This is a genomic window from Citrobacter sp. Cc139 (assembly GCF_030334645.1).
Lineage (GTDB): Bacteria > Pseudomonadota > Gammaproteobacteria > Enterobacterales > Enterobacteriaceae > Citrobacter > Citrobacter werkmanii.
In genome coordinates, this window is record NZ_JAOWDM010000095.1 from 87,106 (window position 1) to 144,463 (window position 57,358).

Sequence of the window (57,358 nt, forward strand, 5' to 3'; positions counted from 1 at the left end):
TGGATTGTACGGGCGTCTTCGGTAACCGCGAACACGGCGAGGCGCATATTGCCGCCGGTGCAAAAAAAGTGCTCTTTTCACATCCTGGCAGTCCCGACATCGACGCAACGGTTGTATTTGGCGTTAATCAGGATCAGCTGCGCGCTGAGCACCGAATTGTATCCAACGCCTCCTGCACCACGAATTGTATAATTCCCGTCATTAAATTGCTGGATGATGCTTACGGTATTGAGTCTGGTACCGTTACAACGATCCACTCTGCGATGCACGATCAGCAGGTGATTGATGCCTATCATCCTGACCTGCGTCGTACGCGAGCGGCCAGCCAGTCAATTATTCCGGTTGATACCAAACTGGCGGCGGGTATTACGCGAATTTTTCCGCAATTTAACGATCGTTTTGAAGCGATCGCGGTGCGTGTACCGACCATAAATGTGACGGCGATCGACTTAAGCGTGACGGTGAAAAAACCGGTAAAAGCCAGCGAAGTCAACCAGTTGCTGCAAAAAGCAGCACAAGGTGCATTTCATGGTATAGTTGACTATACGGAATTACCGTTGGTCTCTGTAGATTTTAACCATGACCCGCACAGCGCCATCGTTGATGGTACGCAAACGCGCGTGAGTGGTGCTCACCTGATCAAGACCCTGGTCTGGTGTGATAATGAATGGGGCTTTGCTAACCGTATGCTCGACACAACGTTAGCGATGGCTGCTATTGGTTTCAGGCTCGACGCTTGAGCGTCGACAAAACTTTAAGTATCAACGAGAGGATTCACCATGTCTGTAATTAAGATGACCGATCTGGATCTGGCTGGTAAACGCGTTTTTATCCGTGCCGACCTGAACGTACCAGTTAAAGAAGGGAAAGTAACCAGCGACGCGCGTATCCGTGCTTCCCTGCCGACCATCGAACTGGCCCTGAAGCAGGGTGCTAAAGTGATGGTAACTTCCCACCTGGGTCGTCCTACCGAAGGCGAGTACAACGAAGAATTCTCTCTGCTGCCGGTTGTTAACTACCTGAAAGACAAACTGTCTGCTCCGGTTCGCCTGGTAAAAGATTATCTGGACGGCGTTGAAGTCGCTGCCGGTGAGCTGGTGGTCCTGGAAAACGTTCGCTTCAACAAAGGCGAGAAGAAAGACGACGAAGCTCTGTCCAAAAAATATGCGGCGCTGTGCGACGTATTCGTCATGGATGCTTTCGGTACGGCTCACCGTGCGCAGGCTTCTACCCACGGTATCGGTAAATTCGCTGATGTAGCTTGCGCGGGTCCGCTGCTGGCTGCTGAGCTGGACGCGCTGGGCAAAGCGCTGAAAGAACCGGCTCGTCCGATGGTTGCTATCGTTGGTGGTTCTAAAGTTTCTACCAAACTGACCGTTCTGGACTCCCTGTCTAAAATCGCTGACCAGCTGATCGTTGGCGGCGGCATCGCGAACACCTTCGTTGCCGCTCAAGGCCACAACGTCGGTAAATCCCTGTACGAAGCCGACCTGGTTGACGAAGCTAAGCGTCTGCTGACCACTTGCGACATCCCGGTTCCGACCGACGTTCGCGTAGCGACTGAGTTCTCTGAAACTGCGCCGGCGACGCTGAAATCCGTTAGCGACGTGAAAGAAGACGAGCAGATCCTGGATATCGGCGACGCTTCTGCACAGCAGCTGGCTGAAATCCTGAAGAATGCGAAAACCATTCTGTGGAACGGCCCGGTTGGCGTGTTCGAATTCCCGAACTTCCGTAAAGGTACTGAAATCGTTGCTAACGCTATCGCAGACAGCGAAGCGTTCTCCATCGCGGGCGGCGGCGATACCCTGGCAGCAATCGACCTGTTCGGCATTGCTGACAAAATCTCCTACATCTCCACTGGCGGCGGCGCATTCCTCGAATTCGTGGAAGGTAAAGTATTGCCAGCAGTAGCGATGCTCGAAGAGCGCGCTAAAAAGTAAGCATTTAATGGGCAGGGAAACCTGCCCAATTATTAGCGCGCTTTAGAGCGCGCGCCCTTTCCAAGGCCGAAGATACAGGACTCGCAACATGTCTAAAATTTTTGATTTCGTAAAACCAGGCGTAATCACTGGTGATGACGTACAGAAAGTTTTCCAGGTAGCTAAAGAAAACAACTTTGCTCTGCCAGCTGTTAACTGCGTTGGTACCGACTCCATCAACGCCGTACTGGAAACCGCTGCAAAAGTTAAAGCGCCGGTAATCGTACAGTTCTCCAACGGTGGTGCTTCTTTCATCGCGGGTAAAGGCGTGAAGTCCGACGTGCCTCAGGGCGCTGCAATCCTGGGTGCTATCTCTGGCGCGCATCACGTTCACCAGATGGCTGAACATTACGGTGTTCCGGTTATCCTGCACACTGACCACTGCGCGAAGAAACTGCTGCCGTGGATCGACGGTCTGCTGGACGCGGGTGAAAAACACTTCGCAGCAACCGGCAAACCGCTGTTCTCTTCTCACATGATCGACCTGTCTGAAGAGTCTCTGGAAGAGAACATCGAAATCTGCTCCAAATACCTGGCGCGCATGTCCAAAATGGGCATGACCCTGGAAATCGAACTGGGTTGCACCGGTGGCGAAGAAGACGGCGTGGACAACAGCCACATGGACGCTTCCGCACTGTACACCCAGCCGGAAGACGTTGATTATGCGTACACCGAGCTGAGCAAAATCAGCCCGCGTTTCACCATCGCCGCTTCCTTCGGTAACGTACACGGCGTTTACAAGCCGGGTAACGTGGTTCTGACCCCGACCATCCTGCGCGACTCTCAGGACTATGTTTCTAAGAAACATAACCTGCCGCACAACAGCCTGAACTTCGTCTTCCACGGCGGTTCCGGTTCTACTGCTCAGGAAATCAAAGACTCCGTAAGCTACGGCGTAGTGAAAATGAACATCGATACCGATACCCAATGGGCGACCTGGGAAGGTGTTCTGAACTACTACAAAGCAAACGAAGCTTACCTGCAGGGCCAGCTGGGTAACCCGAAAGGCGAAGATCAGCCGAACAAGAAATACTACGATCCGCGCGTTTGGCTGCGTGCTGGTCAGACAAGCATGATCACCCGTCTGGAACAGGCTTTCAAAGAACTGAACGCGGTTGACGTTCTGTAATTTACGCCGTTCTACGTGACATGAGGCCCGCCAATGCGGGCCTTTTTTATTGCCATTTCAACAGGCTGCTGGCAGAGATTTCTGTGATCTGTTTGGCAAAAATCAGGTTTATTGTTTACTCTTGTCAGATTGCCAGTCCCGGCGGGGCGGCTTTATTTTTTCCCATTTGGGTAAGCAAAAAAGGAATAGTGAATGGAAGATTTGAATGTTGTCGACAGCATAAACGGGGCGGGCACCTGGCTGGTCCGCAATCAGGAACTGCTGTTGAGCTATGCCGTCAACATCGTTGCGGCCATCGCCATTGTTATCATCGGTATGATTGTGGCGCGTATCGTATCAAACACCGTTAACCGTCTGATGGTGTCGCGGAAAATTGATGCAACGGTTGCCGATTTTCTCTCCGCACTGGTGCGCTACGGTATTATCGCTTTCACGCTGATTGCCGCGCTGGGCCGCGTTGGGGTGCAAACCGCCTCCGTGATCGCCGTTCTCGGTGCCGCAGGTTTAGCCGTGGGTCTGGCGCTGCAAGGTTCGCTGTCCAACCTTGCCGCCGGCGTGCTGTTGGTGATGTTCCGTCCGTTCCGCGCGGGTGAGTATGTAGACCTCGGCGGCGTAGCGGGAACCGTACTTAACGTGCAGATTTTCTCTACCACCATGCGTACCGTAGACGGTAAGATTGTGGTGATCCCAAACGGTAAAATCATTGCTGGGAACATCATTAACTTCTCTCGCGAACCGGTTCGTCGTAACGAATTCATTATCGGCGTGGCCTACGATTCCGATATCGATCAGGTGAAGAAAATCCTCACCGATATCATCCAATCCGATGAGCGCATCCTTAAAGATCGTGAAATGACGGTGCGTCTGAATGAGCTGGGCGCTTCTTCGATTAATTTCGTTGTACGCGTCTGGAGCAACAGCAGCGATCTGCAAAGCGTCTATTGGGACGTACTGGAGCGTATTAAGCGCGAGTTTGACGCCAACGGCATCAGCTTCCCGTATCCGCAGATGGATGTGAACTTCAAGCGTGTGAAAGAGAACGCGGCAGAGTAATCTATTTCTGCACCACGGTGCCGGATGGCGCTTCGCTTATCCGGCCTGGTCAGATTTCTATACTGTAGGCCGGATAAGGCGTTAGCTGCTATCCGGCAAAATATCCTCTCATTAATTTCTCTAATCTACGATTAATATTATCAATTTCCGCTAATGATTCTCCCGCGCTATAGTCTGCTCCTAAGAGAAATAGTTCGGGATGAGTAACGTGTTATCTTATTATTTTCAAGGGCTTGCGCTTGGCGCGGCCATGATACTACCGCTTGGTCCGCAAAACGCCTTTGTAATGAACCAGGGCATTCGTCGCCAGTATCACATCATGATTGCATTACTCTGTGCCATCAGCGATCTAGTGCTGATTTGCGCGGGGATCTTTGGCGGTAGCGCCTTGCTGATGCAGTCACCGTGGCTGATGGCGCTGGTCACCTGGGGGGGAGTGGCGTTTCTACTCTGGTACGGTTTCGGTGCGTTAAAAACGGCGATGAGCAGTAATCTGGAACTGGCCAGCGCTGAAGTAATGAAGCAGGGGCGCTGGAAAATCATCGCCACTATGCTGGCGGTGACCTGGCTTAACCCACACGTTTATCTGGATACCTTTGTGGTGTTGGGGAGTCTCGGAGGCCAACTGGACGTTGAACCTAAGCGCTGGTTTGCGCTGGGTACCGTCAGCGCCTCGTTCCTGTGGTTCTTTGGTCTGGCATTGCTGGCGGCCTGGCTGGCACCGCGTCTGCGCACTGCTAAAGCACAGCGTATCATCAATATCTTAGTAGGATTAGTGATGTGGTTTATCGCTTTTCAGCTGGCAAAAGAAGGTGTTACGCATGTTCATGCGCTGTTCAACTAAGTGTTGTCTGATGGACAACGCAGCGAGATCGGCTAAGCTTGCCTGCATGTGCCCTGAGTTTCGGGGTAATTAATGAAACATGGAGGAACGCCCGTGAAGTTCAAAATAATGGCCCTGGCGGCATTAGTCGGATTCAGCGCACTATCGGTACAGGCAAATGAGTTGCCAAACGGACCGCACATCGTGACTTCCGGAACGGCAAGCGTGGATGCAACGCCTGATATCGCCACCCTGGCGATTGAAGTCAATGTTGCTGCGAAGGATGCGGCTTCAGCGAAGAAGCAAGCCGATGAGCGCGTGGCGCAATATCTGTCCTTCCTTGAGCAGAATCAGATAGCGAAGAAAGACATTAGCGCTGCCAACCTGCGCACGCAGCCGGACTACGATTACCAGAACGGCAAAAGCATCCTCAAAGGTTATCGTGCGGTGCGTACCGTTGAAGTGACGCTGCGTCAGCTGGACAAACTCAACGCTCTGCTTGATGGCGCGCTAAAGGCTGGTCTGAATGAGATCCGTTCGGTATCGCTTGGCGTCGCCCAACCGGATGCCTACAAAGATAAGGCGCGTAAAGCGGCAATTGATGATGCAATTCATCAGGCTGAACAGCTGGCGGCGGGCTTTAACAGCAAACTGGGACCCGTTTATAGCGTGCGCTACCACGTGTCCAATTATCAGCCGAGCCCGATGGTACGGATGATGAAAGCAGATGCAGCGCCTGCGGCATCCGCTCAGGAAACCTACGAACAGCCGGTTATTCAGTTTGACGATCAGGTTGATGTGGTCTTCCAGATTGAACCGACGGCGGGGCAGCCGGCAGCCACACCTGCCAAAACCCAGTAATCTTTTCAAACCCGGCCTTCCAGCCGGGTTTTTTCTGTGAGCAACTGTAAAAATGAGATCTCACATCCAGTCTTTTTTTTCGCCGTAATGAGGATAGGCCATAGCGATTTTTAAGGGGACGCTATGGATATTTTTATCTCGAAAAAGATGCGTAATTTCATTCTGCTGGCGCAAACCAATAACATCGCCAGAGCGGCAGAAAAAATCCATATGACCGCATCGCCTTTCGGTAAAAGCATTGCCGCACTGGAAGATCAAATCGGCTATACGCTGTTTACCCGCAAAGATAACAACATCAGCCTGAATAAAGCCGGGCAGGAGCTCTATCAGAAACTGTTCCCTGTTTATCAGCGTCTCTCTGCTATTGATAACGAAATCCATAACGCCTCTCGCCGCTCGCGAGAAATCGTCATCGGCATCGACAATACCTATCCAACGATTATTTTCGACCAGTTGATTAGCCTTGGCGACAAGTACGATGGCGTGACGGCTCAGGCCATTGAATTCAGCGAGAATGGGGTGATCGATAACCTGTTCGATCGGAAACTGGATTTTATTATCTCACCGCAGCACGTTTCCCCTCGCGTGCAGGAACTGGAAAATCTGGCGATTAGCGAGTTGTCTCCGCTGCGTCTGGGGTTTCTCGTTTCCCGGCGCTACGAAGAAAAACAGCCGCATGAGCTGCTACGTGAGCTGCCCTGGCTGCAAATGCGCTTCCAGAATCGCGCCAACTTTGAGGCGATGCTCGATGCTTACATGCGGCCCTGCGGAATTCATCCGACGATTATCTACCGCCCGTACAGCTTTATGGCCAAGATTAGCGCGGTGGAGCGTGGGCAGTTTTTGACGGTGATCCCCCATTTTGCCTGGCGGCTGGTTAACCCCTCGACGTTGAAATATTTTGATGCGCCCGGCAGCCCTATGTATATGCAGGAATTTCTCTATTCGCTGAAAAACCATCGTTATACCGCCACGATGCTTCAGCATATTGCTGAAGATCGTGAGGGTACGGCAAGTTAAACGAGCATCGATCCGGTTTCGATCAGGTTACGATGCAGATCGAACGCATGGCTGAGATCGTGATGGATATGCCCGCCGGGCGCTCGTTCCAGATAACGGTGCAGGTAGTCCCGATACAGAGGATGCGCACAGTTATCGATAATCGTGTGCGCCCGTTGCATCGGGGATAACCCACGCAGATCGGCAATCCCCTGTTCGGTGACGATCACTTTGACGCTATGTTCGCTGTGATCGACATGGCTGCACATCGGTACGATGGTGGAGATTTTCCCGCCTTTGGCAATCGACGGCGCCATAAAGATCGACAGGTAGGCGTTGCGCTCGAAATCGCCGCTGCCGCCAATGCCATTCATCAGGTTCACACCTGCTACGTGTGTGGAATTGGCATGACCGTAGATGTCAAACTCCAGACCGACATTGAGCGCAATGACGCCTAGCCGACGAATGATTTCCGGGTTATTGGAAATCTCCTGCGGGCGCAGCACAATCCGGCTTGCGAAGAAGTCCATGTTGTCATAAATCTTCTGCAGCGATGGGGCTGAAATGGTCAAACTGGAGGCGCTGGCGCCGGTTATCTTGCCCGTTTCCAGCAGATGCACCACAGATTCTTGCAACACCTCGGAATACATCATAAAGGGTGGAATATCCGGGTTCTCGCCCAATCGCGCCATTACCGCGTTGTTGATATTGCCCACGCCGCTTTGTAAGGGCAGGAATTCCGCTGGGATGCGTTTGTGCGCCATTTCCGCCAGCAGAAATGTCACCACGTTATCGGCAATTTGCTGACTGACCGGATTACTCTTATCCGCGGCATTTCCGGCATCGGGCAGTTCGGTATCCACGACCGCGATAATTTTTTTCGGGTCTATCTGCACACACTGGCTGCCCACGCGATCCATGGTGTGAAAAATCGGCACGCTGTTTCGCCGCGGCGGTGCGCCGGGTATCACAATGTCGGCAAACTCCGCCACGCGCGGGTTATGGTAATGATTCAGTTCGATAATCACCTTTTTCGCCCGCAGCAGCCAGGTCGGCGCGTTGCCGATGCCGCTGGAAAGCCAAATCCGACCATCTGGCGCAATGGCGGAGGCTTCAATGACGGCAACATCGATCTCGCCAAAAAAGCCATAATTGACCATTTGCGCCACTTCGCTCAAATGGAGATCGACAAACCTCACCTGGCCCTGATTAATTTTCTCGCGCAGGCCCGATGATGTTTGATAAGGTGCCCGCCAGGAAACGGCATCCGCCGCGGATAGCGCATCATCAGCGGCAGCGCCAATTGAGGCTCCTGTCAGCAGGCGGATTTGAAAAGGTTGCCCGACCTGATGCCGTTCGCAGGCGAGTTGAGCAATTGCGTTAGGTAATGCTTTTGGCGAACCCGCAGGGGTAAAGCCGCTGAATGCCACCATATCGTCGTGCTGGATAATTTCTGCCGCTTCTTCGGCACTCATCCGTTTCATGGCCGTCTCCTTCCTCAGGCGTGATTAATGGCCGACAAAATTGGGTTTACGTTTTTCCATAAACGCGTTCATTCCTTCCTGATAATCCTCGCTGTCGTACACCGCGCGGCGCATGCCCTGAATACGCTCAAATTCGTCTGAGTTCATGGTGTGCGCTTCGCCCAGCACGCGCAGTTCTTCTTTAATGACGGCGATGGCCAGCGGCGCTTTCTCCGAGATGTGGTGCGCCATTTGCAGAGTGAAATCCTCCAGTTCGTCGGCAGGAACCACATGGTTGAGGATCCCAACGGCCATCGCTCGCTGAGCGGTAATCGGCGAGGCGGTAAAGATCAGCTCTTTCACGATGTGGAACCCAGCATCGCGGGTCAGGTTGTGGATGCCGACCAGGTTATACGGTACCCCGAGGTTGACCGGTGTCATCGAGAAGGTAGAGGTTTCAGCGGCGATGATGAGATCGGAACTCATGATCATCTCAAACGCGCCGCCCCAGACGCTCCCCTCAACCATGGAGATCACCGGTTTTGGATATTTCTGGATCATGCGGGTGATCTGGCGCAGCGGATCGTCATAAGAGAGCGGATCGCGACGTCCGGAGGGGAGTTCATGAATATCATGCCCGGCAGAGAACACTTTGGCCCCGCTCGGGGCGCGCAAAATGATGCAGCGAATTTCCGCACGATTAAGATCGCTCAGCGCCTGCATCAGATCGTCGATAAACACTTTGCTCAGCGCATTGAGCTTGCGGGCGTAATTGAACTCAATGACCGCGACTTTCTGGATGATGACTACGTTGACGTATTGATAAGACATAATGTTCTCTTTATTCAAAGTAATGATGCTGGATAAATTCACTGATGTGACGCAGACCGGTACGCGGCGAAAGGTCGTTATTTTTGACGGCCTGCAGTGTCTGCTGGAAATAACGGTCGAAATCAGTCCGGGTAAACAGCAGATGCAAAGCTTCTTCTTCAGCCTGCTTGTGTAACCAGTCCACCGCTTGCTGCTGGCGGACTTTTTCCAGTCGACCGCTGACGGTAAGGCACGTTTTAAAGTCAGTTATCGCCTGCCAAATCTCCTCGATGCCACGTTTTTCCAGGGCGCTACAGGCCAGAACCTGCGGTTGCCACTCGTCATACTTGCGGCGCAGAATATGCAGGGCGGATTCGTACATATGGCGGGCGATGGCAACCTGGTTACGGTTATCACCGTCGTCCTTGTTGATGACGACCAGATCCGCCATCTCCATCAGGCCCTTTTTGATGCCCTGCAAATCGTCGCCACCGCCGGCAATTTGCAGTGAGATAAAGCAATCCACCATGCCGGCGACTTCAGTTTCTGACTGCCCGACGCCGACGGTTTCCACAATCACCACGTCAAAACCCGCCGCTTCGCACAACAGCATTAATTCACGAGCACGCTGGCTGGCGCCGCCTAAATGACCGCTGGAAGGCACCGGGCGAATAAATGCCGATTCTGCGCGGGACAGTTCCGTCATCCGGGTTTTATCGCCAAGAATGCTGCCGCCGCTAACGGGACTACTGGGATCGACCGCAATCACAGCCACCCGTAATCCCCGACGGATCAACAGCATACCGAACGCCTCCAGAAAGGTGCTTTTGCCCGCGCCCGGCGTGCCAGTGATGCCCAGACGCAGCGCGTTACCGGTGAACGGCATTATCGCGTCCAGCAATTGCGTACTCAGTGGCTGGTGGCGCGGGTGGCTGCTTTCAACCAGCGTCATCGCCTGGGCAAGCGTGGCCCGTTCACCGCGCCGCAAGCGTCGGACGGCATCGTCAAGCGTGGCGGCGTTAATCATGATGCTGACTGATCCGGGTCAATACATCGCGGACGCTGTCGAGCATTGGCGTGCCGGGGCCATAAATGGCTGCCACGCCATGCTCGTACAGGAAGGCGTAGTCCTGTGGTGGTATCACACCGCCTGCCACCACGCAGATATCTGCGCGTCCCCAGCCTTTGAGCGCCGTGACAAGTTCAGGGATCAACGTCTTATGCCCTGCAGCCAGTGACGATGCGCCTATGACATGTACATCGTTTTCTACCGCCAGACGGGCGATCTCTTCTGGCGTGGAGAACATCGGACTGAGATCGACGTCGAAGCCGAGATCGGAGTAGGCGCTGGCGATCACTTTCGCGCCGCGATCGTGACCATCCTGGCCCATCTTGGCGATCAGGATCCGAGGTCGGCGACCATTTTCCGCGAGGAACTGTTCGGTTTGCGCAACAATGGCGTCGAACTCATTGGCGGATTTGTCGGACTGGTGATAGCTTTGCGCAATCACGCCGGTGACGCACTGGCTGGGCACCAGATAGCGGTCAAAAGCGGCTTCCAGCGCGTCGGAGATCTCACCGAGCGTGGCGCGAACGCGGGCGGCGTTAACGGCGGCGGCCAGCAGATTTTCATTATGCTGCGCGGCGTGGGTCAGCGCCGTCAGCGCGGCGTTGACGGCATCATTGTCGCGAGTGGCGCGGATATGCTGTAGTGAAGCAATCTGTTCGTTGCGCACCTTCACGTTGTCGATTTCCAGTACCGACGTTTCGTCTTCTTTATCCAGCTTGTACTTGTTCACGCCAACGATGACGCGTTTGCCCTGGTCGATCAGCGACTGCTCGCGCGCCGAAGCTTCTTCGATCATTCGTTTGGGGAGTCCAGCTTCAATCGCCTTCGCCATGCCGCCCGCTTCATCAATTTGTTTAATGATCGTGCGCGCCTGCTTCACGATTTGATCGGTCAATGACTCCACGTAGTACGATCCGGCCAGCGGATCGACGGTGCGGCAGATCTCTGACTCTTCCTGAATAATGATCTGTGTATTACGCGCGATGCGGGCGGAGAAATCGGTGGGCAGACCGAGCGCTTCATCAAAGGCGTTGGTATGCAGAGACTGGGTGCCGCCAAGCGTGGCGCCGAGCGCTTCAATGGTTGTGCGGATCACGTTGTTGTAGGGATCCTGTTCGGTCAGACTCCAGCCGGAGGTCTGGCAGTGGGTACGCAGAGCGAGAGATTTCGGGTTGGTTGCGCCAAAACCGCTGACCGCCTCGCTCCACAAATAGCGAGCCGCGCGCAGCATGGCGACGTTCATAAACAGATCCATGCCGATACCGAAGAAGAATGACAGACGCGGGGCGAAGTCATCAATTTTCAGCCCGGCAGACAGTGCGGCTTTGATGTACTCAATGCCGTCAGCCAGCGTAAACGCCACCTGCTGGACGCAGTTCGCTCCGGCTTCCCCCATGTGATAACCGCTGATACTGATGGTGTTATAGCGCGGCATATTGGCGGAGCACCAGGCGATGATGTCGGCGATGATGCGCATTGAAGGTTTTGGTGGATAAATGTAGGTGTTGCGGCACAGATACTCTTTCAGAATATCGTTCTGGATGGTCCCGGTGAGCTGTTCCGGCGTTACGCCTTGTTCCTCAGCCGCGACGATATAAAACGCCAGGACCGGCAGCACCGCGCCGTTCATCGTCATCGACACCGACATCTTATCCAGCGGGATCTGATCAAACAGCACCTTCATATCTTCGACGGTATCGATCGCCACGCCCGCTTTGCCGACATCGCCCGCCACGCGCGGGTTGTCAGAGTCATAGCCGCGGTGGGTGGCAAGGTCAAAGGCAACGGAAAGTCCTTTTTGTCCGGCGGCGAGGTTGCGGCGGTAAAAGGCGTTGGATTCTTTGGCGGTAGAGAAACCAGCATACTGGCGGATGGTCCACGGCTGCGCGGTATACATGGTGGCGCGTGGGCCGCGCACGTAAGGCGGCAGGCCGGGCAGGGTGCCCGTGACTTCCAGATTATCGAGGTCAGCCTCGGTGTACAGCGGCTTGATGACAATCCCTTCCGCTGTCTGTCTTTCCAGCGACTCAACGGTTTTTTCCCGTCGACTGAGTTCTTTATTGGCAAGTGTTTGCCACTCTTGCACGTTAGCCATTTTTTGCTCCGTATTACGCAATAAGTTGAATCTTTACGAGATACGGTGAGCTTTTTCATTTGGCTTGTCGCCAGCAAAAAATAGCCAACAGCGCGTCGTTTTTTGCCGCGTGGTATGTTTTATTTTGTGATGTATTTCAAAGACGTGGCGGGAATAACATGAAAAAGCGGTAAGAGGGGATAGGCCGGATAAGGCGTTACGCCGCCATCCGGCACTCAGAGGCTACAAACAGTTTAATCCTGACGCAGTACGTTGTGACCGTAAGCCAGCAGCGCGTCGGTAACGTTGCGCATCATGCGGCTTTCCGGCGCAAAGCGGTGCCAGTACAACATCCGACGCTGGAACAGGCCCGGCGTCAAGTCGATAAGCTCGCCGCTTTCCAGCTCTTTTTCTATCTGTAAGTGCGGGATCATACAGCAGGTCGTGCCCTGACGGGCCAACTGGACGAAGGCTTCTGATGAGTTAACGATATGGCACGGCACGCTGCCTGGCGGCAGATCGAAGTTTTGTTGCAGGAACGCCTGATGCATATCATCAAGATGGTCAAACGCTACCGCCGGGGCTTTCAGCAGGGCAGAGCGAGTGACGCCGTTCGGGAAATAGCGCTCGGCGAACGCTTTTGAACCTACAAACAGGTAATCCAGCGCACCAAGTTTATCCACCAGACAGCTTGGCAGCGCCTGATGTTGAATACTCACCGCACCGACCACTTCACCACGGCGCAGACGTTCCTGCGTGCGCGTTTCATCCTCAACCTGCAGGTTCAGGCGAATCGGCGAATTAGCCAGTACCGGGGCCAGCGCCGGAAGCAACCAGGTCGCCAGACTGTCGGCGTTCACCGCCAGCGAAAGCAGCAGCGGCGTGGAGCCAGTTTGCTCATCACCCAGCCACTCATCTTCCAGCAGTTCAACCTGGCGTAAAAGCGCCAGGAGTTTCTGCCCTTGTTCAGTAGGGCGAGGCGGTACGGTACGCACCAGCAGCGGCTGTCCGAACATATTCTCAAGCTGTTTAATGCGCTGTGAAACGGCGGATTGCGTGATGCACAGCTTTTGCGCCGCGCGCTCAAATCCTCGTTCACGAATAACCGCATCCAGTGCTTGTAGTGTTCTGTAGTCCGGACGTTTCATTGCTTTGGCGCACTCCTGAAATTTTTGCTTGTTCTGCACTATGACACAAATTTGGGTTGGGTAAAGACGAAATCAGCCACCCGGGAGCGGGTGTGGGGACATTTTTCTGCACAATGTTCTATAATGCGCGTGAATTTTCCCACCATATTCACACCACAGGCGAAACGATCATGACGCAGGATGAACTGAAAAAAGCAGTAGGATGGGCGGCACTTCAGTATGTACAGCCCGGTACCATTGTGGGCGTAGGTACAGGTTCAACAGCCGCACACTTTATTGATGCGCTGGGCACAATGAAAGGTCAGATTGAAGGCGCGGTGTCCAGTTCTGACGCCTCGACCGAAAAACTCAAAAGCCTTGGCATCCACGTGTTCGATCTTAACGAAGTGGACAGCCTCGGCGTCTACGTTGACGGCGCGGATGAAATCAACGGCCATATGCAGATGATTAAAGGCGGTGGCGCAGCGTTGACCCGTGAAAAAATCATTGCTTCCGTGGCGAAGAAATTTATCTGCATCGCTGACGCGTCCAAAGAAGTCGATATTCTCGGTAACTTCCCGTTGCCGGTAGAAGTTATCCCAATGGCGCGTAGCGCAGTGGCTCGCCAGTTGGTGAAGCTGGGCGGTCGTCCTGAATACCGTCAGGGCGTGGTAACTGACAATGGTAACGTGATCCTTGACGTGCATGGTCTGGAAATCCTCGACGCTATCGCGCTGGAAAACGCCATTAATGCGATTCCGGGCGTGGTAACCGTAGGTTTGTTCGCTAACCGTGGTGCGGATGTTGCGCTGATCGGTACCCCAGACGGCGTGAAAACTATCGTAAAATGATCTGATGGGAGCGTCTTCTCCCGTTAAAAAAATTTTGGCAGGGCAAATTTGGTGACTTGTGTCACGTTTACAATATTGCCCTGCCGATCTCTCCAAAGAAAAAGTTATCGCCAGTATTTTCCTCTGACATTTCCCGCTGAATGACATTTCCTCAGCATGACGACGCAAACGTTCATATTGCTGCAATATTATTTTTTGATATGTTGAAGAGGCGGATGAAAATCCCACACACAACACATCAGATTGGACAAAAAAGACAGGGTCGGGGAAATGGCAAAGGTATCACTGGAGAAAGATAAGATTAAATTTCTGCTGGTAGAAGGCGTGCACCAAAAAGCACTCGAGAGCCTTCGTGCAGCAGGTTATACCAACATCGAGTTTCACAAAGGCGCTCTGGACACCGAACAACTGAAAGAGTCCATCCGTGATGCTCACTTCATTGGCCTGCGATCCCGTACCCATCTGACTGAGGATGTAATTGCCGCCGCAGAAAAACTGGTCGCGATTGGTTGCTTCTGCATCGGCACCAACCAGGTTGATCTTAGCGCTGCGGCAAAGCGCGGGATCCCGGTGTTTAACGCGCCATTCTCTAACACACGTTCCGTTGCTGAACTGGTGATTGGCGAACTGCTGCTACTGCTACGCGGCGTACCAGAAGCGAATGCCAAAGCGCACCGCGGCGTGTGGAATAAACTGGCTACTGGCTCTTTTGAAGCGCGCGGCAAAAAACTGGGGATCATCGGCTACGGGCACATTGGTACTCAGTTAGGCATTCTGGCGGAATCGCTGGGGATGCATGTCTATTTCTATGATATTGAAAATAAACTACCGCTGGGTAACGCCACGCAGGTTCAGCATCTTTCCGACCTGCTCAATATGAGCGACGTGGTGAGCCTGCACGTGCCGGAAAATGCCTCTACCAAAAACCTGATGGGCGCGCGTGAGATTTCGCTGATGAAACCGGGCGCGCTGCTGATTAACGCCGCACGCGGTACGGTGGTTGATATTCCTGCGTTGTGCGACGCGTTAGCGACCAAACATCTTGCAGGGGCGGCAATTGACGTGTTCCCAACCGAACCGGCAACGAACAGCGATCCGTTCACTTCGCCGCTGTGTGATTTCGACAACGTGATCCTGACGCCGCATATTGGTGGTTCCACGCTGGAAGCACAGGAAAATATCGGTCTGGAAGTGGCGGGGAAACTGATCAAGTATTCCGACAACGGCTCCACGCTGTCTGCGGTTAACTTCCCGGAAGTTTCGCTGCCGCTGCACGGTGGTCGTCGTCTGATGCACATTCACGAAAACCGTCCTGGCGTTCTGACCGCGCTGAACCAGATTTTTGCCGAGCAGGGCGTCAACATTGCCGCGCAGTATCTGCAGACTTCCGCGCAGGTAGGTTATGTGGTCATCGATATTGAAGCGGATGAAGATGTGGCGGAAAAAGCGCTGCTGGCGATGAAAGCCCTTCCGGGAACCATTCGCGCCCGTCTGCTGTACTAATTTCCTCTAAATGGGCAGGCGATGACCTGCCCATCTTTCCTCTGATTTCCCTGCCTCAAAATTTCTTTCTGTAACGCATACATTCTGTTTTCGAGCCTTGCCGCAATTGGCAACTAAAGGCAGTGCTGCGTGTTGTACAGCACTAAAAGAAATTTACGATAGGGGCTCAGCATCGCGCTGAAACGGGAAAACCCCTGGCGAAGCAGGGGCTCTAAAAAGGAAAGGGACGATGATGAGATACGTCATCATGCTGCTGATCCTGTTAATCATCGCTTGCCCAGCATATTAACAGAGAGTACGCAGGAGGGAGGTTCGCCTCCCTCACCCTTCACCGAGGAATTTAGGTCAAAAAAACGGCGCTGTCAATCGGCAAAAAACGGCTACCACTGCCAAATTTTGGATGGTGTCACCACCGCAGGCAGTGGGATATCCCACTCTTCGACAGGCAGCTTTTCCACTAACTGGCAATCATGCGCGTAGCCCACGGGCTGGATCTTATGCTGCTGCCAGTTTTGCAACGTACGGTCATAAAATCCGCCGCCCATGCCCAGGCGCTGCCCGTCTTCATCAAACGCGACTAACGGCGTAACCAGTACATCCAGCTTTGCCAGCGGCAATACGTCGCGGACATCAAGTCGCGGCTCCTGGATCTTTAAGCGGTTGGTCACCAGCGCACTCTGCGGATGATAGTGCAGGAACAGCAGGTTGCCAGGGCTGAAGGGATGAAGAACCGGAAGGTAGACGCGCTTACCCGCTCGCCACAGCTGTTCGATCAGCGGTTGGGTGTCGAGTTCGCCATCGAAAGAGAGAAACACCGCTACGGTATGGGCAAGAACAACAGGGGGAAAACTGAGCATTCTGGTCGCGGCTTGCTGACCAAATTGTTGTTGCTGATCGCTGGTAAGCGCACGGCGACGCTGACGAATCAGTGTGCGTATTTCTTGTCGGGATAAAGGGAGTTCAGAAAGTAGTGTCATGGCTGTTGCCAGGTAGAAGGGAATCTCCGAGATGCCGCCGCAGGCTGTAACCCTTGAACCCTTGGTTCAAGGTGAATGTGTCGTCACAGTTTTAAGGCTTCTCGGACGGGCCGAGCATGCTCACCAACCGTGGAGCGCCACATTCTTGTGGTATGAAATATCGGCTCAGGGGACTGGCCCGCTTGCAAACATCTCAGAGAAATTTTGTCTTCACGGCCACTCTACCACAGTAAACCGAAAAGTGTTATTCAAAGTTTTGGCCCGTTTTTTCGGTTATGCGACCCTGATCAAGCAACGCTTGTTCGATGGTCTGTTGCAGCATCCGAATACGTTGTTCCATGCTCGCCGCGTACTCACGCGTCTTCGCTTTTTCCTGAGTTAATTCATAGCTGATGTTCAACGCGGCGATGAAAACCAACTGCTCAGTATTTGTGACTCTAGTGCGAACTTTCAGATCTTGCAATCGCTGATTGAGATCGTCCGCAGCCTGATTCAACGCATCCCTTTGTTCAGGCGGGCAATTCACTCGCAGTGAACGGCCAAATATTTGGATATCGACGGGTTGTGCAGACATGCCACCTTCCTGCTGATTGACTGCGCTGCCTTCGTCTCCAGACCTTGGGTCCGCGAAGGGGCGACACTATAGCTACCCTGGTATCAAGATACAAGCCCTTTTCTGGTCCACCAGGGTCCAAAGTGGTAGCATATCATGAATATTCCTCCCTTTGATGACGAATGCTTATGTCTATACAGAACGAAATGCCTGGCTACAGCGAAGTTAGCCAGTTTTTGAACCAACAAGGGGCTGGATTAACCCCGGCCGAAATGCACGGCTTAATCAGCGGGATAATTTGTGGCGGTAACAACGACAGCTCATGGCAGCCGCTGTTGCACGACCTGACGAACGAAGGTCTGGCCTTTGGTCACCAGCTGGCTCAGGCGCTGCTGAAAATGCACTCTGCTACCAGCGATGCCCTTGAGGACGACGGCTTCCTTTTTCAGCTTTTTCTGCCTGAAGGTGATGACGTCAGCGTATTCGATCGCGCCGATGCGCTGGCTGGCTGGGTAAACCACTTCCTGCTGGGCCTCGGCGTCACGCAGCCTAAGCTCGACAAAGTGACCGGCGAAACCGGTGAAGCGATTGACGACCTGCGCAATATCGCCCAGTTGGGCTATGACGAAGACGAAGATCAGGAAGAGCTGGAAATGTCGCTCGAAGAGATCATCGAATACGTGCGTGTAGCCGCCTTGCTGTGCCATGACACGTTTACGCGTCAGCAGCCGACTGCGCCGGAAGTCCGTAAACCGACTCTGCACTAAATACAACAACGCCAAGGAGAGTGTTATGAGTGAGATATCTCAGCAAGAATTCCAGCGTCGTCGTCAGGCTTTGCTGGCACAAATGCAGCCCGGCAGCGCCGCGCTGATTTTTGCCGCGCCGGAAGCGACGCGCAGCGCGGACAGTGAATACCCGTACCGCCAGAACAGTGATTTCTGGTATTTCACCGGCTTTAACGAGCCTGAAGCCGTGCTGGTGCTGATTAAAAGTGATGATACTCATAACCACAGCGTTTTGTTCAATCGGGTTCGCGATCTGACGGCGGAGATCTGGTTTGGCCGTCGTCTGGGCCAGGATGCCGCGCCGGCAAAACTCGGCGTTGACCGGGCGCTGGCCTTCAGTGAAATCAACCAACAGCTGCACTTGCTGCTCAATGGCCTGGACGCGGTGTATCACGCACAGGGCGAGTACGCTTGGGCGGACGAAATTGTCTGCACGGCGCTGGATAAACTACGCAAAGGTTCCAGACAAAATCTGCACGCGCCTGGCGCGATCATCGACTGGCGTCCGATGGTGCATGAAATGCGCCTGTTCAAATCACCAGAAGAGATTGCGATCATGCGCCGTGCCGGAGAGATCACCGCCCTGGCGCATACCCGCGCGATGGAAAAATGCCGTCCGGGGATGTTTGAATACCAACTGGAGGGGGAGATTCACCACGAATTTACCCGCCACGGCGCGCGTTATCCGTCCTATAACACCATTGTCGGAAGCGGTGAAAACGGCTGTATCCTGCATTACACCGAAAATGAAAGTGAAATGCGCGATGGCGACCTGGTGCTGATTGACGCTGGCTGTGAATACAAAGGCTATGCGGGCGACATTACGCGTACTTTTCCGGTTAATGGCAAATTTACCCCCGCGCAGCGTGAAATCTACGATATCGTGCTGGAATCCTTAGAGACCAGCCTACGTCTGTATCGCCCCGGAACTTCCATTCAGGACGTCACCGGTGAAGTTGTGCGCATCATGATTACCGGTCTGGTGAAGCTTGGCATATTGCACGGCGACGTCGACCAGTTAATTACCGAGAATGCGCATCGGCCATACTTTATGCATGGCCTTAGCCACTGGCTGGGGCTGGATGTGCACGATGTTGGCGTTTATGGTCAGGATCGTTCGCGTATCCTTGAGCCAGGAATGGTGCTGACCGTCGAGCCAGGGTTATATATCGCGCCGGATGCCGATGTACCGGCTGCTTATCGGGGCATTGGCATTCGTATAGAAGATGACATCCTTATCACCGAAGACGGTAATGAAAATCTGACCGCCAGCGTGGTGAAGAAAGCGGATGATATTGAAGCCTTAATGGCTGCGGCGCGACTGCAATGAGCGTAATTATCGTTGGTGGTGGCATGGTCGGCGCGACGCTGGCGCTGGCCATTTCCCAGCTCAGTCATGGGACGCTGCCAGTTCATCTGATAGAAGCGCGCGAACCTGAAACTGACCGTCATCCTGGGTTTGACGCCCGGGCGATTGCGCTGGCGGCAGGAACCTGTCAGCAGCTGGCGCGAATTGGCGTATGGCAGGCGATTGCCGATTGCGCAACGGCAATCAAAACGGTCCACGTCAGCGATCGCGGCCATGCCGGATTTGTTACGCTGGATGCGCAGGAATATCGTCTCCCGGCGCTGGGTCAGGTGGTGGAACTCCACGATGTTGGGCTGCGTCTGTTTGCGCTACTGCGTAAAGCGCCGGGCGTTACGCTGCATTGTCCCGATCGCGTAGCCAGCGTGTCGCGTACGCAGGACCATGTTGAGGTCACACTGGAAAATGGCGAGGCCATTACCGGTCGCGTGGTGGTCGCCGCTGACGGTACACGTTCCGCGCTGGCTACCGCCTGCGGCGTGGACTGGCTGCAGCAGCCTTATGAACAACTGGCGGTAATCGCCAATGTCTCGACCTCCGTTCCCCACGATGGGCGCGCGTTTGAACGTTTCACGCAGCATGGCCCGCTGGCAATGCTTCCGATGTCTGATGGTCGCTGCTCGCTGGTGTGGTGCCATCCGCTGGATCAGCGCGATGAGATCATGGCCTGGTCCGACGAACGGTTTTGCCGTGAATTGCAAACCGCGTTTGGCTGGCGGCTGGGACGTATTACCCAGACCGGTAAACGCAGCGCTTATCCGCTGTCATTAACCACTGCGCTGAAGGCGATTACCCATCGTACCGTGCTGGTGGGGAACGCCGCTCAGACGCTACATCCCATTGCCGGACAAGGTTTCAACCTTGGTCTGCGCGACGTAATGAGCCTGGCTGAGACGTTAACTCAGGCGCAAAACTGCGCGGAAGATATTGGTGATTACGCAGTGCTGGCACGCTATCAGCAACGTCGTGAGCGCGATCGCGAAACGACAATTGGCGTAACCAACAATCTGGTGTATCTGTTTGCCAACCGCTGGGCCCCGCTGGTTGTTGGGCGCAATGCCGGGCTGATGGCGATGGAGTTATTCACACCCGCGCGCGATGCGCTGGCGGAGCGGACCCTGGGTTGGGTTGCGCGATAAATATGGCCTGTAAGCCGGATGGCGGCGTAAATGCCTTATCCGGCCTACGGTTTTGATTGTTCCGGTTTCCAGGAGTAAACAGTGCAAAGTGTTGATGTAGCAATTGTCGGTGGCGGCATGGTGGGACTGGCGGTTGCCTGCGGCTTGCAGGGCAGCGGGTTACGCGTTGCGGTGTTAGAACAACATGTTCCGCAGCCGTTGGCGGTGGATGCACCTCCTCAGCTTCGTGTGTCGGCAATCAATGCCGCCAGTGAAAAACTGCTTACTCGTTTGGGCGTCTGGTCAGATATCGTTGCCCGTCGCGCGTGCTGCTATCACGGTATGGAAGTCTGGGACAAAGACAGCTTCGGGCGCATTGAGTTTGACGACCAGAGCATGGGCTACAGCCATTTGGGCCACATCGTCGAAAACGCAGAGATCCATTACGCGCTATGGCAAAAGGCGCAGCGTTCGCCGGATATTACGCTGCTGGCGCCCGCTGAAATACAGCAGGTAGCCTGGGGTGAGAACGAGGCATTTCTGACTCTGAAAGAGGGCACAATGCTGACGGCTCGCCTGGTGATCGGCGCGGATGGCGCTAACTCCTGGCTGCGTAATAAAGCAGACATTCCGCTCACCTTCTGGGATTACCGTCATCATGCGCTGGTGGCGACGATCCGTACGCAGGAAGCTCACGGCGCGGTTGCGCGCCAGGCGTTTCACGGCGAGGGTATCCTGGCATTCCTGCCGCTCAGTGACCCGCATCTGTGCTCTATCGTCTGGTCACTTTCTCTGCAGGAAGCCGAACGCATGCAGCAGGCAAGCGTTGATGAGTTTAATCAGGCGCTGAATATCGCTTTTGATAACCGTCTGGGACTGTGCAGCGTTGAAAGCGAACGGCAGACGTTTCCGCTGACGGGACGCTATGCTCGTCAGTTCGCCGCCCATCGTCTGGCGCTGGTGGGTGATGCGGCGCATACCATCCACCCGCTGGCGGGTCAGGGGGTTAACCTCGGCTTTATGGATGCGGCAGAGCTTATCGATGAGCTTAAGCGGCTACAACGTCAGGGCAAAGATATTGGCCAGTATCTCTATTTGCGTCGTTATGAGCGCAGCCGTAAGCACAGCGCAGCAATGATGCTGGCCGGTATGCAGGGCTTCCGTGAACTGTTTGCCGGCGAGAATCCGGCGAAAAAACTGCTGCGTGATATTGGTCTGAAACTGGCCGATACCCTTCCGGGTGTAAAACCGCAGCTCATCCGTCAGGCGATGGGACTGAACGATCTTCCCGAATGGCTACGCTAGCGTCCGTAAGGACAATCTTAAGAGTTTGAGACCCGTCACATTTTCCTCTCCCGGCCCTCGCGCCGGGATGCTTCTCTCATTTGAAATAATCTAATTCCACACCTTTTTTCGCATTAGTTTTTTTAATATCACGTTTTTTTCATAACGCCATTTTTGACATTTTTTCCATATTTAATGTGGTTTGATGCTGATTTTTCCTTCTCCATGCTGTTTGTTGTTCTGATTTTTTAGCGTACTTGTGGATTTTTATTCTGTCGTCGATCTGGCCATTTTTTGCCATAAGCTAATGTGATGGCTAATTTTGCCTTATGGTTTAGCGTCTGTTTCGGTGGTAAGTTCAGGACAAAGAGAACGTTTGCGTCGTAGCCCCTGGAGCGGCTGCGGTGCTGGGTTTCGTGGCGAAAATTTCACCGCGAAAGAGTTGGTAGCCCCGCTTATTCAACGAGGAAAAGATGGCTCAACAGACTCCTTTGTACGAACAACACACGCTATGTGGCGCGCGCATGGTAGATTTCCATGGCTGGATGATGCCACTGCATTACGGTTCTCAGCTCGATGAACACCATGCTGTTCGCACCGATGCCGGTATGTTTGATGTGTCGCATATGACCATCGTCGACCTGCGCGGCAGCCGCACCCGGGAGTTCTTGCGTTATCTGCTGGCAAACGACGTTGCGAAGCTAACGAAGACGGGTAAAGCCCTCTACTCCGGTATGCTTAACGCATCGGGCGGTGTGATAGATGACCTGATTGTCTATTACTTCACTGAAGATTTCTTCCGCCTCGTTGTAAACTCCGCCACCCGCGAAAAAGACCTCTCCTGGATTACCCAACACGCTGAACCCTACGCCATCGACATCACCGTTCGTGACGACCTGTCGCTGATTGCGGTGCAGGGGCCAAACGCGCAGGAAAAAGCAGCCACGTTGTTTACTGACGAACAGCGCCATGCGGTAGAAGGTATGAAGCCGTTCTTTGGCGTTCAGGCGGGTGATTTGTTTATCGCAACCACCGGTTATACCGGCGAAGCAGGCTATGAAATCGCCATGCCGAATGAAAAAGCGGCTGATTTCTGGCGTGCGCTGGTACAAGCAGGCGTCAAACCTTGCGGTCTGGGCGCGCGTGACACGCTGCGTCTGGAAGCGGGTATGAACCTGTATGGTCAGGAGATGGACGAAGGGATTTCTCCGCTGGAAGCCAACATGGGTTGGACCATTGCGTGGGAACCTGCCGACCGCGACTTTATTGGTCGTGAAGCACTGGAAATGCAGCGCGACAAAGGCCATGAACAGCTGGTCGGACTGGTGATGACCGAGAAGGGCGTGCTGCGTAATGAACTGCCAGTCCGTTTCACTGACGCTTCCGGTAACCAACATGAAGGCATTATCACCAGCGGAACATTCTCCCCAACCCTGGGCTACAGCATCGCGCTGGCGCGTGTCCCTGCGGGTATCGGTGAGACAGCGATCGTGCAGATCCGTAACCGCGAAATGCCTGTAAAAGTCACTAAACCTGTTTTTGTGCGTAACGGCAAAGCCGTCGCGTGATTCATCCTTTTTGGAGATTGATTGATGAGCAACGTACCTGCAGAACTGAAATACAGCAAAGAACACGAATGGCTGCGCAAAGAAGCTGACGGCTCTTACACCGTTGGTATCACCGAACATGCTCAGGAGCTGTTGGGTGACATGGTTTTCGTAGACCTGCCAGAAGTTGGCGCGACCGTCAGCGCGGGCGATGACTGCGCCGTTGCGGAATCCGTAAAAGCGGCTTCTGATATTTATGCGCCGGTAAGCGGTGAGATTGTCGCGGTTAACGACGCGCTCAGCGACTCCCCGGAACTGGTTAACAGCGAACCGTATGCCGGCGGCTGGATCTTCAAAATCAAAGCCAGCGATGAAAGCGAAATTGAATCGCTGCTGGATGCCACTGCGTACGAAGCATTGTTAGAAGACGAATAATGTTGTGCCGGATGGCGCTAATGCTTATCCGGCCTACTCACTGCAACGCGGATTATTTTGCGTATTCGTTTTCGCACGCGTAGGCCCGGTAAGCGTCAGCGCCACCGGGCAATTGAGTTAGAGACAATCACGATTCACTGCACGTTTCAGGAACCATCGCCCATGACACAGACGTTAAGCCAGCTTGAAAACAGCGGCGCTTTCATTGAACGCCACATCGGACCGGACGCCGCGCAGCAGCAAGAGATGCTGAATGCGGTTGGCGCCGAGTCGTTAAACGCGCTGATCGGCCAGATTGTGCCGAAAGACATTCAGCTCGCAACCCCGCCGCAGGTAGGCGAGGCGGCGACAGAATACGCTGCGCTGGCCGAATTAAAAGCCATCGCCGGGCGTAACAAGCGCTTCACGTCCTACATCGGCATGGGCTATACCGCCGTGCAGTTGCCGCCGGTTATCCTGCGTAACATGCTGGAAAATCCGGGTTGGTACACCGCGTATACGCCGTATCAGCCGGAAGTCTCTCAGGGGCGTCTGGAAGCGCTGCTGAACTTCCAACAGGTCACGCTGGACCTGACGGGGCTGGACATGGCCTCCGCCTCTCTGCTGGATGAAGCCACCGCAGCGGCTGAAGCCATGGCGATGGCCAAACGCGTTAGCAAACTGAAAAACGCCAACCGTTTCTTTGTGGCGGCTGATGTTCATCCGCAAACGTTGGATGTGGTTCGCACTCGCGCCGAAACCTTTGGTTTTGACGTTATTGTGGATGACGCAGCGAAAGCACTGGATCACCAGGATGTGTTCGGCGTGCTGTTGCAGCAGGTTGGTACCACTGGTGAAGTGCACGACTACAGCAAACTGATTGCTGAGCTGAAATCCCGTAAAGTTGTGGTCAGCGTCGCTGCCGATTTTATGGCGCTGGTTCTGCTGACCGCACCGGGCAAACAGGGCGCGGATATCGTTTTCGGCTCTGCGCAACGCTTCGGCGTACCGATGGGTTACGGTGGCCCACACGCGGCATTCTTTGCCGCCAGAGACGAATTCAAACGCTCCATGCCAGGCCGTATTATCGGCGTATCAAAAGATGCGGCGGGCAATACCGCACTGCGCATGGCGATGCAGACTCGCGAGCAGCATATCCGTCGTGAGAAAGCGAACTCCAACATTTGTACCTCACAGGTACTGCTGGCTAACATCGCCAGCCTGTATGCCGTTTATCATGGTCCGGTCGGTCTGAAGCGCATCGCTAATCGTATCCACCGCCTGACCGATATTCTGGCGGCTGGTCTGCAACAGAAAGGCTTAAAGCTGCGTCATGCGCACTACTTCGACACGCTGTGTGTTGAAGTGGCCGATAAAGCTGCGGTACTGGCGCGTGCGGAAGCGGCAGAGATCAACCTGCGCAGCGATATTCATAACGCGGTAGGTATTACGCTCGACGAAACCACCACCCGTGAAAACGTGGTGCAGTTGTTCAATGTTCTGCTGGGCGACAGCCACGGCCTGAACATCGACTCGCTGGATAAAGATGTGGCGCTCGACAGCCGTTCCATTCAGAGCAGCATGCTGCGTGACGACGCGATCCTCAGCCACCCGGTGTTTAACCGCTACCACAGCGAAACCGAGATGATGCGCTACATGCACTCGCTGGAGCGTAAAGATCTGGCGCTGAATCAGGCGATGATCCCGCTGGGTTCCTGCACCATGAAGCTGAACGCCGCCGCCGAGATGATTCCTATCACCTGGCCGGAATTCGCTGAACTGCATCCGTTCTGCCCGCCAGAGCAGGCGGAAGGGTATCACCAGATGATCGGTCAGCTTTCCGAGTGGCTGGTAAAACTGACCGGCTATGACGCAGTCTGCATGCAGCCGAACTCCGGCGCACAAGGCGAATACGCTGGCCTGCTGGCGATTCGTCATTATCACGAAAGCCGTAACGAAGGCCATCGCGATATCTGCCTGATCCCGGCCTCTGCTCACGGTACTAACCCGGCTTCCGCACAAATGGCGGGGATGCAGGTGGTGGTAGTCGCCTGTGATAAGAACGGCAACATCGACCTTGACGATCTGCGGGCAAAAGCAGAACAACATGCTGCGAACCTTTCTTGCATCATGGTGACCTATCCGTCCACCCACGGCGTATATGAAGAAACGATCCGCGAAGTGTGTGAAGTTGTGCACCAGTTCGGCGGCCAGGTGTACCTCGACGGCGCGAACATGAACGCCCAGGTTGGAATCACCACGCCGGGCTTTATCGGCGCGGACGTTTCGCACCTCAACCTGCATAAAACCTTCTGCATTCCGCACGGCGGCGGCGGCCCGGGCATGGGACCGATCGGCGTTAAATCGCATCTGGCACCGTTTGTGCCTGGCCACAGCGTGGTACAGATTGAAGGGATGCTTACCCGTCAGGGCGCGGTGTCTGCCGCACCGTTCGGTAGCGCATCCATTCTGCCAATCAGCTGGATGTACATCCGTATGATGGGCGCAGAAGGTCTGAAGCAGGCAAGCCAGGTCGCGATTCTTAACGCTAACTACATTGCCAGCCGTCTGAAAGATGCCTATCCGGTGCTGTATACCGGTCGCGATGGCCGTGTAGCGCATGAATGTATTCTCGACATTCGCCCACTGAAAGAAGAGACCGGCATCAGCGAACTGGATATTGCCAAACGTCTGATCGACTATGGTTTCCATGCGCCAACCATGTCGTTCCCGGTAGCAGGTACGCTGATGGTGGAACCCACCGAATCTGAAAGCAAAGTGGAACTGGATCGCTTTATTAACGCGATGCTGGCAATCCGCGCTGAGATCGAGAGCGTGAAAGCTGGTGAGTGGTCGCTGGAAGATAACCCGTTGGTAAACTCGCCGCACACCCAGAATGAGCTGGTGAGCGAGTGGAACCACGGTTATAGCCGCGAAATCGCAGTCTTCCCGGCAGGCGTGGCGAACAAATACTGGCCTACCGTGAAGCGTCTTGATGACGTTTACGGCGACCGTAACCTGTTCTGTTCCTGCGTGCCGATGAGCGAATATCAGTAACTTTTCCGCGTAGTTGAATAATTTCCAGGCCGGGTAAGGCGAAGCCGCCTCCCGGCTTTTTCATATCTGGAGGTCTCTATGGGAATCGCACTTGTTACTGGCGGCAGTCGCGGTATTGGGCGAGCAACCGCGCTGCAACTGGCACTGGAGGGTTACACGGTCGCCGTTAATTTTCATCACAATATTCGTGCGGCAACCGAGGTGGTGAACCACATCGTCGCGGCAGGTGGTAAGGCATTTGCGCTGCGTGCGGATATCAGTGATGAAAGTCAGGTGCTGGCGATGTTTGAATCGATCGACCGTGAAGGGGAACCGCTGACTGCGCTGGTGAATAATGCCGGGATTTTATTTGAACAGACCACGGTGGAAAACTTAACTGCAGAGCGAATTAACCGCGTACTGGCGACCAATGTTACCGGCTATTTTCTGTGCTGTCGGGAAGCGGTAAAGCGCATGTCGTTTAAGCGCGGCGGTCAGGGTGGGGCGATTGTGAATGTCTCTTCGGCGGCATCACGGCTCGGCGCGCCATTCGAATATGTTGATTATGCCGCTTCAAAAGGTGCGGTGGACACGCTCACCACCGGCCTGGCACTGGAGGTGGCGGCGCAGGGGATCCGCGTAAACTGCGTACGTCCAGGCCTGATCTACACTGAAATGCATGCGTCGGGTGGAGAGCCGGGAAGGGTTGATCGCGTGAAATCCATGTTGCCTATGCAGCGTGGTGGGCAGCCGGAAGAAGTCGCGCAGGCAATTTGCTGGCTACTGAGCGAGAAGGCATCTTACGTCACGGGCAGTTTTCTGGAGCTGGCCGGCGGGAAGTAGGGATTTAATGGCCGGATAGCGCTGCGCTTATCCAGCCTACGGGATCATACCTGTAGGCTGGATAAGGCGTTTACGCCGCCATCCGGCGAAAAATCACAGATTCTCGCCGTTGCTGGCGATCACCGCTTTATACCACTCAAAACTCTTCTTGCGTGAACGCGACATATCCCCAGTGCCGTCATCGTGCTTATTCACATAGATGAAGCCGTAGCGCTTGCTGTACTGACCGGTGGTGAACGAAACGCAGTCAATGCAGCCCCACGGCGTGTAGCCCATCAGATCTACGCCATCATAGGTGACCGCCTTCATCATCTCTTCGATGTGGGCGCGCAGATAATCGATGCGGTAGTCATCATTGATGCTGCCATCTGTTTCCACTTTATCGTAGGCGCCAAACCCGTTTTCAACGATAAACAGCGGCTTCTGATAGCGCTCGTACAGCTCACATAAAGCATAGCGCAGGCCAACCGGGTCAATCTGCCAGCCCCAGTCGGACGCTTTGACGTGCGGGTTCGGCACGCTACCCTCAAAACCGGAAATGGCATCACCGCTACCGCCTTCCGCTTTCACCGCGTTAGTCATGTAGTAGCTAAATCCGAGATAGTCGCAGGTGCCTTCACGCAGGATTTGTTCGTCGCCGTCTTCCATCCTGATGTTAAATTCGCGACGTTCCCACTCGTTCAACACATAGCTTGGGTAGTAGCCGCGCAGCTGGACGTCGGTAAAGACGTAGCGTTCACGCATTGACTCCTGGGCGAACATGACATCTTCGGGCTTACAGGAGAATGGATAGAGCGGCACCATAGCCAGCATGCAGCCCACTTTCATTTCCGGGTTGATGCGGCGTGCGGCTTTCACTGCGAGCGCGCTGGCCACGAACTGGTGATGCAGCACCTGGTACATGGTTTCTTCCGGGGTTTCATGCTCGGTATACACCACACCGGAGCAGCAATAGCCAAACAACGGTGCGCGCCAGTTACGTTGGTTATTGATCTCGTTGAAGGTCATCCAGTATTTGACTTTGTGTTTGTAACGCTCAAAGACGACTTCAGCAAATCGAACAAAGAAATCAACAACTTTGCGATTGGTCCAACTCCCATACTGTTGAACCAAATGTAGCGGCATTTCGAAGTGGGAAAGGGTGATGACCGGTTCGATGTTGTATTTCAGTAATTCATCGAACATGTCGTCATAGAACTTCAGACCTTCTTCGTTCGGCTGGGTTTCGTCCCCATTGGGGAAGATACGGGTCCATGCGATGGAGGTACGGAAACATTTGAAGCCCATTTCGGCAAACAGCTTAATGTCTTCTTTGTAATGACCGTAAAAATCGACGGCTTCGTGGTTGGGGTAGTATTTACCGGGCACGACTTCCTGAGTGATTTCTCGTGGAACGCCGTGTGCCCCACCGGTCAGTACGTCGCAAATGCTGGGGCCTTTGCCACCTTTATTCCAGCCACCTTCGACCTGGTGCGCCGCAACCGCGCCGCCCCATAAAAAATCTTTTGCTAAGGTAAGTTTTTTCATCTGCGCTCAGTCTCAAATTAATACAATCTGATTTTGAGTCTAACAAAGGAAACCTAAATGTCACGATATAACAAAATAGCATTAATGTGATTTGTTACTTCAAAAAAACAGATTGTTTTTTTACGCTATTCTTTTCGCCAGTTTGCGGCCAAGCGATTCCAGAATATAAATAACGGGGATTTGCGTGGTTATATCGTATACCCCGGCAATGCGTGTTTGTGGAACGTGCCAGGAGAGATTAAAGTCGGCGAGTTTCGCCAGACGTGAGTGTTCATGGCTGGTTACAGACAGCACTTTACAGTTGTGCAGGCTGAACTGGCTGGCAAAACGCAGGATCTCCTCTGTTTCGCCGGAGACGGAAAGCACGATTGCCAGCGCGTTTCTGGCCATATCATTGGTTACCGGAAAATAAGGGTCGTCAATATGATTACTGAATTTGCCGACGTTGGAGAAAAAACGCGCGCCGTATTTCGCAAGCGCTCCTGACGTTCCTGCGCCAACAAATATAATACGTTCGGAAGATAATATAATATCAACAGCCTGATCGAGCAGTTTATCGAATTCGTCGTTATTGACGCTTTTAAAAAAGCTGATAATTTCGCTGGTGCCGAAATTCGCCTGTTGCGGTTCATTCTGCTCTAAATATAATTTGAAGCGTACGCGAAATTCTGAGTAACCTTCACACTTAAGCTTGCGGCAAAAGCGCAGTACGGTGGTAGTGGAAACGCCCACGGCATCGGCCAGTTCGCGAATGGTCATGTACATGACTTTGTCACGATTTTTGATGACATAGTTGTAGACCAGCATCTCAAGATTGTTGAGACTGGCGATGGCAGCGTGGGAGAACATACTCACAATAGCAAAACTCACTCATCAGACTTCATCTACAGGGAATAATAACATGCAGCCAAATGACATCACTTTTTTTCAGCGTTTCCAGGATGACATACTGGCCGGACGCAAAACTATCACCATTCGTGACGAGTCCGAATCACACTTCAAAACCGGTGACATTCTACGAGTTGGGCGCTTTGAAGATGGGAGATACTTCTGCACGATTGAAGTTGTTGGCACCTCAACCGTCACGCTGGATACGCTGACTGAAAAACATGCTCAGCAGGAAAACATGTCGCTTGAAGAACTGAAACGTGTGATTGCCGAAATTTACCCGGATCAAACGCAATTTTATGTGATTGATTTTAAATGTGTTTGATTTAATGCGTACGCTTGTTAGCTGAAAGATTAAAATTAATTATATGATTTTTATGGACTATTTATTTTAAGATAAATATTACAGCTAACAGGTGTTCACTGGAACCATTCTCAGTTACGCTAGAGGGGCAATAACGAAAGTGTTCGTTTCTCGGGAGTAAGCTATGGTTCAGAAACCATTAATCGCGCAGGGATATTCGCTGGCAGAGGAAATAGCCAACAGCATCAGTCACGGTATCGGGCTGGTGTTTGGGATTGTCGGGCTGGTGTTGTTACTGGTTCAGGCAGTGGATACCAACGCCAGCGCTATGGCGATTACCAGTTATAGCCTGTACGGCGGCAGCATGATCCTGCTGTTTCTCGCCTCAACTTTGTATCACGCGATCCCCCATCAGCGAGCGAAAGTCTGGCTGAAAAAATTCGACCACTGCGCGATTTATCTGCTGATTGCCGGGACCTATACGCCATTTCTGCTGGTGGGGCTTGATTCGCCGCTGGCACGTGGACTGATGATTGTTATCTGGAGCCTGGCGCTGCTCGGTATTTTATTCAAACTGACCATTGCGCACCGCTTTAAGGTTCTGTCGCTGGTGACTTACCTGACAATGGGCTGGCTATCGCTGATTGTGGTGTATCAATTGGCGGTTAAACTGGCGGCGGGAGGCGTGACGTTGCTGGCCGTTGGTGGTGTGGTGTATTCGCTGGGCGTTATTTTCTATGTCTGTAAGCGCATTCCATATAACCACGCGATCTGGCACGGCTTTGTACTGGGCGGCAGCGTTTGCCACTTCCTGGCGATTTATTTGTATGTTGGACAGGCGTAACCCTTGATTTCGGATGGCGGCTAACGCCTTATCCGGCCTACAAAATGTGCCTGTAGGCCGGATAAGCGTAGCGCCATCCGGCGTTAAGCTTTTACTCTTCCAGCGAATACGGCAGTGGCACAATATGCAGCGTTTTTGCGTCATCGCGAACGCGGAACACGCTGTCGGCTTCCATGTCGTTATTCATCACGACCTGCACCAGTATCTGGCCATCAGCGAGCTGTACTGCGGCGAGTACGGTACCAGTACGACGCCAGTTCTCACCCATTTTCAGTTCCAGATCTTCGCCAGCTTCCGGCACCCGGCTGGCCGTACCTGCCAGAGTCCACATGGCGCGTTTGTTAGCGCCGCGGAATTTGGCGCGCGCCACCATTTCCTGGCCGGTATAGCAGCCTTTTTTGAAGCTGATCCCGCCCAGAGCCTGCATATTGGTCGCCTGGGGAATAAACTGTCCGCTGTTGGCAGTATCAATGACCGGAATACCCGCTTCGATATCCAGCGCCAGCCACTGTTGACTGTTATTTAACTCCGCTTCGCCGCGCAGTTTCTCAACCAGGCTTTCCGCCGTTGCAACATCAACAATCAGCAGGAAACGCTCGGCAGGGTGTTCGAACCACAGTATTGTGGAAGTATCTTCGGTAATAACCTGTTTTTCGCTGTTCGGTAATTCGCTAAAGAGATTGGCCAGTGCCGCTCGTGCCTGGAATCCCGCTACGCCCAACAGAACACGCTCGTCGTCCGGCGCAATCACTACCTTTGAGAAGACCGCATATTTTTTCAGTTCTGTAAGCTGTGCATCGCGCAAGCTGCGGCGTTCAAGCCATGCAAAACCGTCACTGTTACGGAACAGGCGCAGATTGCTCCACATTTTACCTTTGGCATCACAATGGGCTGCCAGCACGTGCTGATGCTCGGTCATCTGGCTGACATCAGCCGTGACCTGACCCTGAATATACTTCTCACTGTCGACACCGGTAATGGTGGCGAGCGCCCAGTCATCGAGCGTCATTAGCGTCAGAGGTAAACGCGTTGACGCAAAAGGCTGGCGAGGAGGAAAAGATGTAAAAGCCATAATAATGTCCTGATTTGCTTAACGCAGTGATAATGACTAATGGTAAAAGAGCTATGGCCCATTGCAAGCGGTTTAAACAGGCTATTTGTGCCATATAGTAAGCTTTGCGAGGAGACATCCAAAAATGATGAATCCTTTGACTTAATGCGGTTTTATTTAGCGAATGTGCTTCCATTAGCTGATATTCCCGCAAAAGCGCGTGAAAAACACGTTACAATAGCCGGATACTTCGTTTTCGCGAGACAGGAAGAAGAACATGGATATTAACAATAAAGCACGTATTCATTGGGCATGCCGCCGCGGTATGCGCGAGCTGGACATCTCTATCATGCCGTTTTTCGAACATGAATATGACAGCTTAAGTGACGAAGAAAAACGTATCTTTATCCGTCTGCTAGAATGTGACGATCCAGATTTATTTAACTGGTTGATGAATCATGGGAAACCAGCTGATGCTCAGTTGGAGCAGATGGTGCGACTTATCCAGACACGGAATCGGGAACGTGGTCCAGTGGCAATCTGATTTACGCGTTTCATGGCGCGCGCAGTGGCTTTCGTTGCTCGTTCATGGGCTGGTCGCGGTATTTATTTTATTGATGCCCTGGCCTTTGAGCTACACCCCATTATGGATGGTTCTGCTCTCTCTGGTGGTGTTCGACAGCGTACGCAGCCAACGTAGAATTAATGCCTGTCAGGGCGAGATTAGGCTGTTGATGGACGGCCGTCTGCGCTGGCAAGGGCAGGAGTGGACTATCGTTAGCGCGCCCTGGATGGTCAAAACAGGCATGATGCTGCGTTTGCGTTCAGATACCGGGAAACGTCAGCATTTGTGGCTAGCGGCAGACAGTATGGATGAGGCTGAGTGGCGAGATTTACGGCGGTTAATGCTGCAACAGGCGAAGCAGGGATAATGCCAACAAATATCTGATGGCGTGCCGCTTTAGGGCCTTAGGTTTGATGCGTGAGGTAAACCGGATAAGGCGTTCACGGCGTCATCCGGCAACACGCTTATCAGGACCAGTGTTCGGCCATTTCCCCAAGAATTTGCTCGCACCAGTTCTGGATGCGTTCATCGCTGAGATCGTACTGGTTTGTTTCATCCAGCGCCAAACCAACAAACAGCTGTCCATCAGCAATGACGGGTTTATCGCTGGTAAATTCATAGCCTTCGGTTGGCCAGTAACCGACAAACTTGACGCCTTTGGTGACCAGTTTATCGTGCAGCATCCCCAGCGCATCCAGGAACCATTCGCCATATCCTAGCTGATCGCCCATCCCGTAAAGCGCGACAATTTTGCCTTCCAGGTTGAGGTCGTCCAGTTGCTCCCAGACCGCTTCCCAATCCTCCTGAATTTCACCAAAATCCCAGGTCGGGATGCCCAAAATGAGCACATCATACTGCTCCATTAAGGTCGGGGAATCATCTTTGAGGTTGTGCAGTGTCACCAGTTCGGGACCCAGGATATCGCGGATTTTTTCTGCTGCCATTTCGGTGTAGCAGGTACTGGAACCGTAAAAAAGACCCATGTTCATGACGTAAACATCTCAATTCTGCTGTAGCGTTGCGGGTAGTGTAACAGAATCGCCGCAATCCCGGCACAATGAGGCATAATGCATCAAAAATGAGAGTGGAATAAGGGGCGCGAGTGGAACAGGATCTGGCGCGCATCGAGCAGTTTCTTGATGCCCTGTGGCTGGAACGAAATCTGGCGGAAAACACGTTAAGTGCGTATCGTCGCGATCTGACCATGCTTGTCGAATGGTTACATCACCGTGGCGTCTCGCTGGCGACGGCGCAGAGCGATGATCTGCAGGCATTACTGGCCGAGCGGATGGATGGGGGATATAAAGCCACCAGTTCCGCTCGCTTGCTCAGTGCTACGCGGCGCTTTTTTCAGCATCTTTACCGCGAAAAATTTCGCGAAGACGATCCCAGCGCCTCGCTTGCATCACCGAAGCTTCCGCAGCGCCTGCCCAAAGATCTCAGTGAGGCACAGGTGGAGCGACTGTTGCAGGCGCCGCTGATTGAGCAACCGCTGGAGCTACGCGACAAAGCCATGCTGGAAGTATTGTATGCAACGGGCTTGCGCGTATCTGAGCTGGTGGGACTGACGATGAGTGACGTCAGCCTGCGTCAGGGTGTGGTTCGGGTGATCGGTAAAGGCAACAAAGAACGCCTGGTGCCGTTGGGTGAAGAGGCGGTTTACTGGCTGGAAACGTATCTGGAACATGGGCGTCCATGGTTGCTCAATGGCGTATCGATTGATGTGCTGTTTCCCAGCCAGCGGGCGCAACAGATGACCCGTCAGACCTTCTGGCATCGTATTAAACACTATGCTGTGTTGGCGGGAATCGACAGCGAGAAGCTGTCACCGCACGTCCTGCGGCATGCTTTTGCCACGCATTTGCTCAATCATGGCGCTGACCTGCGCGTGGTGCAGATGCTACTGGGGCATAGCGACCTCTCGACAACACAAATTTATACTCATGTCGCAACGGAGCGCTTGCGTCAACTACATCAACAGCATCACCCGCGAGCGTGATTGCTGACAGGAAAGGATAGGTTATGAAAAAACGTTTTATGATGTTCACCCTGCTGGCAACGGCGTTTTCCGGCATGGTACATGCAGACGATGCGGCGATTCGCCAGTCATTGGCAAAGCTGGGGGTACAGAGCACCGAGATTCAGTCTGCTCCGGTGGCGGGTATGAAAACCGTACTGACCAATAGCGGCGTGCTGTACGTAACTGAAGACGGTAAACATATTATTCAGGGACCGATGTATGACGTGAGCGGCGCAAGCCCGGTGAATGTTACTAACCAGTTGCTGATGAAGCATTTGAACGCGCTGGAAAAAGAGATGATCGTCTACAAAGCGCCGCAGGAAAAACACGTCATTACCGTTTTCACCGACATCACCTGTGGTTACTGCCACAAGCTGCATGAAGAGATGAAAGACTATAATGCGTTGGGGATCACCGTTCGTTATCTGGCCTTCCCGCGTCAGGGTCTGGAAAGCCAGGCCGAGCAGGACATGAAGTCGATCTGGTGCGCGAAGGATAAAAACAAAGCCTTTGATGACGCGATGGCAGGCAAGGACGTGAAACCAGCAACCTGCGATGTGGATATCGCGAACCACTACGCGCTGGGCGTGCAGTTTGGCGTTAGCGGCACGCCGGCGATTGTGCTGAGCAACGGCTATGTCGTGCCTGGCTATCAGGGCCCGAAAGAGATGAAAGAATTCCTCGACGCACATGCAAAACAAACCAGCGGTAAATAATTCGCGTGAAACAAAAGATACAACTTCGTCGGCGTGAAGCCGACGAGACAACCGAGCTACCTGATGACCTGCCGCCATTGCTGCGTCGTTTATACGCCAGCCGCGGCGTGCGCAGCGCCCAGGAACTTGAACGTAGCGTAAAAGGAATGCTGCCGTGGCAGCATTTGAACGGCGTCGAAAAAGCAGTTGAGATCCTCTATAACGCCTTTCGCGCGGGAACCCGCATTATTGTGGTCGGCGATTTTGACGCCGATGGCGCGACCAGTACGGCGCTCAGCATTCTGGCGATGCGTGCGTTAGGTTGCGGTAACGTTGACTACCTGGTGCCTAATCGTTTTGAAGACGGCTATGGCTTAAGCCCGGAAGTGGTGGAGCAGGCGCATGCGCGTGGCGCTCAGCTGATTGTCACCGTAGACAATGGCATCTCGTCTCACGCCGGTGTGGAACATGCCAGAGCGCTGGGGATCCCGGTGGTGGTAACCGATCACCATCTGCCAGGGGATACGCTGCCTAATGCCGAGGCGATCATCAACCCCAATCTGCACGACTGTGAATTCCCGTCTAAATCATTGGCTGGGGTTGGCGTGGCCTTCTATCTGATGCTGGCGCTGCGCACCTTCCTGCGTGACAAAGGCTGGTTTGATGAACGAGGCATTGCGCCGCCGAACCTGGCGGACTTGCTCGATCTGGTCGCGCTCGGCACAGTGGCCGACGTGGTCCCGCTGGATGCTAATAACCGCATTCTGACGTGGCAAGGATTAAGCCGTATTCGTGCCGGAAAGTGCCGTCCCGGCATTAAGGCGCTGCTGGAGATTTCCAACCGCGACCCACTTAAGCTGGCTGCCAGCGATTTAGGTTTTGCGCTGGGGCCACGGCTGAATGCCGCTGGCCGTCTGGATGATATGTCCGTCGGCGTGGCGCTGTTGCTGTGCGACAACATTGGCGAAGCACGCATGCTGGCCAATGAACTGGACGCGCTCAATCAGACACGCAAAGAAATTGAGCAGGGCATGCAGGCGGAAGCGCTGACCCTGTGTGAAAAGCTGGAGCGCAGTAGCGAGACGCTACCGGGCGGCCTTGCGATGTACCATCCTGAGTGGCATCAGGGAGTAGTCGGCATTCTGGCATCGCGCATTAAAGAGCGTTTTCATCGTCCGGTGATTGCGTTTGCTCCTGCCGGCGACGGTACGCTCAAAGGCTCCGGGCGTTCGATTCAGGGGCTGCACATGCGTGATGCGCTGGAGCGCCTGGACACCCTTCATCCTGGCATGATCCTCAAGTTTGGCGGTCACGCCATGGCGGCGGGCTTGTCGCTGGAAGAGGCGCAGTTTGAGCGTTTCCAGCAGCGTTTCGGCGAACTGGTAACCGAGTGGCTGGATCCCGCCTTGCTGCAGGGCGAAGTGGTGTCAGATGGCCCGCTAAGCGCCGCGGAGATGACCATGGAGGTCGCGCAAATGCTGCGTGATGCCGGGCCGTGGGGGCAAATGTTCCCGGAACCGCTGTTTGATGGACATTTCCGTCTGCTTCAGCAGCGTTTGGTGGGTGAGCGTCATCTGAAGGTGATGGTGGAGCCGGTTGGCGGCGGACCTCTGCTGGACGGAATTGCGTTCAACGTTGATACCAGTTGCTGGCCGGACAACGGCGTGCGCGATGTTCAGTTGGCCTACAAACTGGATATTAATGAGTTTCGCGGCAACCGTAGTTTGCAGCTAATAATCGATAATATCTGGCCACTTTAGCGTCACTAATCGCTATAAAAAAGGGCGTGGATTAGTTACAATCCCGCTCTTATAACCGCATTTTGACTAGTCCAATAAAAGAAATCAGACAATGTTTGAAATTAATCCGGTAAATAACCGCATTCAGGACCTCACGGAGCGCTCTGACGTTCTTAGGGGGTATCTTTGACTATGATGCCAAGAAAGAGCGTCTGGAAGAAGTAAACGCCGAGCTGGAACAGCCGGACGTATGGAACGAACCCGAACGCGCGCAGGCGCTGGGTAAAGAGCGTTCCTCCCTTGAGGCCATCGTAGATACACTCGACCAAATGAGCCAGGGCCTGGAAGATGTCTCCGGCCTGTTGGAGTTGGCTGTAGAAGCCGACGACGAAGAAACCTTTAACGAAGCCGTAGCAGAACTCGATACCCTGGAAGATAAGCTGGCGCAGCTGGAATTCCGTCGTATGTTCTCCGGCGAATATGACAGCGCAGATTGCTATCTCGATATTCAGGCTGGCTCCGGCGGTACGGAAGCGCAGGACTGGGCGAGCATGCTGATGCGTATGTATCTGCGTTGGGCCGAAGCTCGCGGCTTTAAGACTGAAATTATTGAAGAATCTGAAGGCGAAGTGGCGGGTATTAAATCCGTGACCATCAGAATTGCTGGCGAATATGCGTACGGTTGGCTGCGGACTGAAACCGGCGTACACCGTCTGGTACGTAAGAGCCCGTTCGACTCCGGCGGTCGCCGCCATACGTCGTTCAGCTCGGCGTTTGTCTATCCGGAAGTTGACGATGATATCGATATCGACATCAACCCGGCGGATCTGCGCATTGACGTTTATCGCGCCTCTGGCGCGGGCGGTCAGCACGTTAACCGTACAGAATCGGCGGTGCGTATCACCCACATCCCGACCGGGATTGTGACGCAGTGTCAGAACGACCGTTCCCAGCACAAGAACAAAGACCAGGCCATGAAGCAGATGAAAGCGAAGCTTTATGAACTGGAAATGCAGAAGAAGAATGCCGAGAAACAGGCGATGGAAGACAATAAGTCAGATATCGGCTGGGGTAGCCAGATTCGTTCTTATGTCCTTGATGACTCCCGCATTAAAGATCTGCGTACCGGGGTTGAAACCCGTAACACGCAGGCGGTGCTGGATGGCAGCCTGGATCAATTTATCGAAGCAAGTTTGAAAGCAGGGTTATGAGGAACCAACATGTCTGAACAACACGTACAGGGCGCTGACGCGGTAGCCGACCTTAACAATGAACTGAAAACGCGCCGTGAGAAGCTGGCGAGCCTGCGTGAGCAGGGGATCCCGTTCCCGAACGATTTCCGTCGCGATCACACCTCAGACCAACTGCATGCTGACTTCGACGCGAAAGAAAACGAAGAGCTGGAAGCGCTGAACATTGAGGTATCCGTTGCTGGTCGTATGATGACCCGCCGTATTATGGGTAAAGCCTCATTCGTTACGCTGCAAGATGTTGGCGGCCGTATTCAGCTGTACGTTGCTCGTGACGATCTGCCGGAAGGCGTTTACAACGAGCAGTTCAAAAAATGGGATCTGGGCGATATCCTCGGCGCGAAAGGTAAGTTGTTCAAGACCAAGACCGGTGAGCTGTCCATTCATTGCACCGAGCTGCGTCTGCTGACGAAAGCGCTGCGCCCGCTGCCGGATAAATTCCACGGTCTGCAGGACCAGGAAGCGCGTTATCGTCAGCGCTATCTGGATCTCATCTCTAACGATGAATCCCGCAATACCTTTAAAGTGCGTTCACAGATTATGGCTGGCATCCGCCAGTTCATGGTGGGTCGCGGCTTTATGGAAGTAGAAACCCCGATGATGCAGGTGATCCCTGGCGGCGCGGCGGCGCGTCCGTTCATCACCCATCATAACGCGCTGGATCTGGATATGTACCTGCGTATCGCGCCGGAACTGTACCTCAAGCGTCTGGTGGTTGGCGGCTTCGAACGCGTATTCGAAATTAACCGTAACTTCCGTAACGAAGGCATCTCTGTTCGTCATAACCCAGAGTTCACCATGATGGAACTCTACATGGCGTATGCGGACTACAAAGATCTGATCGAACTGACCGAATCACTGTTCCGCACGCTGGCGCAGAACGTTCTGGGAACCACCGAAGTGCCTTACGGCGAAGAAGTCTTCGACTTCGGTAAGCCGTTCGAAAAACTGACCATGCGCGAAGCGATTCAGAAATACCGTCCGGAAACCAACATGGCCGATCTGGATAACTTCGACTCTGCTAAAGCGATCGCTGAATCTATCGGCATCAAAGTTGAGAAGAGCTGGGGTCTGGGCCGTATCGTGACCGAGATCTTCGAAGAAGTCGCGGAAGCGCACCTGATTCAACCGACCTTCATTACAGAGTACCCGGCCGAAGTTTCTCCGCTGGCGCGTCGTAATGACGTAAACCCGGAAATCACCGATCGCTTCGAATTCTTCATCGGCGGACGTGAGATCGGTAACGGTTTCAGCGAGCTGAACGATGCAGAAGATCAGGCGCAGCGTTTCCAGGATCAGGTTAACGCCAAAGATGCGGGTGATGACGAGGCGATGTTCTACGACGAAGACTACGTTACCGCTCTGGAACACGGTCTGCCGCCGACTGCGGGTCTGGGTATTGGTATCGACCGTATGGTTATGCTGTTCACCAACAGCCACACCATCCGCGACGTGATCCTGTTCCCGGCGATGCGCCCGGTTAAGTAAGATGTGACATGCCCGATGGCGGCTGATGCCTTATCCGGCCTACAACTCGTTATGTAGGCCAGGTAAGCATAGCGCCATCAGGCAATTAATTCCCGTTGGCAAACTTGCGCAGTAATTCTCGCGCCTTATCGTTTGAAGCCTGCATCACCATCCACGGGCTAAACGCCCACGGCGTTGCATCAATCCCGCTTAACACATCCTCAAGATTGCTCCACTGGTAATCCATTACTTCATCCGCATTTGGCTGTAGTTGGCTGATAAGCTGCGCGGCATAGACCGGACAAACTTCGTTCTCCATAATTCCATTGGGATCCGTAGCGCAATAACGGAAATCCGCATATACAGAGGCGAGCGCGGTAATGTCTGCGCTCAGTTCAAAACGGGCGCGGCGGATAACGGCATCTTCGGTTGTCTCCCCCGACTGCGGATGGCCACAGACAGAGTTTGTCCAGACGCCAGGCCAGGCTTTTTTGTGCAGTGAACGGCGCGTCACCAGCAGTTGTCCCTGGTCGTTAAATATCCAGCAGGAAAACGCGAGATGCAAAGGGGTGTTGAAGGTATGGGCGGCATACTTTTCCAGCATGCCTGACGGTTTATTTTGCTCGTCCAGCAAAATGACATGTTCCCCGGCCATGACAACTCCTGAAAATAAAAAATGACCCGACACAAACCCGCCGGGTCATGCACTCAGGCCACTAGGGTAGCCCATAAATGGGACAAAGGCATTACCAAAACAAGCCCTGGCAACATGTTGGCGACCGGGAAAAGTTTAATGTTACAGATACGCAAACCGGTGGCCACCATCAGCAGTCCGCCAGCACAAGAGAAATCCGCCATCATGTCAGGAGTGATCATCGGCAGGATAATCACTGCCAGCATCGCCAGCGCCACCTGAATAATGATTTGTGGGATGGCGATGGTCATAACCGCGTAGCCGAGAAGTGTGGCAAAAATCCCTGCGGTAAACAGATCGAGGATCGTTTTGATGTACAGAATTGATGGGTCGCCGCTCATCCCTTCGGTCATCGCCCCGAAAATCCCGGTGCCACTGGCGCAAAACAGTACCAGGATGGCGACAAATTTCTCTGTGAACTCTTCGTGACCCAGACCATTAACTGGCGGCAGCACTTTGTTGATTAAACCGCGCGTGGAGCCAGCGGCTTTACCAATTCCTTTTTCCAGATGCAGCAATTCACCGAGAATGGCGCCGATCACCATTGCCAGCACCACTGCTGGCATATATTTCACTTTTAGTACCAGCGTGATACCCAGACCAACGGAGCAAAGCCCGAAAGTCATCGGCAGCGCCGTTTTCACACGCTCAGGGAGCTTGCCGCCCGCCATTGCGCCAACTAACCCGCCAAGAATGACGGCGGAACCATTTACATATGGGCCGATTAACATTGAGAAATGTCCTGTTAAGTAAAATTTAGCTCGCCTTCACCCCAGCGGGGGATATTGTTGACCTCAAGGTCGAACAGATCGAGCGCACGATTAACGCTATGGGTGATGATGTCGTCCGCCGTTTGCGGACGTTGATACAGCGCCGGAACCGGCGGAAAGATGATCCCGCCCATTTCAGTTACTGCGGCCATATTGCGAATATGGCCGAGGTTCAGCGGCGTTTCTCTGGCCAGCAGCACCAGACGACGACGTTCTTTCAGCACCACGTCCGCCGCACGGGTCAGCAGGTTGTCCGTCAGGCAGTGGGCGATTGCGCCCAAAGAGCGCATGGAACATGGTGCGATCAGCATCCCCAGTGTTTTAAATGAACCGCTGGAGATAGCCGCCCCCAGATCCGCGATGGGATGTACCACGTCAGCCATCGCTGTCACATCGTCCAGGCGGTAATCTGTCTCCAGTTCGCAGGTTTTTTCTGCTCCTTTTGAGACCACCAGATGGACTTCAACGGGGTGTTGGCTAAGCAACTCCAGCGCCTTAACGCCGTACTGAAACCCGGAGGCCCCACTGATCCCAATGATGATGCGTGCTGTCATGGTGGTCTCCTTTACTCGAAATCCGGCAGGAAGCGCTTCACGTCCACATCTTTAAATTTGGAACGCTGGAAGTTGTGCTTCAGGTGGAATGGCACCGTACAGTCGAAAATGGTTTTGCAGGACATTCCCTGTTGCAGGATGCTCGGGCTGTATTCCGGCACCTGTGACGGATCGAGCGGGTGGCAACGAACGCCAGGGATCGTAATGGTGTCAACATCCCCCTGGTAGCGGGTTTGCATGGCCCAGAGAACGTCGTCGCTATCGAAAATATCTACATCCTCATCCACCAGGATGACGTGCTTGAGTTCCGGGAATGCAGAGAAAGCCAGTAGAGCAGCCTGGCGCTGCCGACCTTCATCTGTCGGAGAAGATTTTTTAAACTGCAGAACCGCCAGAAGTTTGCCACCGCCCGCCGAGTGGGCGAAAACATTGAGTAGTTTGCCCGGCATGGCGCGTTCTACCATATCCAGAATGCTGGCTTCAGTCGGAATACCGGCCATATTGACATGTTCTTCGCCAGGTCCGACGGTGGTGCGCCAGATGGGGTTAATGCGGTGAGTAACGGCTTTCACTTTGATCACCGGAATAGCCTCTTTCGCTTCACCGGTATAACCCGGAAACTCAGGCATTGCGCGCCCGGTATGGGTATTCTGATCTTCGCGTACGCGTGCGTTTGGCAGCAGTTCGCCTTCAATGACGATCTCCGCATGAGCGATAGCTTTTTCGTTAATGGTTTTACACTGCACCATCTCAACGGCTTTGCCGCGCAGCGCGCCCGCAATGCTCAATTCGTTGAAGCCCAGTGGGGTGGTTGGCGGCTCAAAACAGGCGGCAATTTCAATCGCCGGATCCACGCCGATGCTGATTGAAATCGGTAGCGGCTGACCTGCGGCTTCTGCTTTCATGCGGAAAGCATCAATATGGCGACCAGGGGTCAGCCACATGGACAGTTCGTCGCGGCTCTGTACACACAAGCGGTGAATGGTGATATCGGATTCGTGAGTTTCCGGGTCTGAGGCGTAACACAGGCCCATGGTAATATAGGGACCAGCGTCTTCTTCTGTGTTGGTCGGAGCGGGTAATAGTTTACGCAGATCGAAATCGGCATCGCTCGCCAGATGCACCACTTCCTGACATTCCGCCGCGCCCTGAGTCATGACTGGCGCTATGGCGTTTTCCACAGAATCTTTCAGCAGATGCCCTAGTTTTGCTGGTTCGCACTGCAGAAAATGGCTGACGCGCTGGCGTGAACCGTTGAGGCCAATTGCCACGCTGATATCGTGAAATCCTTTGATTTTATTAAATACCATCACCGGCCCGTTCTTGCGGGTCGGGCGCTGGCAGGTTCCGCCCGCGCCCACATAACGATACACCCCAGAGAGTTCCGCGTGCGGGTCGACTTCGGTATCGGTTTCAACGTACTCGCCGGGAAGTGTTTTCAGTAGTTGGAGCGCAGAGCGTAAATCATGCACCGTTGAGGGAGATTTGTTATCAGTATTTGCCATGGGATGGTTCCTTCGGAAAAGATGTTTCGTTGTCTGCACAATATTTTCCGTGGCGCTTTTATACAAATACCGTTTACCGGATAGTTAGTAGATCAAAAAAGTTTATTTTAATGACCTGTTAAATAATGATTAATTAACATGAGATGTAGCGGGCTGGCTTTTTATTTTTTTGGGTAAGTGTGATACTGGCGATACGTTAAACCACGGGTGATGATGATGGATTTAAAGCGCTTACGGTATTTTTGTCGGGTGGTGGAACAAGGGTCGGTAAGCCAGGCGGCGAAATCGTTGAACATGGCGCAACCCCCCCTCAGCAAGCGGATTCAGGAGCTGGAAGAAGAACTTCAGGTCTCGCTCTTTGTTCGCCGTGGAAATCGTATTGAACCCACGGAGGCCGGTTTTTTTCTCTATCGCAAAGGATGTGAAATATTACGTCAGGTGGAGGATACCGCCAGGGAAACGACAGATATTGCACAAAAAAACAGAGCCGAATTAAGAATAGGTTTAACTCATCTCTACCAGAACTATTTTAAAGCACTGTTGATGGAAGTTTACCGACGTAATCCGGATACGGCGATCAATATTTCTGTTACCGACTCCAGCCATCTTGAGACATTATTAACGGAAGGAGGAATCGATATTGCTTTAATACAGCGTCCCTATCGCAGTGAAGGCTTTGATTATGTGTCGTTTGATCCGATTAAGCTGGTGGCGGTAATTAATAAAAAATGCCTGCCGGACCCTCCTGCAAACCCCTATAACTACACTGCGCTGGCGGAGATGCCGTTGGTGCTGTTGCATCGGGCAAAGGATTCAGGGACTTACGAGATGCTGATGGATCTGTTTCGTAAATCCGGAGTAAGCGCAAAAGTGATCATGCATATTACGCAACCGGGGGTCATTCTCGACTGGCTGGAGTCCGGCCTTGAGGCTGCGACGTTATTACCGTCTTCGGAAGTCGATGCTGATAAACTTAGCCAATGTTACGTGGTAGACGTTTTTCCTTCGCCACAAATATTTTATCCTGCGCTGGTGAAATTACCCTCTATGCCTTATCTACCCGCGTTAATGGATATTATCGCACAGGGATATCCGTTTAACCCTACCGATTGAAGCGTAGCGATTGGGGATCGTCCGGCTGGCTGGTATGATAATGACCTCTGATTTCGAGGTAAACGTTGTGTTGAGTGCAGAATGGCTGATGAATAAACGTTTTTATATCACGATAATGTTGGTGAGCAGCCTGATCCTGGCAGGGTGTTCCAGTTCATCTGATTCCGGTTCCACGTATACTGTGAAGCGCGGTGATACGCTGTACGCCATTTCACGCTCTACTGGCACCAGCGTTCGGGATCTCGCCCGTCTGAACAACATTTCCCCCCCTTATACCATTGAGGTGGGGCAAAAGCTGAAGCTTAACGGTGATGCGAAAACCAGTACAACAGCGCGTAAAGCAACCACGAAATCCTCGAGCAAATCTTCTACCAAAACGGCTGCCGTCAGACCGTCTTCTTCTGTACCTCAGTCGTCCTGGCCGCCGGTAGGACAACGCTGCTGGCAGTGGCCTGCCAGCGGTAAGGTGATCCTGCCTTATTCCACGGCGGACGGCGGTAATAAGGGCATTGATATTTCTGCTGCGCGCGGTACGCCGATTTATGCGGCCGGAGCCGGGAAAGTGGTCTATGTCGGCAATCAACTGCGGGGCTATGGCAACCTCATCATGATTAAGCACAGTGAGGATTACATCACTGCCTATGCGCATAATGACACCATGCTGGTGAACAACGGTCAAAACGTGAAAGCCGGGCAGAAGATCGCCACGATGGGCAGCACGGATGCGACGACGGTGCGTCTGCATTTCCAGATCCGTTATCGCGCAACGGCTATCGATCCGCTGCGTTATTTACCGCCGCAGGGCAGTAAGCCAAAATGCTGACGGTGAATTAATCGCCAGTCAGTCGGTTCGTCCCTTGCCAAGAAGAGCGTAAGGTTTATAATCCCTTACGCACTTCAATGCGGGCGTAGTTCAATGGTAGAACGAGAGCTTCCCAAGCTCTATACGAGGGTTCGATTCCCTTCGCCCGCTCCAAAGTCACTTCCCTTGATGTTCCCTCTGGTCTGCCTGATTTCCACCTGCGACAATTCATTTTATTACCGAAAATCAATGCGTTGACTTCCTCTGCTGATGCTGTGGGAGAGTTCTCATCGGTCATACACTCGTTGCCCAACGGTGGGTTACAGTTGAGTAAATTTGTTGATCCAGGGGCTGCTATTTTCGCCTGACCACAGATGTAATATCAGTTGGCGGAATTTTTCCGCCGCAGGACTAAGGGTTGTTTCACTGCGTTTTACCAGGCCAAGCGTACGGCGTATGACGGGTTCTATCAGTGGACGACTAACAAGGACGTGATGTTCATCGGCCGGCATCGCCAGACTGGGAACGACAGACACACCTAGGCCCGCTTCCACCATCCCTAGTGACGTCGAAAGATGACGCACTTCATAAAACCAGTTAGGTTTCCAGGCCATTTTCTCGAAAGCCTGATCGATCAGCGATCGGTTTCCGCTGGAGCGTCTTACCCCAATCAGCTTCATACCGGCCAGATCGTCCCATGTTACCAGCGATTTATTTGCCAGCTCATTGTCGCGTCGGCATGCCAGAACGAAGGGTTCGTTCACCAGCGGCGCAAAATCGATATTTGGATGTGTGACGTTTATCATATTTATACCGAAATCTGCGTCGCCATTTAATACTGCTTCCAGGCAATCGCTGGCGCTGTGCTCCAGTATGCGGATTCGGATGTTTGGGTAGTCATTGTTGTAATCTCGTATCACTGAAGGCAGAAAATAGAACGCGGCAGTAGGGATACAGGAAACCGTAATAACACCTGCCTGATGTGTCGCCATCTCTTTAATACTGAGGATGGAGCTTTCATAAAAATCTATTAAATTCTTAGCTTTAGGTAAAAATTCTCTTCCTACTGTCGTGAGCTTAACGCTGCGCGTAGAGCGTTCAAACAGCGTGGTTCCCAGGCTATCTTCCAGTTTCTGAATTCTGCGTGTTAAAGCAGGTTGTGAGATGTGAAAAAATTGGGATGCTTTTGTAAAGCATCCGATTTCTGCAATTTTTACAAACGCTTGTATCCCCTGTAGTTCATGCGGCATAGCTGTATCCCATTCTCGCTTTTATATAACCACCATAACGCACGGGCTATTAATGTGCAAAACGTATTAATCCTGCTTTTTTTGGCATTAGAGTTATCAACCGGAGTGTGAAAACCTTATAGCGTTCCTGACAAAAGCGAAGTGAGATAAACATATGTTAAAGATCCCTTGCGTATTAATGCGTGGCGGTACGTCAAAAGGGCCGGTGATTCTGGCCAGCGACCTGCCTGCGGAAACAGAAGCGCGTGACGCAGTTTTACTCAGTTTGATGGGGGCAGGCCATGAACTCGAAATTGACGGTATTGGCGGTGGAAGTCCGCAAACCAGTAAGGTAGCGATAGTTAGCACTTCAGAAAGTCCTGACGCGGATGTGGATTACCTGTTTGCACAGGTGATGGTGAATGAACGTCGTGTCGATACCACGCCTAACTGCGGCAATATGCTCTGTGCGGTCGGTCCCTTTGCTATTGAAAAGGGGCTGGTGAAGGCGCAAAGCCCGGTAACGACGGTGCGGATCCGCAATCTCAATACCGGAACGCTGGTCGATGCAGAAGTGCAAACGCCTGATTATCGGGTGGTGTACGAAGGCGATACCCAGATTGATGGAGTCCCGGGGACCGCCGCGCCCATAGGCTTAACTTTCCTGAACTCTGCAGGTTCTAAAACGGGGAAATTGTTGCCGACGGACAGTGCGACAAACGTCTTCGACGGTATTGAAGTCACCTGTATAGATATGGCGATGCCGATGGTATTGATTGACGCTTCAGCTTTGGGAAAAACAGGAGGGGAATCTCCTGCAGAATTAGATGGCGATAAGGCATTTAAAGAAAAGCTGGAAAGTCTGCGTCGTCAGGCTGGCGCAGCTATGGGCTTAGGGGATGTGACAAACAAGGTGATCCCTAAACCGGTTCTTCTCAGCCCGGCGCGTAACGGCGGAACGATTCAGGTACGGTATTTCATGCCGCACACATGCCATAAATCACTGGCGATTACCGGATCGATTGGTATTTCGACCGCAACGCTGATTGAAGGCTCCGTCGCGGCAAAAATTGTCGCCGATCGTCCAAAGGGGCTCTTCACTAATATCATCGATATTGAACACCCAAGTGGAAAAATATCCGTGTCCTTATTGAAGGAAGGTAACAATATCGAAAAAACCCGTGCCGCAGTGATACGTACTTCACGCAAGTTGTTTGAGGGTGCCGTATGTGTACCGGAAAAAATGCTCACTGAAGTTGCGTAAATAAAATTTAAATAAAAAACATCTGCCTTAAAAAATTACACTCTGTACCTTAACAATAATACCGAGGTTATTATGGCGTTAACTCATGCTAACAATACCCTGAAAGCTTCAGATTCTGTAAAAGCCGGAGCGCATATTCGCGTGATTCTGGCCCTGGCATTATCCGGGCTTGCAGAGCTTGCTTCTCTTTTTTTTATTCAGCCACTGCTTCCGACGCTTGCTGTGGAATATAATGTTCCTGTCAGCCAGGTGAGTATTATATTATCAGCTGAAACGGCTTTGCTGGCTATTGGATTGCTGTTTACCGGGACATTATCCGATCATTATGGCAGAAAACGGTTAATTGTTTTCTCCCTCCTGTTAGGCGGTATTCTTACGCTGCTCTGTCCGCTGATGGAATCCTGGGCGATGCTGGTGGCGCTACGTGCGGTAATTGGTCTGGCGCTGAGTGGTATCGCTGCGGCGGCCACTGCCTACATCAGTGAAGAAGTCGCCCCGGTGGCGGCAGGTATCGTAACGGGATATTTTGTCTTCGGTAACTCCATGGGCGGCATGTCCGGTCGTATTGTTGCCAGCCAACTTATTGATCACGTTTCAATAAATGCCATCTTTTACGGTTTTGCGGCCAGCTTGATTGTGGTCGCCATTCTGGTGAAGTTTTTACTGCCTGAATCTAAAAACTTCACCCCAACGCAAAACCTTAACATTACGCGTATGGTGAAAGGGGCTGCATCGCATTTCAAAAACAAAAATCTGGCGCTGGCTTTTGTTATCAGCTTCATTATTTTCGGCGCATTTACCTCGCTTTATAACTATCTGGCCTTCTTCCTGAAAGGCGAGCCATTCCATATTTCACCGGCAAACGCAGGTCTGCTCTCCTTTAGCTTCGCCCTGAGTTTCTTTACGGCTCCGCAGGCTGGTCGTTTAAGTGCGAAATATGGCGCGATGAAAGTATTGCGTGTGCTTTTCCTAATCATGGCCTTAGGCATGCTGCTGACGCTGACGTCGAATGTCATCACCTTTATTGTTGGCGCGGTGATTTTTACCGGCTGTTTCTTCGGCTGTCACTCTATTGGTTTGAGCTGGGTAAGTAAAAATGCAACGCATGCAAGAGGCCAGGCCGTTGCACTCTATTTATTCTTTTACTACATGGGCGGTTCGGTGATTGGTTTTATCAACGGTTTTGTTTTCCATTCACTGGGCTGGATGGGGATGACCGGGTTGATTCTGGTATTGCTTGGCATTGGCGTTGTCGTGGCAACGTATCTGGCATCCGGTCCAAAACCGGTACTGGTGCCCGCCCAGTCCGCAGAATAAAAAGTTTGGCAATTTGTTCACGCCTCAGGGCGTAAACAAAAAACAGGTATGTATATCAATCGGGTGTCATCATGAAATTAGCAAGTTATATTCATCAGGGCCGTAAAAGCTACGGGATTTATACAGAATTCGGCGTTATCGATTTGGGTAATAAAATCGGCCATCAATATGCGACGTTGAAAGACCTTCTTCAATGGGATGCTGTTGACGTCGCAAGGCAATACAACGATTGCCCTGTGGATATTACGCTTGAAGATATTACCTTTTTGCCCGTTATCGAAGAGCCAGGAAAAATTTTCTGCGTTGGGATGAATTACGCTGAAAAAAGAAAAGAGTTTGCCGAGACGAATAATGCCCCGACGCTGTTTATCCGTTTTCCTGATTCACAAACCGGTCATGCCCAACCTGTGCTTAAACCTGAGTTGTCGAGAGAATTCGATTATGAGGGCGAGCTGGCCGTCATCATTGGTAAACCGGGCACCCGAATTGATGTAAATAATGCGCTCAATCATGTCGCGGGATACAGCTGCTATATGGATGGCTCCGTTCGTGACTGGCAGCACGCGTGGTTTACCGCCGGTAAAAACTGGAAGCAAACCGGCGCTTTTGGCCCCTATATGACTACAGCGGATGAGATACCCGATCCTCATGCGTTGACCATCCATACCTGGCTGAATGGCATGCTGGTTCAGAACGACTCCACTGGTAGCATGATCCACAAAGTGGCAGATCTTATCGCCTATATCAGCACATTCACCTCCCTCAGCGCCGGTGACGTCATTATTACGGGTTCGCCTGGCGGCGTCGGTAAAAAACGTAATCCTCCGTTATTTATGCACGATGGCGATCGGGTTGAAGTTGAAATCGAAAATATTGGTCGTCTGATTAATACCATTGTGGAAGCCCAACCGCAGCAAGAAGCGTTGCTTGTTTAGACGGTCAGGAGAGAGACGATGTACACCGCCAGAACGCCAGAATTTGAGGTTATAAAAGCCGGTAATGCTCAGGCCAGAGAGGAGGTTGCCCGCTTCCTGGCACGCAACGGTTTAGGCATTGATGACGATATCTCGCAATTTATTGTTGCACTCTACCAGCGTCAGATTATTGGCTGCACCGGTATTGCGGGTAACACCTTAAAATGCATCGCAGTGGATTCCGGGTGGCGTGGCTCGTCGTTAATCCTGACGTTAATACATGAGGCCGAACTTCTGGCGGCACAAAACGGCGAACATCAGCTCTTTCTTTTTACCTGTCCGGATAATGTGAAGTCGTTTCGCGGATGCGGATTCTATCCGCTTGTCACCGTCAATAACTGTGCGGCATTAATGGAGAATACGCCGGTTGGTATTCATCGTTACTGCAGCCAGTTGCGTAGCCACCATTTCGTGCCGGGGAAAAATATTGGCGCGATCGTGATGAACGCGAATCCATTCACGCTGGGCCATCAATATCTTATTGAGCATGCGGCAAGCCAGTGCGACTGGCTCCATGTTTTCGTGGTTCAGGAAGATGTCTCCGCTTTTTCGTTTAAAGAACGGTTTGCGATGGTCAGGGACGGATCGCGGCATCTGAAAAATGTCACTGTTCATCCGGGGTCTGCCTATATTATTTCGCGCGGGACCTTCCCAGGCTATTTCCTGAAAGATAAGCAGGTGATAGATAAAGTCTACGCGGCAATTGATCTTATGCTGTTCAGAAATTACATCGCACCTGCGCTGAATATCACTCATCGTTTTGTGGGGACGGAGCCATTCTGTCAGTTAACCGCAGAATATAACCGGGCGATGCATCACTGGCTGGAAAATGCAACGAGTACAGCGGCCTGTATTCACGTACACGAAATAGAACGAAGAACGGACGGTAATGATGTGCCGGTCTCTGCTTCAGCCGTTCGTCGTTTATTAAAAGAAAACCAAATTGCTGCCGCCAGTCGTATGGTGCCAGCCACCACGCGCGCGTTTCTGAATAACGGGGGACAGCATCAGCCTCGTTTATCCGAATCGTTGTCGGCAGCGGTTTAACCGCATTATCACAGGAAAACTGATATGAAAATTGTACAAGCCGCGATGGCGGGAACGCTGGAGTCCAGTGACCTTATGGTGAAGGTCAGTCCCGTCGAGAGCGGGCTGGATGTGGTCATTCACAGCGAAGTGTATAAGCAGTTCGGCGACCGAATTACCGAAGTTGTGAATGAAACCCTGGCTGCGTTCAACATCGAGCAAGGGCAGATCATTATTGATGATAAAGGCGCGCTGGATTGCGTGATCCGTGCCCGTATACAGGCTGCTCTGCTCAGAGGTTCGGCTCGGGAAGATATTGCATGGGAAAAGTTATAATGAAAAAGTTACGTCGCAGTATGTTATTTATTCCGGGTTCAAGTGCCGCCATGCTTTCTACGGCATATATTTATAAACCGGACTCCATTATGTTTGATCTGGAAGATGCCGTAGCGCTAAAAGAAAAAGACAGCGCCCGCCTTCTGGTATTTCATGCCCTGCAAAACCCGATGTACAAAGATATTGAAACCGTTGTCAGAATTAATCCGCTGAATACACCTTTTGGATTAAAAGATCTGGAAGCCGCCGTCAGGGCGGGCGTTGATGTTATTCGTTTACCGAAAACCGACTCTCCGGAAGATATCCACCAGCTTGAACGCGAAATTGTTCGCATTGAAGAAAATTGCGGGCGCCCTGTCGGCTCAACGAAATTAATGGCAGCGATCGAATCTGCCGTTGGCGTTATTAATGCAGTCGCCATTGCGAAATCGTCTGACCGTTTAATGGGGATTGCGCTGGCCGCCTTTGACTATGTGATGGATATGCAAACTGAGCGAGGCGACGGGACTGAGCTGTTTTACGCCCGCTGTGCCGTATTACATGCCGCGCGCGGGGCGGGTATTGACGCTTTCGATGTGGTGTACGCCGATGTGAATGATGAAGCCGGTTTCCTGAAGGAAGTGGATCTGATTCGACGGATGGGCTTCAACGGAAAATCGCTGATTAATCCGCGACAAATTGAAATTCTGCATAACGCCTACGCGCCAACCCAGGAAGAGGTGGATTACGCACAGCGCGTGATTGCAGCTGCAGAGGAAGGGGAGCGCAACGGACTCGGGGTGATTTCGCTGAACGGCAAAATGATTGATGCGCCGATTATCAACCATGCCCGCGTGGTTATCGAACGCAAAAATGCTTCCGGCATTCGTCAGTAATCCCCCATTACAAGCGACAGGATGAATAATGAAAAACCTAACTGAAACTCTGCACCACATTCCAGACTCCCGTCGTGAGTACGTCGCATTCAGCGGCGCGAACGCGACGACGCCTTATCTTGCTGATCATCAGCAAAAGTACCAGCGCAAACTTTTTGCCAGTGTGGACGATGTTCTGGCCCGCTGCGATCTGCATGACGGTATGACCGTCTCCTTTCATCACGCCTTCCGTGAAGGGGATAAGGTCATCAATTACGTGATGGATAAGCTGGCTCAGCGCGGCCTGAAAGGGATCACGCTCGCGTCCAGCTCGTTAATGTCATGCAATACCCCGCTTATTGAACACATTCGTAATGGCGTGATCGGCAAAATCTATACCTCCGGGATGCGTGGTGATCTGGCGGATGCAATTTCGCACGGTCTGATGGACGAGCCGGTACAAATCCATTCCCACGGTGGGCGGGTGAATTTGATTCAGAAGGGCGAAATTGCCATTGACGTCGCGTTTCTGGCGGTTTCCTGCTGCGATGAATATGGCAATGCCAGCGGCAATGGCGGCAAATCGCAGTGCGGCTCCCTCGGTTACGCCATGGTCGATGCAAAATATGCCAAAAAAGTGGTGTTGCTCACCGAAACCCTGAAGCCTTTCCCCAACTTGCCAGCCAGTATCGTTCAGGATCAGGTTGACTATATTGTGCAGATTGAGAGCGTCGGCGACCCGGCAAAAATCAGCGTAGGCGCCGCCAGGGTCACCAGTAATCCACGTGAGCTGATGATCGCCCGTTCTGCCGCCGACGTGATCGAACACTCAGGTTATTTCCGCAACGGATTTTCCATTCAGACCGGCTCAGGTGCGGCGTCAACGGCGTGTACGCGTTTTATGGAAACCCGGATGCGCAAGCACAATATTGTGGCCCGGTTCGCATTGGGCGGAATCACCGGCAGCATTGTCGATCTGCATCAGAAAGGGTTAATTGAAAAGATCCTCGATACGCAAAGCTTTGACGGTGCGGCGGCAGCCTCCATGGCGGTCAATCCCGACCATGTGGAAATCTCCACTAACGTCTATGCGAACCCGGCCGCAAAAGCCGCCTGCTGCGACAGGGTGGATGTAGTCATCCTCAGCGCACTGGAAGTAGACACCCAGTTTAACGTCAATGTCCTGACCGGCTCCGACGGCGTAATGCGCGGCGCGTCGGGTGGACACTGCGACGTCGCGGCTGCGGCAAATCTCACTATTGTCGTTGCCCCGCTGATCCGCAGCCGCATTCCTACCGTCGTCAGGCAGGTCACTACGCTGGTAACGCCGGGTGAAAGTATTGACGTTCTGGTTACCGACCACGGTATTGCCGTTAATCCGGCGCGCCCGGAAATCCGCGAACGTCTGATCAACGCCGGACTGCCCGTCGTCGACATCGAAGCCTTGTATCAACAGGCACTGCTGATCTCGGGCAAGCCTAAGGCGGTTGAATTTACTGACCGCATTGTCGGTGTGGTGCGCTACCGCGACGGCAGTGTGATTGATGTGGTTCGCCAGGTGAAGGAGTAAGTCCCATGACGGATAAAGCCTCGAATGCAAATGTCTCTCTGGAACAGGTTCTGGCTTCCCGGGAGCAACGAGCCCGTCGGCAGCAGGCGTGGCTGTTTCAGTCGGATCATACCGTGGTTTCCGTCACGCTGGTCTGGCCGGGTGAGGTGAAGGACACCGCGCTGGCCAGACGCGTGATGGCCGTTGCGAATCAGGCTCTCGGAGAGCTGTTCCACACGCATCAGTGGAAGGTCTGTCGGCATCAGGCGTTGCACCCGGTCACCGGGCCGGAAGCGCTCTGGTCGGTCGCGGCTCCCGCGTGGATGATTAAACACGTCACGGCGCATCTGGAAGATAACCATCCTTTGGGACGTCTGTGGGATATCGACGTGTTTTGTCCGAAAAAGGGGCTGCTGAAAAGAAATGCCATCCAGCAGCCGATGCGTAGATGCTTTATCTGTCATGAACCTGCTCATGTTTGTTCCCGTTCGCGACGTCATTCGCAGGCCGAGCTAACGCGCGTGATCGAGGAGTTAACCGATGACTACTTCGCTTGCCAGATTTAACGAACCAGACGTGCAGCGCTCCTTTGCTGAGCTGGCTGTCGAGGCCCTGTACCGGGAAATTAATTTAACCCCGAAACCGGGTCTGGTGGATCGCGTAAACAGCGGGGCGCATAGCGATATGAATTTCGCACTGTTCATAACCAGTATCGCGGCGATTGCCCCCTGGCTGTCACTCTTTTTCAACACAGGCAGAGAGACTGCTTATCTTGCTGGCCCACAAACACTGCGGGCGCTAAGGCCGACTGGCCTGGCCTGTGAGCAGGCGATGTTTACCGCCACCGGCGGGGTGAACACTCATAAAGGGGGGATCTTCTCGCTGGGGCTGCTGTGTGCTGCGGCGGGTCGTCTTACCCAAAGGCATGACGCGCTCACGCAACGCAGCCTGTGCCATGAGACCAGCCTTATCTGTACCGGCATTGTCGAGCAGGAATTGAAAAATAGCGGTATCGCAAAAACGAAGGGAGAGCAGCAGTTTCAGGCATACGGGTTCACCGGGGCAAGAGGGGAAGCCGCCAGTGGTTTCATCACTGTACGCCAGTCAGGTCTTCCGCATCTGCAAACCGCGTTACGTCAGGGAGAATCCGAAGAGGTGGCGTTACTGAGGATGTTGCTGGGCCTGATGGCGGCAAATCCGGATACCAATCTGCTTTCTCGGGGAGGGACCGCAGGGCTGAATTACGCCAGACGTTACGCCAGACGATTATTAAAAATACAGCGTCTCACGGCGGATAAATTAGTCAAGGCGTTATTCAGAATGGACGCGGAATTTATCAAACGGAATTTAAGCCCTGGCGGTAGCGCAGATCTTATCGCCGTTGGATGGTTATTGTCGCAATTTCCAGCCGAATAATCGCGAATAGCGTAACAGGAAAACGTCATGATTGAACAACGCCTGCAGCAGCTCAGAAACGTTTATACCCTTATTCTGGTGCCGGGTCTGAGAGACAGCGATGAATATCACTGGCAAAGCTGCTGGGGACGACGTTTTCCTTTCTGGAGGCGGATTCAGCAAAAAAACTGGCTAGAACCTGATATTGAAAACTGGGTTTCCGCCATTACCCGCGAGCTGGCGCTTTCTCCGCTGCCCGCCATTCTCGTCGGCCATAGTTTTGGCGCGCTGGCGTCATGCAGGTTACTGCAAACGCGCCGGGTAAACGTCGCCGGGGTCGTTATGGTCGCACCGGCAGAACCCGCGTTTTTCGGCCTTGAAGAGGCCATTCAACCCGCGTCTTTACCCGTTCCCTGCCTGATGTTTGCCAGCAGAAATGATCCCTTGATGCCTTTTTCGCGCGCGCAGTTCTGGGCGGCTTGCTGGGAGGGGCATTTAATCGATATCGGGGAGGCGGGACATATTAATGCCGAGTCTGGCTTTGGCGAATGGCCGTACGGACTCGAACGCTTAACAGAATTTTGTGAACAACTTTAGCTTTAACAGGAGAACCTATGTTAGATGATTATAATCAGCACCAGCATGCGCGTGCTGAATCGGGTATTCCGGCGAAACCCTTAACAGCGCAACAAACTGATGCACTGATTCAGCGTTTAATCAATGATGCACCCGCACATCATCCGGAATTAATTCATTTATTGACCCATAGCGTACCACCGGGTGTCGATCCTGCGGCAAAGTTAAAAGCCGAGTTTTTATTTAAGGTGGCGTTGCAGGAATACCGTGTTGACGGGCTTACTCCCGAAGCAGCAACGGCGCTGCTGGGCACCATGCAGGGCGGCTATAACGTCCAGCCATTGATCGAGCTTCTTGAGCATCCCGATCTGGCACCGCTGGCCGCGCAGCAGCTTTCTTCTACGATCCTGATCTTCGAAAAATTCAGCCTGGTTGAGGCCAAAGCACTGAGCGGTAACGTCCAGGCACAAGAGGTGCTTCAGTCCTGGGCTGATGCCGAATGGTTTACCCGCCGTCCGGCCATGGCTGAAAAAATCACCCTGAAGGTGTTTAAGGTTCCCGGTGAGACCAATACCGACGATTTGTCTCCTGCGCCGGAGGCGTGGTCACGTCCGGATATTCCGCTGCACGCGCTCTCCATGCTCAGTAACGTCAGGGAAGGGGTTGTGCCTGATGAACCCGGCGTACGTGGTCCTGTCCGTCAGTTGGCAGCGCTAAAAGAGGGCGGCTGGCCGCTGGTGTACGTGGGTGACGTCGTGGGGACCGGATCATCACGTAAATCCGCCACTAACTCCATCCTGTGGCACATCGGGAACGATATTCCGTATGTGCCGAATAAACGTAACGGCGGGTTTGTATTTGGCGGCAAGATTGCCCCTATTTTCTTCAACACCCTGGAAGATTCCGGTGCCTTGCCGGTAGAGATGGATGTCTCTGCGCTGACGACCGGGATGCTGATCGATCTTTACCCCTACAAGGGCGAAATTCGTGAAACAGAAAGCCAGCGGCTGGTGACAACCTTTACCCTGAAAACCGAGGTGCTACTGGACGAAGTGCGCGCCGGCGGGCGTATCCCGCTGATTATCGGACGCAGCCTGACGGCGAAAGCGCGTGAATCGCTGAAGCTGGCGCCTTCCGAGGTATTCCGCAAGCCCGCGTTAGTTGCACCTTCCGCGAAAGGTTTTACGCTTGCACAAAAAATGGTGGGTAAAGCCTGCGGCGTCGCGGGGATCCGACCAGGACAGTATTGCGAGCCGAAGATCGCGACCGTGGGTTCTCAGGACACCACCGGCGGGATGACGCGTGACGAGCTAACCGACCTCGCGTGTCTCACGTTTTCAGCCGATCTGGTGATGCAGTCTTTCTGCCACACCTCTGCAT

At 53.1% G+C, this 57,358-nt stretch carries 56 protein-coding genes, 1 tRNA gene and 1 other RNA gene (2 of these 58 running past the window's edge); 40 read left to right on the forward strand and 18 right to left on the reverse strand.

Going from position 1 to position 57,358, the window contains the following annotated elements:
• The 7 genes from epd to srsR all read left to right on the forward strand — a co-directional run.
• On the forward strand, positions 1–740 hold the 3' portion of the coding sequence (gene epd, locus OGV69_RS23745; protein WP_038633548.1) for an erythrose-4-phosphate dehydrogenase. Its footprint begins 289 nt before the window's first position; the window shows 740 of its 1,029 coding nt (coding positions 290–1,029); its start codon lies off the left edge, out of view; its stop codon occupies positions 738–740.
• A gap of 39 nt (positions 741–779) precedes the next feature.
• Entirely contained in the window at positions 780–1,943 is a 1,164-nt protein-coding gene (pgk, locus tag OGV69_RS23750; protein ID WP_006686863.1) for a phosphoglycerate kinase, read from the forward strand.
• An 88-nt stretch (positions 1,944–2,031) separates the two neighbouring features.
• Positions 2,032–3,111 (forward strand): class II fructose-bisphosphate aldolase, encoded by a 1,080-nt coding sequence (gene fbaA, locus OGV69_RS23755; protein ID WP_038633542.1) that lies wholly within the window; start codon positions 2,032–2,034, stop codon positions 3,109–3,111.
• 192 nt (positions 3,112–3,303) lie between these two features.
• Positions 3,304–4,164 (forward strand): small-conductance mechanosensitive channel MscS, encoded by an 861-nt coding sequence (locus OGV69_RS23760; RefSeq protein WP_038633539.1) that lies wholly within the window; start codon positions 3,304–3,306, stop codon positions 4,162–4,164.
• A gap of 208 nt (positions 4,165–4,372) precedes the next feature.
• Complete coding sequence (gene argO, locus OGV69_RS23765) at positions 4,373–5,008, forward strand: arginine exporter ArgO (RefSeq protein ID WP_038642859.1); 636 nt, start codon at positions 4,373–4,375, stop codon at positions 5,006–5,008.
• Positions 5,009–5,101: 93 nt separating this feature from the next.
• A complete protein-coding gene (locus OGV69_RS23770) occupies positions 5,102–5,848 on the forward strand; it encodes an oxidative stress defense protein (protein WP_003027002.1) in 747 nt (248 codons plus the stop codon).
• Positions 5,849–5,971: 123 nt separating this feature from the next.
• Complete coding sequence (srsR, locus tag OGV69_RS23775; RefSeq protein ID WP_038633537.1) at positions 5,972–6,868, forward strand: LysR family transcriptional regulator SrsR; 897 nt, start codon at positions 5,972–5,974, stop codon at positions 6,866–6,868.
• Here the strand turns inward: srsR and scpC are convergent.
• From scpC to argP, 5 genes are all read right to left on the reverse strand, one after another.
• A complete protein-coding gene (scpC, locus tag OGV69_RS23780) occupies positions 6,865–8,349 on the reverse strand; it encodes a succinyl-CoA:acetate CoA-transferase ScpC (RefSeq protein WP_486858261.1) in 1,485 nt (494 codons plus the stop codon). The genes srsR and scpC overlap by 4 nt on opposite strands.
• A gap of 6 nt (positions 8,350–8,355) precedes the next feature.
• Entirely contained in the window at positions 8,356–9,141 is a 786-nt protein-coding gene (gene scpB / locus OGV69_RS23785) for a methylmalonyl-CoA decarboxylase (protein WP_069324811.1), read from the reverse strand.
• Positions 9,142–9,151: 10 nt separating this feature from the next.
• The gene (meaB, locus tag OGV69_RS23790; protein WP_038633531.1) at positions 9,152–10,147 is read right to left on the reverse strand and encodes a methylmalonyl Co-A mutase-associated GTPase MeaB; all 996 of its coding nucleotides are present in this window, start codon (positions 10,145–10,147) and stop codon (positions 9,152–9,154) included.
• Positions 10,140–12,284: a methylmalonyl-CoA mutase gene (gene scpA, locus OGV69_RS23795; RefSeq protein ID WP_069324812.1), complete on the reverse strand. Its 2,145-nt coding sequence runs from the start codon at positions 12,282–12,284 to the stop codon at positions 10,140–10,142. Before scpA ends, meaB begins: the two co-directional genes overlap by 8 nt.
• Before the next feature lie 233 nt (positions 12,285–12,517).
• Positions 12,518–13,411 (reverse strand): DNA-binding transcriptional regulator ArgP, encoded by an 894-nt coding sequence (argP, locus tag OGV69_RS23800; protein ID WP_032940465.1) that lies wholly within the window; start codon positions 13,409–13,411, stop codon positions 12,518–12,520.
• Positions 13,412–13,581: 170 nt separating this feature from the next.
• On the opposite strand from argP, the gene rpiA reads away from it, so the two are divergent.
• A complete protein-coding gene (gene rpiA / locus OGV69_RS23805) occupies positions 13,582–14,241 on the forward strand; it encodes a ribose-5-phosphate isomerase RpiA (RefSeq protein ID WP_016154364.1) in 660 nt (219 codons plus the stop codon).
• Between the two features lie 270 nt (positions 14,242–14,511).
• On the forward strand, positions 14,512–15,744 hold the full coding sequence (serA, locus tag OGV69_RS23810) for a phosphoglycerate dehydrogenase (protein ID WP_006686878.1): 1,233 nt from the start codon (positions 14,512–14,514) through the stop codon (positions 15,742–15,744).
• A gap of 380 nt (positions 15,745–16,124) precedes the next feature.
• On the opposite strand, the gene OGV69_RS23815 is transcribed toward serA, so the two are convergent.
• The 3 genes from OGV69_RS23815 to zapA form a co-directional block, all read right to left on the reverse strand.
• The gene (locus tag OGV69_RS23815; RefSeq protein WP_038633522.1) at positions 16,125–16,721 is read right to left on the reverse strand and encodes a 5-formyltetrahydrofolate cyclo-ligase; all 597 of its coding nucleotides are present in this window, start codon (positions 16,719–16,721) and stop codon (positions 16,125–16,127) included.
• A gap of 19 nt (positions 16,722–16,740) precedes the next feature.
• Positions 16,741–16,924, reverse strand: a non-coding RNA gene (ssrS, locus tag OGV69_RS23820) — 6S RNA.
• A 41-nt stretch (positions 16,925–16,965) separates the two neighbouring features.
• Positions 16,966–17,295, reverse strand: coding sequence for a cell division protein ZapA (gene zapA / locus OGV69_RS23825; RefSeq protein ID WP_003026980.1), 330 nt, complete (start codon positions 17,293–17,295; stop codon positions 16,966–16,968).
• A 167-nt stretch (positions 17,296–17,462) separates the two neighbouring features.
• Between zapA and OGV69_RS23830 the strand changes: the two genes are divergently transcribed.
• The 8 genes from OGV69_RS23830 to OGV69_RS23865 all read left to right on the forward strand — a co-directional run bounded on the left by OGV69_RS23830 (position 17,463) and on the right by OGV69_RS23865 (position 27,670).
• On the forward strand, positions 17,463–18,041 hold the full coding sequence (locus OGV69_RS23830) for a YecA/YgfB family protein (RefSeq protein ID WP_141700247.1): 579 nt from the start codon (positions 17,463–17,465) through the stop codon (positions 18,039–18,041).
• Positions 18,042–18,066: 25 nt separating this feature from the next.
• Positions 18,067–19,392, forward strand: coding sequence for a Xaa-Pro aminopeptidase (pepP, locus tag OGV69_RS23835; RefSeq protein WP_038633515.1), 1,326 nt, complete (start codon positions 18,067–18,069; stop codon positions 19,390–19,392).
• A complete protein-coding gene (gene ubiH, locus OGV69_RS23840; protein ID WP_069324814.1) occupies positions 19,389–20,567 on the forward strand; it encodes a 2-octaprenyl-6-methoxyphenyl hydroxylase in 1,179 nt (392 codons plus the stop codon). Before pepP ends, ubiH begins: the two co-directional genes overlap by 4 nt.
• An 81-nt stretch (positions 20,568–20,648) precedes the next feature.
• Positions 20,649–21,851, forward strand: a complete 1,203-nt coding sequence (gene ubiI / locus OGV69_RS23845) for an FAD-dependent 2-octaprenylphenol hydroxylase (protein WP_069324815.1) — start codon at positions 20,649–20,651, stop codon at positions 21,849–21,851.
• 452 nt (positions 21,852–22,303) lie between these two features.
• Entirely contained in the window at positions 22,304–23,398 is a 1,095-nt protein-coding gene (gene gcvT / locus OGV69_RS23850; RefSeq protein ID WP_038633507.1) for a glycine cleavage system aminomethyltransferase GcvT, read from the forward strand.
• A 24-nt stretch (positions 23,399–23,422) separates the two neighbouring features.
• Entirely contained in the window at positions 23,423–23,812 is a 390-nt protein-coding gene (gene gcvH / locus OGV69_RS23855) for a glycine cleavage system protein GcvH (protein WP_006686886.1), read from the forward strand.
• 162 nt (positions 23,813–23,974) lie between these two features.
• Positions 23,975–26,848 (forward strand): aminomethyl-transferring glycine dehydrogenase, encoded by a 2,874-nt coding sequence (gene gcvP / locus OGV69_RS23860; protein WP_286469542.1) that lies wholly within the window; start codon positions 23,975–23,977, stop codon positions 26,846–26,848.
• Between the two features lie 78 nt (positions 26,849–26,926).
• Complete coding sequence (locus OGV69_RS23865; protein ID WP_069324817.1) at positions 26,927–27,670, forward strand: SDR family oxidoreductase; 744 nt, start codon at positions 26,927–26,929, stop codon at positions 27,668–27,670.
• 93 nt (positions 27,671–27,763) lie between these two features.
• Here OGV69_RS23865 and bglA read toward each other — a convergent pair whose 3' ends face one another.
• Both bglA and OGV69_RS23875 read right to left on the reverse strand, forming a co-directional pair.
• A complete protein-coding gene (bglA, locus tag OGV69_RS23870; protein WP_069324818.1) occupies positions 27,764–29,197 on the reverse strand; it encodes a 6-phospho-beta-glucosidase BglA in 1,434 nt (477 codons plus the stop codon).
• Between the two features lie 120 nt (positions 29,198–29,317).
• Positions 29,318–30,046, reverse strand: coding sequence for a MurR/RpiR family transcriptional regulator (locus OGV69_RS23875; protein ID WP_227409003.1), 729 nt, complete (start codon positions 30,044–30,046; stop codon positions 29,318–29,320).
• Positions 30,047–30,098: 52 nt separating this feature from the next.
• Here OGV69_RS23875 and yqfB point away from each other — a divergent pair, with 52 nt between their 5' ends.
• A complete protein-coding gene (gene yqfB, locus OGV69_RS23880; protein WP_069324820.1) occupies positions 30,099–30,410 on the forward strand; it encodes a N(4)-acetylcytidine aminohydrolase in 312 nt (103 codons plus the stop codon).
• Positions 30,411–30,573: 163 nt separating this feature from the next.
• Positions 30,574–31,233: a PAQR family membrane homeostasis protein TrhA gene (gene trhA, locus OGV69_RS23885; RefSeq protein WP_038633489.1), complete on the forward strand. Its 660-nt coding sequence runs from the start codon at positions 30,574–30,576 to the stop codon at positions 31,231–31,233.
• Positions 31,234–31,324: 91 nt separating this feature from the next.
• Here trhA and ygfZ read toward each other — a convergent pair whose 3' ends face one another.
• A complete protein-coding gene (gene ygfZ, locus OGV69_RS23890; protein WP_069324821.1) occupies positions 31,325–32,305 on the reverse strand; it encodes a tRNA-modifying protein YgfZ in 981 nt (326 codons plus the stop codon).
• Positions 32,306–32,561: 256 nt separating this feature from the next.
• Here ygfZ and sdhE point away from each other — a divergent pair, with 256 nt between their 5' ends.
• Both sdhE and OGV69_RS23900 read left to right on the forward strand, forming a co-directional pair.
• The gene (gene sdhE, locus OGV69_RS23895) at positions 32,562–32,828 is read left to right on the forward strand and encodes an FAD assembly factor SdhE (RefSeq protein WP_016154349.1); all 267 of its coding nucleotides are present in this window, start codon (positions 32,562–32,564) and stop codon (positions 32,826–32,828) included.
• Complete coding sequence (locus OGV69_RS23900) at positions 32,809–33,216, forward strand: protein YgfX (RefSeq protein ID WP_038633481.1); 408 nt, start codon at positions 32,809–32,811, stop codon at positions 33,214–33,216. Before sdhE ends, OGV69_RS23900 begins: the two co-directional genes overlap by 20 nt.
• 100 nt (positions 33,217–33,316) lie before the next feature.
• Here the strand turns inward: OGV69_RS23900 and fldB are convergent, their stop codons facing one another.
• Positions 33,317–33,838, reverse strand: coding sequence for a flavodoxin FldB (gene fldB, locus OGV69_RS23905; RefSeq protein ID WP_038633478.1), 522 nt, complete (start codon positions 33,836–33,838; stop codon positions 33,317–33,319).
• A gap of 113 nt (positions 33,839–33,951) precedes the next feature.
• Between fldB and xerD the strand changes: the two genes are divergently transcribed.
• The 5 genes from xerD to lysS all read left to right on the forward strand — a co-directional run bounded on the left by xerD (position 33,952) and on the right by lysS (position 40,041).
• Positions 33,952–34,848 (forward strand): site-specific tyrosine recombinase XerD, encoded by an 897-nt coding sequence (gene xerD, locus OGV69_RS23910; RefSeq protein ID WP_038633475.1) that lies wholly within the window; start codon positions 33,952–33,954, stop codon positions 34,846–34,848.
• A gap of 23 nt (positions 34,849–34,871) precedes the next feature.
• On the forward strand, positions 34,872–35,585 hold the full coding sequence (dsbC, locus tag OGV69_RS23915) for a bifunctional protein-disulfide isomerase/oxidoreductase DsbC (RefSeq protein ID WP_061382414.1): 714 nt from the start codon (positions 34,872–34,874) through the stop codon (positions 35,583–35,585).
• A gap of 5 nt (positions 35,586–35,590) precedes the next feature.
• Positions 35,591–37,324 carry a single-stranded-DNA-specific exonuclease RecJ gene (gene recJ, locus OGV69_RS23920; RefSeq protein WP_069324822.1) on the forward strand — a complete coding sequence of 578 codons (1,734 nt, stop codon included), beginning with the start codon at positions 35,591–35,593 and terminating at the stop codon, positions 37,322–37,324.
• A gap of 91 nt (positions 37,325–37,415) precedes the next feature.
• Positions 37,416–38,514, forward strand: a protein-coding gene (gene prfB, locus OGV69_RS23925; RefSeq protein ID WP_100194817.1) for a peptide chain release factor 2 whose coding sequence is annotated in 2 segments (ribosomal slippage) — positions 37,416–37,490 and positions 37,492–38,514 — 1,098 coding nt in all. Because the reading frame shifts where the segments join, the coding sequence is not laid out codon by codon here.
• Positions 38,515–38,523: 9 nt separating this feature from the next.
• Positions 38,524–40,041, forward strand: coding sequence for a lysine--tRNA ligase (gene lysS / locus OGV69_RS23930; protein WP_006686909.1), 1,518 nt, complete (start codon positions 38,524–38,526; stop codon positions 40,039–40,041).
• Positions 40,042–40,126: 85 nt separating this feature from the next.
• On the opposite strand, the gene idi is transcribed toward lysS, so the two are convergent.
• The 5 genes from idi to OGV69_RS23955 form a co-directional block, all read right to left on the reverse strand.
• Positions 40,127–40,675, reverse strand: coding sequence for an isopentenyl-diphosphate Delta-isomerase (gene idi, locus OGV69_RS23935; RefSeq protein ID WP_069324823.1), 549 nt, complete (start codon positions 40,673–40,675; stop codon positions 40,127–40,129).
• A gap of 53 nt (positions 40,676–40,728) precedes the next feature.
• Positions 40,729–41,445, reverse strand: a complete 717-nt coding sequence (locus OGV69_RS23940; protein ID WP_038633463.1) for a DUF554 domain-containing protein — start codon at positions 41,443–41,445, stop codon at positions 40,729–40,731.
• 14 nt (positions 41,446–41,459) lie between these two features.
• A complete protein-coding gene (locus OGV69_RS23945; protein WP_069324824.1) occupies positions 41,460–42,038 on the reverse strand; it encodes a UbiX family flavin prenyltransferase in 579 nt (192 codons plus the stop codon).
• An 11-nt stretch (positions 42,039–42,049) separates the two neighbouring features.
• Positions 42,050–43,543, reverse strand: a complete 1,494-nt coding sequence (locus OGV69_RS23950) for a UbiD family decarboxylase (protein WP_038633458.1) — start codon at positions 43,541–43,543, stop codon at positions 42,050–42,052.
• Between the two features lie 161 nt (positions 43,544–43,704).
• A complete protein-coding gene (locus tag OGV69_RS23955; RefSeq protein WP_255366011.1) occupies positions 43,705–43,839 on the reverse strand; it encodes a hypothetical protein in 135 nt (44 codons plus the stop codon).
• On the opposite strand from OGV69_RS23955, the gene OGV69_RS23960 reads away from it, so the two are divergent.
• The 3 genes from OGV69_RS23960 to OGV69_RS23970 all read left to right on the forward strand — a co-directional run bounded on the left by OGV69_RS23960 (position 43,796) and on the right by OGV69_RS23970 (position 45,632).
• A complete protein-coding gene (locus OGV69_RS23960; protein ID WP_239509324.1) occupies positions 43,796–44,656 on the forward strand; it encodes a LysR family transcriptional regulator in 861 nt (286 codons plus the stop codon). The genes OGV69_RS23955 and OGV69_RS23960 overlap by 44 nt on opposite strands.
• Positions 44,657–44,744: 88 nt before the next feature.
• Positions 44,745–45,479 (forward strand): amidase activator ActS, encoded by a 735-nt coding sequence (actS, locus tag OGV69_RS23965; protein WP_069324844.1) that lies wholly within the window; start codon positions 44,745–44,747, stop codon positions 45,477–45,479.
• 79 nt (positions 45,480–45,558) lie between these two features.
• A tRNA-Gly gene (locus OGV69_RS23970) sits at positions 45,559–45,632 on the forward strand.
• Positions 45,633–45,778: 146 nt separating this feature from the next.
• Here the strand turns inward: OGV69_RS23970 and OGV69_RS23975 are convergent.
• Positions 45,779–46,708: a LysR family transcriptional regulator gene (locus OGV69_RS23975; RefSeq protein ID WP_038633449.1), complete on the reverse strand. Its 930-nt coding sequence runs from the start codon at positions 46,706–46,708 to the stop codon at positions 45,779–45,781.
• 154 nt (positions 46,709–46,862) lie between these two features.
• On the opposite strand from OGV69_RS23975, the gene OGV69_RS23980 reads away from it, so the two are divergent.
• The 11 genes from OGV69_RS23980 to acnB form a co-directional block, all read left to right on the forward strand.
• Complete coding sequence (locus OGV69_RS23980; RefSeq protein ID WP_038633446.1) at positions 46,863–47,951, forward strand: 4-oxalomesaconate tautomerase; 1,089 nt, start codon at positions 46,863–46,865, stop codon at positions 47,949–47,951.
• Positions 47,952–48,023: 72 nt separating this feature from the next.
• Positions 48,024–49,268, forward strand: coding sequence for an MFS transporter (locus tag OGV69_RS23985; RefSeq protein ID WP_038633444.1), 1,245 nt, complete (start codon positions 48,024–48,026; stop codon positions 49,266–49,268).
• Between the two features lie 71 nt (positions 49,269–49,339).
• The gene (locus OGV69_RS23990; RefSeq protein ID WP_038633441.1) at positions 49,340–50,203 is read left to right on the forward strand and encodes a fumarylacetoacetate hydrolase family protein; all 864 of its coding nucleotides are present in this window, start codon (positions 49,340–49,342) and stop codon (positions 50,201–50,203) included.
• An 18-nt stretch (positions 50,204–50,221) separates the two neighbouring features.
• On the forward strand, positions 50,222–51,289 hold the full coding sequence (citC, locus tag OGV69_RS23995) for a [citrate (pro-3S)-lyase] ligase (protein WP_069324825.1): 1,068 nt from the start codon (positions 50,222–50,224) through the stop codon (positions 51,287–51,289).
• A gap of 24 nt (positions 51,290–51,313) precedes the next feature.
• Positions 51,314–51,604: a citrate lyase acyl carrier protein gene (citD, locus tag OGV69_RS24000; RefSeq protein WP_038633433.1), complete on the forward strand. Its 291-nt coding sequence runs from the start codon at positions 51,314–51,316 to the stop codon at positions 51,602–51,604.
• On the forward strand, positions 51,604–52,479 hold the full coding sequence (gene citE, locus OGV69_RS24005; RefSeq protein ID WP_038633430.1) for a citrate (pro-3S)-lyase subunit beta: 876 nt from the start codon (positions 51,604–51,606) through the stop codon (positions 52,477–52,479). The genes citD and citE overlap by 1 nt, the downstream gene beginning before the upstream one ends.
• A gap of 28 nt (positions 52,480–52,507) precedes the next feature.
• Positions 52,508–54,028, forward strand: a complete 1,521-nt coding sequence (gene citF / locus OGV69_RS24010; RefSeq protein WP_038633427.1) for a citrate lyase subunit alpha — start codon at positions 52,508–52,510, stop codon at positions 54,026–54,028.
• 5 nt (positions 54,029–54,033) lie between these two features.
• Positions 54,034–54,573 (forward strand): citrate lyase holo-[acyl-carrier protein] synthase, encoded by a 540-nt coding sequence (gene citX / locus OGV69_RS24015; RefSeq protein ID WP_038633424.1) that lies wholly within the window; start codon positions 54,034–54,036, stop codon positions 54,571–54,573.
• A complete protein-coding gene (citG, locus tag OGV69_RS24020) occupies positions 54,548–55,423 on the forward strand; it encodes a triphosphoribosyl-dephospho-CoA synthase CitG (protein WP_069324826.1) in 876 nt (291 codons plus the stop codon). Before citX ends, citG begins: the two co-directional genes overlap by 26 nt.
• 27 nt (positions 55,424–55,450) lie before the next feature.
• Positions 55,451–55,999, forward strand: a complete 549-nt coding sequence (locus tag OGV69_RS24025; RefSeq protein ID WP_038633418.1) for an RBBP9/YdeN family alpha/beta hydrolase — start codon at positions 55,451–55,453, stop codon at positions 55,997–55,999.
• A 17-nt stretch (positions 56,000–56,016) separates the two neighbouring features.
• On the forward strand, positions 56,017–57,358 hold the 5' portion of the coding sequence (gene acnB / locus OGV69_RS24030; RefSeq protein WP_069324827.1) for a bifunctional aconitate hydratase 2/2-methylisocitrate dehydratase. The gene runs 1,253 nt beyond the window's last position; the window shows 1,342 of its 2,595 coding nt (coding positions 1–1,342); it begins with the start codon at positions 56,017–56,019; its stop codon lies off the right edge, out of view.

What these genes read in the sequence shown, in the direction of transcription:
- pgk (WP_006686863.1), top strand. Translation starts at nt 780, where the DNA reads ATGTCTGTAATTAAGATGACCGATCTGGATCTGGCTGGTAAACGCGTT.
- fbaA (WP_038633542.1), top strand. Translation starts at nt 2,032, where the DNA reads ATGTCTAAAATTTTTGATTTCGTAAAACCAGGCGTAATCACTGGTGAT.
- OGV69_RS23760 (WP_038633539.1), top strand. Translation starts at nt 3,304, where the DNA reads ATGGAAGATTTGAATGTTGTCGACAGCATAAACGGGGCGGGCACCTGG.
- srsR (WP_038633537.1), top strand. Translation starts at nt 5,972, where the DNA reads ATGGATATTTTTATCTCGAAAAAGATGCGTAATTTCATTCTGCTGGCG.
- scpB (WP_069324811.1), bottom strand. Translation starts at nt 9,141, where the DNA reads ATGTCTTATCAATACGTCAACGTAGTCATCATCCAGAAAGTCGCGGTC.
- meaB (WP_038633531.1), bottom strand. Translation starts at nt 10,147, where the DNA reads ATGATTAACGCCGCCACGCTTGACGATGCCGTCCGACGCTTGCGGCGC.
- scpA (WP_069324812.1), bottom strand. Translation starts at nt 12,284, where the DNA reads ATGGCTAACGTGCAAGAGTGGCAAACACTTGCCAATAAAGAACTCAGT.
- argP (WP_032940465.1), bottom strand. Translation starts at nt 13,411, where the DNA reads ATGAAACGTCCGGACTACAGAACACTACAAGCACTGGATGCGGTTATT.
- rpiA (WP_016154364.1), top strand. Translation starts at nt 13,582, where the DNA reads ATGACGCAGGATGAACTGAAAAAAGCAGTAGGATGGGCGGCACTTCAG.
- serA (WP_006686878.1), top strand. Translation starts at nt 14,512, where the DNA reads ATGGCAAAGGTATCACTGGAGAAAGATAAGATTAAATTTCTGCTGGTA.
- OGV69_RS23815 (WP_038633522.1), bottom strand. Translation starts at nt 16,721, where the DNA reads ATGACACTACTTTCTGAACTCCCTTTATCCCGACAAGAAATACGCACA.
- zapA (WP_003026980.1), bottom strand. Translation starts at nt 17,295, where the DNA reads ATGTCTGCACAACCCGTCGATATCCAAATATTTGGCCGTTCACTGCGA.
- OGV69_RS23830 (WP_141700247.1), top strand. Translation starts at nt 17,463, where the DNA reads ATGTCTATACAGAACGAAATGCCTGGCTACAGCGAAGTTAGCCAGTTT.
- pepP (WP_038633515.1), top strand. Translation starts at nt 18,067, where the DNA reads ATGAGTGAGATATCTCAGCAAGAATTCCAGCGTCGTCGTCAGGCTTTG.
- ubiH (WP_069324814.1), top strand. Translation starts at nt 19,389, where the DNA reads ATGAGCGTAATTATCGTTGGTGGTGGCATGGTCGGCGCGACGCTGGCG.
- gcvT (WP_038633507.1), top strand. Translation starts at nt 22,304, where the DNA reads ATGGCTCAACAGACTCCTTTGTACGAACAACACACGCTATGTGGCGCG.
- gcvH (WP_006686886.1), top strand. Translation starts at nt 23,423, where the DNA reads ATGAGCAACGTACCTGCAGAACTGAAATACAGCAAAGAACACGAATGG.
- gcvP (WP_286469542.1), top strand. Translation starts at nt 23,975, where the DNA reads ATGACACAGACGTTAAGCCAGCTTGAAAACAGCGGCGCTTTCATTGAA.
- OGV69_RS23865 (WP_069324817.1), top strand. Translation starts at nt 26,927, where the DNA reads ATGGGAATCGCACTTGTTACTGGCGGCAGTCGCGGTATTGGGCGAGCA.
- bglA (WP_069324818.1), bottom strand. Translation starts at nt 29,197, where the DNA reads ATGAAAAAACTTACCTTAGCAAAAGATTTTTTATGGGGCGGCGCGGTT.
- OGV69_RS23875 (WP_227409003.1), bottom strand. Translation starts at nt 30,046, where the DNA reads ATGTTCTCCCACGCTGCCATCGCCAGTCTCAACAATCTTGAGATGCTG.
- yqfB (WP_069324820.1), top strand. Translation starts at nt 30,099, where the DNA reads ATGCAGCCAAATGACATCACTTTTTTTCAGCGTTTCCAGGATGACATA.
- trhA (WP_038633489.1), top strand. Translation starts at nt 30,574, where the DNA reads ATGGTTCAGAAACCATTAATCGCGCAGGGATATTCGCTGGCAGAGGAA.
- ygfZ (WP_069324821.1), bottom strand. Translation starts at nt 32,305, where the DNA reads ATGGCTTTTACATCTTTTCCTCCTCGCCAGCCTTTTGCGTCAACGCGT.
- sdhE (WP_016154349.1), top strand. Translation starts at nt 32,562, where the DNA reads ATGGATATTAACAATAAAGCACGTATTCATTGGGCATGCCGCCGCGGT.
- fldB (WP_038633478.1), bottom strand. Translation starts at nt 33,838, where the DNA reads ATGAACATGGGTCTTTTTTACGGTTCCAGTACCTGCTACACCGAAATG.
- dsbC (WP_061382414.1), top strand. Translation starts at nt 34,872, where the DNA reads ATGAAAAAACGTTTTATGATGTTCACCCTGCTGGCAACGGCGTTTTCC.
- lysS (WP_006686909.1), top strand. Translation starts at nt 38,524, where the DNA reads ATGTCTGAACAACACGTACAGGGCGCTGACGCGGTAGCCGACCTTAAC.
- idi (WP_069324823.1), bottom strand. Translation starts at nt 40,675, where the DNA reads ATGGCCGGGGAACATGTCATTTTGCTGGACGAGCAAAATAAACCGTCA.
- OGV69_RS23940 (WP_038633463.1), bottom strand. Translation starts at nt 41,445, where the DNA reads ATGTTAATCGGCCCATATGTAAATGGTTCCGCCGTCATTCTTGGCGGG.
- OGV69_RS23945 (WP_069324824.1), bottom strand. Translation starts at nt 42,038, where the DNA reads ATGACAGCACGCATCATCATTGGGATCAGTGGGGCCTCCGGGTTTCAG.
- OGV69_RS23950 (WP_038633458.1), bottom strand. Translation starts at nt 43,543, where the DNA reads ATGGCAAATACTGATAACAAATCTCCCTCAACGGTGCATGATTTACGC.
- OGV69_RS23955 (WP_255366011.1), bottom strand. Translation starts at nt 43,839, where the DNA reads ATGTTCAACGATTTCGCCGCCTGGCTTACCGACCCTTGTTCCACCACC.
- actS (WP_069324844.1), top strand. Translation starts at nt 44,745, where the DNA reads ATGAATAAACGTTTTTATATCACGATAATGTTGGTGAGCAGCCTGATC.
- OGV69_RS23975 (WP_038633449.1), bottom strand. Translation starts at nt 46,708, where the DNA reads ATGCCGCATGAACTACAGGGGATACAAGCGTTTGTAAAAATTGCAGAA.
- OGV69_RS23980 (WP_038633446.1), top strand. Translation starts at nt 46,863, where the DNA reads ATGTTAAAGATCCCTTGCGTATTAATGCGTGGCGGTACGTCAAAAGGG.
- OGV69_RS23985 (WP_038633444.1), top strand. Translation starts at nt 48,024, where the DNA reads ATGGCGTTAACTCATGCTAACAATACCCTGAAAGCTTCAGATTCTGTA.
- OGV69_RS23990 (WP_038633441.1), top strand. Translation starts at nt 49,340, where the DNA reads ATGAAATTAGCAAGTTATATTCATCAGGGCCGTAAAAGCTACGGGATT.
- citC (WP_069324825.1), top strand. Translation starts at nt 50,222, where the DNA reads ATGTACACCGCCAGAACGCCAGAATTTGAGGTTATAAAAGCCGGTAAT.
- citD (WP_038633433.1), top strand. Translation starts at nt 51,314, where the DNA reads ATGAAAATTGTACAAGCCGCGATGGCGGGAACGCTGGAGTCCAGTGAC.
- citE (WP_038633430.1), top strand. Translation starts at nt 51,604, where the DNA reads ATGAAAAAGTTACGTCGCAGTATGTTATTTATTCCGGGTTCAAGTGCC.
- citF (WP_038633427.1), top strand. Translation starts at nt 52,508, where the DNA reads ATGAAAAACCTAACTGAAACTCTGCACCACATTCCAGACTCCCGTCGT.
- citX (WP_038633424.1), top strand. Translation starts at nt 54,034, where the DNA reads ATGACGGATAAAGCCTCGAATGCAAATGTCTCTCTGGAACAGGTTCTG.
- citG (WP_069324826.1), top strand. Translation starts at nt 54,548, where the DNA reads ATGACTACTTCGCTTGCCAGATTTAACGAACCAGACGTGCAGCGCTCC.
- OGV69_RS24025 (WP_038633418.1), top strand. Translation starts at nt 55,451, where the DNA reads ATGATTGAACAACGCCTGCAGCAGCTCAGAAACGTTTATACCCTTATT.